Genomic DNA, 57,671 nt, shown 5'->3' on the forward strand with positions numbered 1-57,671 from the left:
GCGGTTGCGATGCTACTCGACTACGAAACGCCGTCGTTCGATGCGCTGATTGCCCCGGGGCATGTTTCAACCGTGATGGGGCCTGAGGAATGGCAATTCGTCGTGGACCGCCACGGCTTCCCGGCCGCGATTGCCGGTTTCACGCCGGACAGTTTATTGGCGGCGATTTATTCTGTTTTACGACAAAAACTCGACGGCCGAATTTTTTTGGATAATTGCTACCAACAAGTCGTTAAACCGCATGGCAATCCGACTGCCCGCCGATTAATCGAAAGCACATTAACGATCGTCGACGCCCCTTGGCGAGGAATCGGCATCATACCGGCATCGGGACTTGAGCTTCGCGCCGACTATGCACAGCATAACGCCCGGCTTCGCTTTCCCGTTCATGCCGAAAATGCCAGAAAAAATGCCGGCGCGATGCCGCCGGGCTGCGACTGTGCGAGAGTCGTGCTGGGACGCATCAAGCCGGTCGATTGCAAGCTCTACGGCGTTTCCTGCACGCCACGCTCGCCGGTTGGGCCGTGCATGGTTTCCGATGAAGGCGCCTGCCGAATTTGGTGGTCGTCGGGAATCAGGACTCGATCAGCCGAACACGAAGAAACGACTTGCACTTAATTTGCTGAACCCGCCTTGTATTGAAATCCATTCAAACACCTTCTTCCTGCAAAACCGAAGCACGCCGTTTGATTGTCACCGGTCAAGTGCAAGGCGTCGGATTTCGCCCCTTCATATGCCGTTTGGCCCATGAATTAAACTTAAGCGGTTGGGTGCTTAACCGGACCGGTACTGTTGAAATTTTGATACAAGGCGAACCGAACCGGATCGACCGGTTCATGGATCGTCTCATCAAAAACGCCCCTCCTCTCGCAAAACCGACACTCGCAAGTTGGCAAACCGCCGAACCTGACGACCTGGATACGTTTTCGATTCTCGATAGCATTGCCGAGTCGGCTTCTGCCATTCACATACCGCCTGATTATTATTTATGCGGCGACTGTCTTGCCGAAATGAGCGATCCGAATCAACGTCGTTACCGTTACCCGTTCATCAATTGCACGCAATGCGGCCCCCGTTACACGCTGATCAAAAAACTGCCCTACGACCGTCTCAACACCGCGATGTCCGAATTCGAACTGTGTTCAGACTGCCGAGAAGAATACGAAAATCGCCTGGACAGGCGATTTCACGCTCAACCTTTGGCATGCCCGCTCTGCGGACCGTCATTGACTTTCCACATCGCCGGTGAAAAAACCATTCCGGATACCGGAAAGGCTTTGACCGCCTGCATCGAAGCCTTACGCGCAGGGGCAATCGTTGCGGTCAAAGGCGTCGGTGGTTATCACTTGATCTGCGATGCAAGCTCGGTGGCGGTAGTCCGGCGCTTGCGTGAACGTAAACAACGCGCCCGCAAACCGTTCGCGGTTCTCCTTCCCTGGCGCGGTCAAGAAGGTCTAGTAGCCGTGATGGAATACGCAGAACCCGGCCCGGAGGAATTGACTTTATTGAAAGACCCGCTCCGTCCTATCGTCTTGGTCGAGAAACGGAACGGCAGTCCACTGGCCGAATCCGTCGCGCCCGGCATCGCCGAAATCGGCATCATGCTGCCTTATAGTCCGCTGCATCACCTTTTAACTAACGACTTCGGCGGTCCTTTGGTTGCGACATCGGCGAACATCAGCGGCGAACCGGTCATGATCGACGAAGATGAAGTCGAGAGGCGGTTAAGCCGGGTAGCCGATGCTTTTTTACATCATAACCGTCCGATACTGAGACCGGCGGACGACGGGGTCTTCAGAAAAATTGCCGGTAGCATGAGACCGCTTCGACTTGGCCGCGGCTGTGCACCATTAGAAATGACGCTACCGTTTACGTTACAAGAGCCGGTGCTTGCAGTGGGTGGACATATGAAAAATGCTATAGCATTGGCTTGGGACGACCGCGCCGTGATCTCCCCGCATATCGGAGATCTCGGATCGAGGCGGAGTCAAGAAGTCTTCGAACAAACCATAGACGAGCTCGCAACGCTCTACGGCATAAGCATCAAAAAAGTCATTCGCGACGCGCACCCCGATTACCGTTCGAGCCGATGGGCCGAACAATCGGGACTTCCAGTAACGCAGGTATTTCATCATCATGCCCATGCCTCGGCATTAGCCGGCGAATACGGCTTATTCGAAACCATGCTGGTTTTTACCTGGGACGGGACCGGCTACGGCGAAGACGGCACGATCTGGGGAGGCGAAGCGTTATTGGGCAAGCCCGGGGAATGGCGACGCGCGGGATCTTTGAGACCCTTCAGAATACCCGGCGGCGACAAAGCCGGTCGCGAACCGTGGCGAAGCGCAGCGGCTTTATTTTGGGAATGCGGCCGGGAATGGCAAGAATGCCCATTCCCTACCGAACTCTTGAAAAAAGCTTGGCAACACGAGCTTAATGCGCCTTTATGCAGTTCAGCCGGCAGATTGTTCGATGCCGCATCGGCATTGCTGGGACTGGTATCGAAAGCCGATTACGACGGCCAAGCCCCGATGGAACTGGAAGCCTTGAGCGCCGATGGCGGACCGGGGCCAATGCTTCCCTTGGCACAAGACGAAAACGGTATTTGGCGCAGCGATTGGACGCCGTTATTGGCGATGCTGCAGAACGAGAAATTATCTAAATCTGAACGAGCCGGTCAATTTCATGCCAGTCTAGCCGAAACGATCCGAGGTCAGGCTATCCGGATTAGAACAACGCACCGAATCGACCGAATTGGTCTCTGCGGCGGCGTGTTTCAGAATAAACGATTGACCGAATTGGCGATAGAGTACTTGAAACAGGAAGGCTTCGAGGTTTATCTACCGGAACGATTACCCGCCAATGACGCAGGCATCAGTTACGGACAAATTATCGAAGCCTGCTCGGCTTGAATCGTTGTCGGCAAATTTTATAATTTGAGCGGCGATGTTTACTGTGAAAGTTCGTGGATTTGAAATCTTAATCTAGTTTTTCGATATTCAATACAATGCCGGTTCCGAAGAGGGTTCGGTTGCTCGACCGACAGGCGTCGGCGGCAGGGACAGCCGCCGTCGAGCCTACACGGACGTATTCACGGCGTCCTGCCAAGCGAGTTACCGACCCCTCAACAACGCTCATAGTTGGACGTTTTTATTACGAAATCCTAATTTAGGTTTAAATGTTCAAAAAGTATATTGCGAAAGAGGCAAACTCCTCACCCTTTGCCCGGTCAATTTAAATAGGGCATTACAGACCGCCGGTGCGATCGGGGGGGTGCCGGGTTCTCCGATACCGCCGAGCGGCTCGCCGCTGTTGATGATTTCGACTTCGACAGCCGGCATTTGATCGGGCCGCAAGATCGGGTAGTCGTGAAAATTGCTTTGCATCACGCGGCCTTTCTCGAAGGTGATTTCTTCGCTCCACGCTGCCGACAAGCCGTAAACGATACCGCTTTCCATTTGCATTTTTACGATGGCCGGATTTACCGCGAAGCCGCAATCGACCGCGCACCAAACTCGAACAACCTGGATATCGCCATCGTCAACCGCCACTTCGGCCACCTGTGCGACGATGCTACCGAACGATTCATGCAAGGCGACGCCCATCGCATGTTTGACGCCGCTTTCGTCTTGCCAAACCTCTGATTTCCAATTCGCCATACCTACAGCGGTATCGAGCACTTTTTTAAATCGTGGCTGTTCGGTTAATAAATTACGGCGAAATTCGACCGGGTCGGCGCCTGCCGCATGAGCCATTTCATCGATGAACGACTCCTTGAAGAAGGCATTCTGCGAATTCCCGACCGAGCGCCAGTAGCCGATCGGCACCGGCTTGACCGTTACATTGACCACATCGGCACGCTTGTTCGGTATCGCATAGGGTTGATGCGGACCGCCTTCGAAAATGCTCTCGTCGATAGTAGGGTCTTTCAGAAACTCGGGATTGAGACGGCCCGACGGCCCCTCACCCGCCGTCGTAATTTGAATCGCTAGCGGATTACCCTGCGCATCGAAGCCGGCCCGGTATTTGGCGGCGGTCATCGGACGATAATGGTCGTGTTGCGTGTCTTCCTCGCGCGTCCAAATAACTTTGATCGGTCTACCCGGATGTTTCTTGGCCAGTGTTACCGCCTGCGCGGTATAATCCATGATGAAGCGCCGTCCGAAACCGCCGCCGAGGAAAGGAGTGATGACTTCGATAGCATCCAATTTTAGACCGGTAATTTCGGCTGCGACTTTGGCGACGAAATCGGCGCCTTGATTCGGCGCCCAAACCTTGCAATGATCCTTCGTGACCAGCGCGGTGCAATTCATCGGCTCCATCGTTTGGTGCGCCAGGAACGGCGCATGATAGACCGCTTCGATAGTTTTAGCCGCTTCGGAGAAAGCCTCATCCGCATCGCCGACATTTTCTACCCTGACTCCCGATTCGTTCAACGCGGCTTTAAGTTTTTCCAAATACGACTTCGATGAAAAATCGGCATTATCGCCTTCATCGAAAGTCACCGGCAATTGTTCTAAAGCCTTTTTGGCTCGCCAATATTGATCGGCAATCACGGCAACACCGTTCGGTATCTCCTCGACCGCGACGACTCCTGGCATTTTGAGCACAGCGTCTTGGTCGTAGGATTGGACCGAACCGCCGAATACCGGCGATTGTTTGACTGCGGCATACAGCAGTCCATCGGCCTTGATATCGATACCAAATTCGGCTTCTCCGGTGGCTTTAACCCTGTTATCGGTTCGCTTGATCGGTTTACCGATCAGCCGGAAAGAGGCATCGTCTTTTAACGGCACGTCTGCGGGTATATCCAGTTTAGCCGCCAAGGGCGCCAATTCGCCGTATGTCATTATTTTTCCGCTCTCGCGATGAATCACGACACCAGGTTCTGTCTTACATTCGCCGGGAGGTACGCGCCAAGTGCCGGCGGCGGCTTCGATCAACATTGCCCGTGCGGTCGCACCGGCTTTTCGCATGGTCATATAAGACGAACGCACGCTGAAACTGCCGCCAGTAAAACGCGTCGTATTGTTGAACATGATGCGGTATTCCGGCCCATGCGGCGCCTGCACGACCTTGAGCATGGCCATGTCGGCATCCAGTTCTTCGGCCATTATAGCCGGTATCGAGGTGTAGGTCCCCTGCCCCATTTCGATGAAAGGATTTTGAAAAGTCACGACGCCGTTTTCATCGATTCCGATAAAGGCATTGATCACGCCTTCGTCTTGTTCGTCAACCTTGGCGCAACCGGGCAAGGATATCCCTAACACGAATACGCCGGCGCCGGCCGCGGCGGCTCCGAGAAATTGCCGGCGCGTCATCGACAGATTCGATAAAGTGCTCATGACTGCTCTCCTTGAAGTTGCGCCGCTTGTTTGACCGCTTCGAATATTTGCAAATAGGTTCCGCAGCGGCAATAGTTGGTCATTTTTGTCCGGATTTCATCTTCGCTCGGATTCGGATTCTCCCGCAGCAAAGCGGCAGCCGCCATGATCTGGCCGGGCTGGCAGTATCCGCATTGCGATACATCTTTATCGATCCAAGCTTGTTGTACCGGATGCAGACCTTGCTCGGAACCAAGACCCTCGATGGTCGTGATCGCTTTATCCTTAGCCGCACCGAACGACATCATGCAGGACCGCACCAGCTCGCCATCGAGATGGATGGAACAGGCGCCGCACATCCCGATACCGCAACCGAATTTGGTTCCGGTTAAACCGGCGATATCGCGGATAACCCACAGTAAGGGCATATCGTCCTCGGCGTCTAACTCGTATTGCTTACCGTTGATCATCAAGGTCGTCATCGTTCACTCCCCGGCATCGTAATGGCCGCTTAGGTGGTCGAAATCTTCCCTGGTATCGATATCGAGTTCCGCTTCGGGTAAAAGAATTTTCTGAAGTTTATCTTCAAATTGCAACAACAGGCTCTTCGCGCCTCGGTCGCCCCGCAGGGAGCGCAACGCACCGAAAAAAGCCGACGGAAATAGCGCCGGAACGCCGACCGTATCATGGTACTGACTTGCGGCGATACGGGACGGTTCAATTTGCCACTGTGTTAACAAGTTCTGCATCGCCCTGTAACCGACCAAAGGTTGATCGGATAATAACATCAATACGCCGTCGGCGTTAACCGGCAGAGAGTCGATGCCGGCTCGAATCGACGAAGCAATACCTGTTTGCCAGTCCGGGTTAACAACTGCGATAACCTCGCCCAAATCGACCTTTTCTTGTATCGTTTCTGCTTGCGAGCCCAAAACAACAATGACACGCTCGTTTAGTAATGAACGAGCGTTTTCGATTGTATTGCCGAGTAAGGTTCGGCCGCGCCATTCGAGGAGTTGTTTGGGACTACCCAGTCGGCGCGATGCGCCGGCGGCTAAAATTATTGCATATACATTCTCAAAATCACGAGTCATAGTGAATGCAACTTTAAATGCCTAATTGTCCGCCGGTTCGACCCTTCATTGCGGCATGAATACCGGCCATGATCGATAAGGCAATTTCCTCGGGCGTTTCGGCGCCGATGTCCAAGCCGACCGGGCCGAAGACCTTAGCGGCAATCTTCGGTGCATCCGCGCCTAAACTATCGAGGAGTCTATCTCTGCGATGAACAGGGCCCAGCAAACCAATGAACGGGATTCGGCTAGTCGCTATGACTCTTAAATAGCGTTCATCATATTCGATACTGTGAGTCATCAACACGAGCGCATCGAATCGATCCAACGACAAACGCTCCTGCAAGTCCTCGGGCATTAAATGCAACAAGGCATCGACTGCGGGAAATCGTTCGGGCTTGACATAGCCCGGCCGATGATCGACGATCGTAACACGCCAACCGAGCGCTTTGGCGAACTGCACGACCGGAAGCGCATCGACACCGGCTCCCAACACCAGCAGTTGAGCTGGCGGCCGGATTAAGTCGAAAAACAATTTAACGGCATAGCAATCGATCTCGCAGGTTTTTAAACAAGCTTTGTGCTGCATCCAAGTTTGTTTGGCCGCCTCGGCGACCGATTCGGGAGTATTGCCCTGTTGGCTAAGAACGTCTAATTCGGATTCAGTCAAAAAATAACTATCGCCGTTTGAATAATCGGGATGGTCCGATTCATAAATAGTCGCCAAAATGCCTGCCGTATCGCTTTCAGATGCCTCGACAATTCGGTTCAGCGGATGGAAATCATTGTTGGCTTTCAATAATTGCAACAATACCCTTACTGCCCCATTGCAGCCTAAACCCAGCCCCCAAACCGCATCGTCGGGAGAACGCATATCGTAGAATAGCGTTTTGGGATTTTCGGTTTCGAAAACCGTATGCGCCTGTTCTATCAAGTCTCTTTCAAAGCAACCGCCGCCCAACAGACCGCTCGATCCGCCATTGTCGGCTATCAGCATTCTGGCACCGGCTTTTTGATAAGTTGAACCAAGGGTTTCGATGATCGTCGCCAGAACAACATTTTCCGTGTTATTCCGAAATCGCCTATAAGCGTCGATCAAATGATGGGTATTACGAGCCATGGCAGCGATCCCGGGCGGCTATGCCGCGCCATCGGCGCAATGCTTGCAGATACCGTGAATTTCAAGCGTTTTACGGCGCGCGGTAAATCCTGCTTGCTCGAGTTCATCCGCCAAACTGTCCATGACCGGCGTCGCCGGCCTTTCTTCGATCTGCCGACAACCTTCGCAAATCAACAGCAATAAATCGTGTTTGCCTTCAACATGATTGCAGCCGATAAAAGCATTCATGCTTTCGACGCGGTGAATTAATTTCTGTTCGATCAAAAAATCCAACGCGCGATAAACGGTCGCCGGTTTTGCCGAATCGTTGAACGGCTTGATGCGGTCCAATAAATCATATGCCTTGACGGCCTCATGACTATCCCAAATCAACTCAAGAACCTTATGACGTATCGGCGTCAATTGTGCGCCTCTCTCCAAACATAGCTTTTCCGCTTTTTTTAAGGCTTCCTGCTTACAGATTTTATGATCATGGTTAAAGGTTTCGGCACAGGCCTGTTTTGAATCGCCGGTTTGAGACATTAATTAACTCCGATTTTTTGCGGGAATTATACATTATCAATCCAGTCTTTGCGGCACCGGAGTTATACTCATCGCAGATCAAAATTCGGCGCCGGGGTGCCCGTCAAAGGACGCCGTGAATACGTCTATGTAGGCTCTATGCCAGCTCCATGCTGGCAAAGCCTTTGTGAGCGCCATGGATGGCGTGAATGTCGATTTTGCAGGAGCGAAAATCGACCGGACACCCCGGTGGCTCCTTAGTCACCTGCCGAATTTTGAAGTACGAAAGGTATAGAACAAGCTTTAACGATAGTGTCGATATGAACTATAGTAGTTCCAAAATGCCTCCATCCCTTAGATTGACACATAATATAGAAATCTAACGCTAATACGAGAAACATCCATGTTTGAAATTGCCGAGCTGGGTCATACCCTAAAAAAATCAGAATACAACGAACAAATTCCGGAACTCAGAACCCAGTTGTTGCTGCTGCAACAACAGCTCGGCACTTGCGATTTCCCTGTCATTATTCTTATCTCCGGAGTGGACGGCGGCGGCAAGGGTCAAGTCATTAATTTACTGAACGAATGGCTGGATGCGCGCTACATGGAAACATTCGCCTTCGACGAACCCAGCGATGAGGAAAAAGAGCGTCCTAAATATTGGCGCTATTGGCGTTCTCTGCCTCCAAAGGGAAGAATAGGCATCTATGTCGGTTCTTGGTATAGCGACCCGATATCGCACAGAGTTTATGGAGACATCGACGATAGTCAATTATCGGTGGAGCTAAAGCACATCAACGAAATGGAACAATTACTAATAAACGACGGCGCATTAATCATAAAATGTTGGCTGCATTTGAAAAAAGAAACGCAGAAAAAACGTCTCAAGGAACTTGAAAAAGATCCGGAAACCAGTTGGCAAGTCACCGAACGCGATAAAAAACATTTGAAACTGTATGACGAGTTCGTTGAAATCGCCGAAAATGTATTAACGACAACCAGCACAGGAATATCGCCTTGGCTAGTTGTCGAAGGAGCCGATATTCGTTACAGCAGCTTGACAGTCGGGCAGCATGTTTTGCATAGAATTCGTCAACATATCGAAAGCCGCAATGGAAAATCGGAAAACATAAACGGCCTACCCTTCGTCAATATTAACCAGCAAAGCTTACTCGACACGTTGGACTTATCGCTCGAACTCGACAAAAAAGACTACAACGATCAATTACTACACTATCAAGGTAAATTGAATAAATTGGTCAGAATGGCACGAGAACAAAAGCGTTCCACAATACTGGTATTCGAAGGTTGGGACGCCGCCGGCAAGGGCGGAGCGATACGGCGCACTACATCGGCAATCGACGCCAGAAGCTACCGAGTCATTCAAACCGCCGCGCCGACCGACGAAGAAGCAGCGCATCATTATCTATGGCGATTCTGGCGACATATACCGAGAGCCGGCAAGGTCACCATTTACGACAGAAGTTGGTACGGCCGCGTCTTGGTCGAACGCGTGGAGGGCTTTGCCCAAGAAAAGGAATGGATGCGCAGTTACTCGGAAATCGTCAATTTCGAGGAAGCATTGATCGAACATGGCATTCTATTGTTGAAGTTTTGGCTGCACATCGATAAAGACGAGCAACTAGAGCGTTTCAAAGCCCGCGAGCAAATCAGTTACAAAAAACATAAAATCACCGAGGACGATTACCGTAACCGGGAAAAATGGGATGACTATAAAATCGCGGTCAACGAAATGATTGCACGAACAAGCACCCGCGCCGTTCCTTGGCTAATGATAGAAGCGAACGACAAACGCTATGCGCGCATCAAAATCTTGAAAACCGTTTGCGAGAAACTGGAAGCGATGCTGGAACCTGAGAAATAATCGTTTCTGCACGAAGCGCCTCAATGATGCCTGTGTGCGCCTCATAACTTAAAGCTGACCGGCTTTTATCGGCCATTTCGAGAACAGGCAATATTTTGACACGGACCTCTATCTTGCCGAGTTTCAGCATTTTCAACAAATGCGGTATAAATTCGTCATTGCCGATAAATGGCGCTAAAAACTTTGCCTTGCCTTCGTATCGTATAGCGACAGGTTGGATCGCCGAACGCGTCAACAAAGCGGGCTGCAGCAAAGACGAATGAAACGGCAAAACTTGCGATCCGTCCGAAGTCGTACCTTCCGGAAACGCAAAGACCTTGCTGTTTTGTTTCAATAACCAGCTCATTTGTTCGGTCGTGGCATGAATCTCCTTCTTGTCTCCGCGTCGAACAAATATTGTCCCGGCCTCTTTCGACAAATAACCGATGACGGGCCAATCGAGAATGTCGTTTTTGGCGACAAAATAACCCGGTAAATGTTGACCCAAAACGATGATATCGAGCCAGGATACATGATTACTAACGACTAAAACGGGCCCATCGGCCGCCCGCCCTTCGATAATGACTTCGAGGTTTAAGATTCGCTTGAAGGCTTTGAGCCAACTCAGTTTGATCCGGTTGATTCTTTCGCGAGCTTTAATCGGCCGGCTTGACTGGTTAATAACCGGAAACACGCCGAGAGCGATCACGAAACCGGATAAGAACAGTAACACAATCAGTTTTATTTTATAAAGCTGGCGAAAGGCTGCGATCATCGGTAAATAAATGGGGTTTTAAATAATGTTTCGAATATCGGTCTTCCAGTTGCGCCAACGGCAACAGGATAAACAAATCCATGACGTTGAAATCTTCGTCCCAAAACGGGCGGCCGCAAATTTGCACGCCGAAGCGTAAATACGCTTTCAACAAAGGCGGAATCCCCGACTCGTCGCGTTCGCAGCGTAAATGTTCAGGCACTTCGATTAAGGGCACTACCGACAACGCGTCCGAAGCCTTGTTTTTTGAATCGATCGATCGATAAACCGCATCGACCGCATAACCGCTCGGCCCGGGCGAAATACTCGCGCACCCGATCAAATAATGGTAATCGCCCAACTGCGCATAGTTTACTAACGCCGACCAGAGCGTGGTTAATACCGTACTGCCCCGGTATTTCGGGTCCACGCAGGTACGGCCTATTTCGAGAAAGCGCCCAGGTAAAGCCAGCACTCGGTCCAGATTAAATTCTTTTTGCGAATAAAAATATCCCAATTTGCGGGCTTGTTCTTGATTTAGCAAGCGTGTATAGCCTACAATTTTTTCATTAGTCGTATCGACCACGACCAAATGATCGCAAAAATGGTCGATTTCGTCATAATCTAAGCCTTCTTTGTCGGTTTTGAGTCTCGCCCCCATTTCCTTGGCGAAAACCTGATATCGAAGACGCTGCGCTTGTTCGATCAAAGCCTGATCGTGTGTGACAAAACAATCCAGTCGGCGTGTAGGACTAACTCTTATCTGTGTGTCGATTAATTTCATGATGTTGGCTGCAAATGCTTTACTTATCGATAAGATAAATAAGTAATATTTCAATTTCGCGTCGTTTCGATGAAAAATTGGTGACAGAAAAAGATCTTTCCCTCAAGTGAGGATCAAACAATCGATTCACGGACCACTGATAAATCCTGGCAATAACAGTTGTTGAAGTTATTTCATGCTCGTTCCTAACTTTACAAAGGTGTGCGGTATGTCTAACGAGAATGACGGCAGCAGGGCAGATTTTTACTACACGCTATTCCTTGGCGTTCGAGTTGCCGTCAAGCCTCATAGATGGATCCACGTCATTTTGAAACTATCAATCCAGCCGTTAGATACTTCGCAACTTTTTCCTGAGACTTATGGCAACCAATAAAGTTTACGACTCAAGGGGGCATGGATGGTCGACTAGAAAAAAAGTCGTTTTCATTATCGGCCTGTTCGGACTTATTTCGGTATCCCTGGTCGGCATGATTTACTGGAACGGCAATATCTTTGAGGGAGTTCGTTCATATGTTAGAGGAGAAGGCCTCTGGGCCAAAGCGCAAAAAGATGCGGTTTTTTACTTAACTCAATATTCCTACAGTCATGCCGAGGCGGATTATCTAGCTTATTTGGAAGCCCTCGAAATCATCAGCGGCGATAGCACGGCTCGAACGGCTTTATCCCAATTTCCACCCGATAAGCAAACAGCAAGAGAAGGTTTTCTTCAGGGACAAAACCATCCGGACGACATCGGTGCGCTGATCCATTTTTTTCTAAAATTTAACCGCATTTCCTATATGCGCGAAGCGATCGAGATATGGCAGTCTGCCGATAAAAAAATCGATGCATTAAAAGATATCGGCGAACAAATACGAAATGAAATTACCGATTCGCGCCGCGACAGCAAAAAAATCGCCGATTTAAGGCAACGTATAAGACAACTCAATGATGAGCTTCATGAGCTAGAAAACCTATTTTCGTTGAAATTAAGCGAAGGTGCCCGATGGGTTAAACTTATTGCATGGCAAATTAGCGTGTTGATATTAATAATCTTTGTCGGTATCGGACTCTTAGTCAGCAGGCAAATTATCAAGAGTATCGAAAAATTCGAAAAGCAACTAGCTCTCAGCGAATCGCGTTTTCGAAGTCTGAAGGAGTCTAATACCATCGGTATTATTTCATGGCGCCTCGATGGTATGATCGACGAAGCAAACGACCTTTTTTTGAACATGCTGGGTTTTGTCCAGGCCGATATTGAAAAAGCAGCGGTCAATTGGCGAGATATTACTCCAATTGCGTTTCATGCCAAGGATCAAAAGGCTATCGACGAGCTTTTAATTCAGGGCCGATGCGAGCCTTATGAAAAAGCGCTGATCCATAAACAAGGATATTGGGTACCTGTATATATCGGCGCGGCACTGCTTAGCGGTAATCGTGAACAAGGTATTGCTTATGTAATGGATCTAAGCGAACGCAAGAAGGCCGAACAACAATTAAAACTTGCGGCTACGGTTTTTGACTTCACTAGCGAAGGCATTATGATTACTGACCCATCGGTACGCATCGTATCGGTCAATCAAACACTGTGTAAAATGACCGGATACGATCAAGAAGAATTATTGGGGAAGCCGCCTTCGATCTTGCAATCGGGTTATGTGTCTACCGAGCAATATCAATATATGTGGGATTCTCTAAACCAAAACGGTCAATGGCAAGGCGACATTGTCGATCGCACCAAAAATGGCGCATTATTACCGATGCGGATCAGCATTAGCCAAGTTAAAGACAGTGATAATCAAATCACGCATTATGTGGCAATACTTTCGGATATTTCGGAACGCAAAGCCGAAGAAGAGCATCTCCGACATATCGCACATCACGACCCGTTGACCGATTTGCCTAATCGAATTTTGTTTAACGACCGGTTGGAAAGGGCCATAAAGAAAGCCGCGCGAAGCAATACCAGTCTGGCGGTTTTGTTTCTGGATTTAGACAAATTCAAACCGGTTAACGATTTGTTCGGTCACAAGACCGGTGATCGCCTATTGCAGAGCGTGGCGCACCGAATCGCCCGGAGTGTTCGAGAAACGGACACCGTTACTCGATTAGGTGGCGACGAATTCGCGATATTACTCGAGGATGTGACCGATTTGGAAATGGTCGATAAAATTCTTAAACATACGGTCGATGTCATCAGCGAAACCTATCTTATTGATGACCGAATGATCGATATTGGCGTCAGTGCCGGAATGAGCATTTATCCCAACGATGGCACCGACATTAAAACGCTGCTGGACCGCGCCGATAAAGCCATGTATGAAAATAAAAAAAAGGCAACGGCAGCTAATATCAACCGTTGATCCTAAAAAGAGCAGTTGGCATGTGTTGTAGACCGTTCGTGCTGAGTAAAGTCGAAGCATGAAGGGTCTACAACACTTTCACCGACCTGGTGAAGCCTCAAACTCCCGTTCACCCTTCGACAGGCTCAGGGCGAACGGGAGTTTGAGGCTCTCAACTGCTCTTTTTACTGTGAAAGTTCGTAGATTTGGACTCTTTATCTAATTGTTCGATATGCAAAAGCTCAGCAACGAAAATGCCGGTTCCGAAGAGGGTGCGGTTGCTCGACTGACAGGCGTCGGCGGCAGGGACAGCCGCCGTCGAGCCTACAAGGACGTATTCACGGCGTCCTGTCGGGCGAGTAACCGTACCCTCCCCACGCCCATAAGTATCTACACATCCTTATCATTTAAAATCATGCTGTTATAAAGTTTCTTCTGGTTTTTTATGAAGATAGGGATTAAAAATTGAAGTTTTTAGTCTACTTTTTTATCTTAGATTACAGAAGAATTAACTTAACTAATTGTTTTATAAAGCTGAAAACTTGTGTAGATACCTATGCCCCACGCCCGAACTTTCATTTGTTGGGGCGATGGCCGGGCCTTCATGAACGTTAGGTTGATATATAGTCGTAGACATTAATCCCTGTGAGTCGAGTTTATTTGCGTTTCTACGAAGAATTAAACGATTTTTTACCCATCGAGCGGCGTAAAGTCGAATTTGAACATACGCTTAATCGTAGAACTTCGATCAAAGACTTGATCGAATCCGTAGGTATTCCGCACACCGAAGTCGAAATTATTTTGGCCAATGGCCGCTCGGTCGATTTTGATTATATTGTTCAAGAGAATGATCGAATTAGCGTCTATCCGATGTTTGAGTGTTTCGATATCGCGCCGCTTCTGCGCCTACGCCCTAAACCGTTACGAGACCCTCGCTTCATTCTCGATACTAATCTTGGCCGGCTAGCGCGATATCTACGTTTATTGGGCTTTGATTGTTTGTACCGAAATGATTATGAGGATGGCGATGTTGCCGAGATAGCGGGTCAGCAGCATCGGATAGTTTTGACTCGGGATCGCTTTTTATTACGACGAAAAATAATCACTCACGGTTATTTCGTGCGCTCGGTTCATCCTAGAGAGCAAGTCAAAGAAATCCTGCAGCGTTTAGATTTATACCGGTTCATCGCACTGTTCACACTCTGTTCACGTTGCAACGGCGCGTTGATAAAAACAAGCAAAGACGCCCTCATCGATCGACTAGAGCCTTTAACTAAGCTTTACTACGACGACTTTCGGATCTGCCTCAGTTGCGATCAAATTTATTGGTCCGGCAGTCACCACAGCAATTCCCAGTTTGAGCAGTTTCGCCGATTTTAGGGTCTGGGGTATGCCTGTCGAGGAACGCCGTAAACCCATCCATGGGGGCTTGGCGGCAGCTCCCTGCTGCCGACATCCTCGCCAAGCATACCCCACACCCTTTTTGATCTCCAAATTGGGAATTGCTGCAGTCACCAAGACCATGCCAGGCAATTAATTAACGAATTAACCTCTCAAAACGATCAAAGGTCGAAAAATTGAGTTTAATCGGATAAAAGGTTTTTTTGATGACGTCTTACTCGCCGCATGACTCCTCTCGCAGTAAGTGCGAGTGGACTATCTGTCGCGACATCGGCTACGTTCAATGCCTCCATAACCCAAGTATTGCAATTGTTAAAAATATGATAGGAGCCCGTGGCGCTGTAAAAACGGCTATAAGCATACAAGCCTCGTCCTAGATTAATTAAATCGCCCTGCCCATCCCTCACGAACGCCTGATTGATAAAGCCCAACATTGCGACCACCTGACTTTTTGACAACAAAATACGCTCGATGTCACTGTGCCGAAAATAATGCTCAGGATGGTGCCGAAGCCCAGCGACATGCATGACTGAGCCGGTCGGTAAAAACAACGCCTTTATGGCCAACCACAACGAAAACGACTCGGCTTGATAAAAAGCGCGATCGCCCCAACCGAACTCGATAAAACCGATTTCAGTCAAATCGAACGCCAGTCCGGAAATACTGTCCGCCGCTGTTTGAGCATCGACCACGATACCGGTATGCAATCCGTGATCGATGACATGGATAATCATTTGTTCGCTGCCATTTGCATAAAGCGCCGATGGCGATGAACCGCAGCCACTGCATAAAAAGCAGGTTATCCAAAAAACGATCGTTCTGATAAACATTTCGGCACACTCGTCGATTCAACAAGTAATCAAATTAAATTTATCAATGCTTTGTTCAAGGTTAAATAAGGCATCAAGCTGTTTGTCGGACTTCTTGAAACTTCTTGAAAAATTCGTTGATAACGGATCAGCTTTTGCTTGTTAACAGAGCCCGCGAAATAAGTTTTGCAATCTTGTGCATCCGAAACCAAAACGGCTTGCACGAGTTTACCTTGCGTTTGTTTGATTTCGGCCTTGAGATTGTTAAAAACCTTTCGCTCCCAATGATTTTGTACGGTTACAGCCGATAGTTGCTCAAACAACTTGCCCAAGTCCAAATATTTCGAAACGTCGATAAACGTCTTGCGAACTGCACTGAAGACTTGCCCGGATTCAGTAGCCAATAGTGTAATTTGTGGAAAGTCGCTCAGTGAATTGATAAATGCGATACGCTTTGCCAGGTTGACGGGTAAACCATTAGCCGGGTCATTCACGGAATCGGGTGGAATAAACTCATTGGCGAAAGCGGTTAAGCAAGATCGATAATTTTCCAATGTCAGCGGATCCGGGCGCACAACCTGTCCGTTCATCAATACCCATTGACTGAATTCGGCAAGGACATTTTCCAATTCCAATAGCAAACCGTATTGTTGTTCCGCCGAAATGCGATTATCCAAACTAAAAACTTCTCGGCGAAAGTCAGCGGCTTCGAGCACTTGATCGAATGTCAAGTAACTTGTCACGCTATCGATGACGGCTCCGCCGTTGTCGTTATGCCAATTCAAAAAGCCGCATCCGGCTTGATTGATAATCGTATTACTCATCACGGTCGCTTTTATCGCCGGCGCGAGAGGGTGACTGGCTAAATGTTCGGCGTAGCTTTGCCTTATCGGTCCTGGAAAGTAGCTATGCAAGTAAATATCGTAATCGGGAGCCGATATCGATTCGCTTCTATCCATGATGTCTTGTGTCAACTGAATCTTACTGGCGGCCATCAACACGGCAAATTCCGGCCGCGTAATCATTTGCCCGGGCCTAGCCATAACTTCTTTATAAGATGGAAAAGACTCAACATTGCGATCAAGCACGCCGGCGCTTTCCAAGCGTTCCGAGAGCAACAAATATTGTTCGGCATTCCCTTTCACGCGTAATTGCTCAAGCGATAGACACAAACTCTGTTTGTAATTATTGGCCAAAACCGCATCGCATACTTCGCCGGTTAAAGCATCAAAAGTTTGCCGATAATCGCTTATTCCTTGTTTTTTCTGAAGCCCCGTTAGCAATATTTTGAGATTGACTTCATGATCGGAGCAATCGACCCCGCCCGAGTTATGAACCGCATCGGTATCGATACGCCCGCCTGCCAAGGCGTATTCGATTCTCGCTTTTTGCGTGAAACCGAGATTAGCACCTTCACCGACAACCGCTGCACGCAATTGCAGCGCATCGATACGTACATCGTCGTTATTTCGGTCGCCTACGTCTTCATGTTTTTCGATTGATGCTTTCACATATGTGCCGATACCGCCCAACCAAAGCAACTCAACCGGAGCTGTGAGTAACAGACGAATCAGTGTGGCGCCATCGAGGTTTTTATAACGAATACCCAACCATTGCCGAAGTTGCGGAGAGACGGCTATGTCTTTCGCATGACGGGGATAAACACCGCCGCCTTCGGAAATCAAGCTTCGGTCATAATCGTCCCAGCTCGACCCAGGCAATTCGAATAAGCGCTTACGTTCTAAATAAGATTGCTCGAGGTCGCTTGGATTCGGATCGATAAAGATATGGCGCCCGCTGATCGCGGCTAGCAGGCGGGTGCTATGAGACAACAACATTCCGTTACCGAATACATCTCCATCCATGCTGCCGACACCGACTACGGTAAACGGTTCGCATTGAATATCCTTGCCAAGTTCGCGAAAATGCCGCTTGATGCATTCCCAAGCGCCTCGGGCAGTAATCCCTAACGTTTTGTGGTTATATCCGTTAGAACCGCCGCTCGCGAAGGCATCGCCAAGCCAAAACTGGTATTGAGCCGAAACCGAGTTAGCCAAATCCGAAAATTGCGCTGTCCCCTTGTCGGCCGCAACAACCAGATAGGGATCGTGATCGTCATAGCTCACGATACCGGGTAAAGGCACAACCTGATCTTCGACATAATTGTCGGTCAAATCGAGCAAACCCTGAATCAGCTTGACATAAGCCTTGCGGCCCGCTTCTCTAAAGCCGGGATCGGCAACCGGCGCCTTGACGATAAACCCGCCCTTTGCGCCTTTCGGAATAATCAGCGCGTTCTTGCTCATCTGAGTTTGCATCAGATCTAAAATTTCGGTTCTGAAATCGTCGGGACGGTCCGACCAGCGAATGCCGCCGCGAGAGATTTTACCGCCGCGCAAATGAATCCCTTCCATATCGACGGCATGCACATATATTTCATTTTGAGGTTTAGGGGCCGGCATATCGATGATGCCGAGACTATTGATCTTGAACGCGATAAAAAAATCGTCCCGATTTTGTCTGATATGGAAATTACAGCGCATCGTTGCATCAATTAAATTAAACAACGTACGCAATATTCTGTCGTGATTGATATCAGTTACGCTATTAAGATTCTCCAGCAATTTAAGACGTAACGGAAACAACAACTGTTCCTCGCGCTGCATCGGCTCCCCTAAATTAGGGTCGGGCCTGAAACGGGCCTCGAAATACTCAAGCAAGGCGTAGGAGGTACTAGAGTTGGCGAGTAATGCCTGATTGAAACTGCTAGTAGTGGTCGGATAGCCCAATTGCAGATAATAGTTGCGATACGCACGCAACACATCGATCTGCTGCCAAGTCATACCAGCCAATACTAGTAAGCTATTCAATTCGTCGTTTTCGGCTTTTCCGTTAAATACCGCACCGATACCGGATAACAAGCGTGACTTTAACTCCGTAAAACTGTCATGTTGAGACTTCGCAGCCGAAATCGTAAAGCTTTTAATAAAAACCGAGCGGCCGGATACCGTCAATGGAAATTGAACCTGATCCAAGACTCGCAAGTTAAAGTTTTCGAGAATTGGAATATATTCGTCCAAATAGCGTTCTTGCCGGCTGCAAAAATGTAAACGATACTGACGAACCAGGCCACATGGTCTCAACAGACCGATTGTCATCGGACTATCATCCTGCAACGATTCGATTAAGCCAATATCCTTGACGGCATGACGCGGAGGCATCAATGCTTGATAGCCGGGCGGAAAAACCATGCGGTATTTTTGCCATAATTTGCCGGCCTTGTATTTACCGTAGGCGCGCTCCAGAGTTCGGCACAAGGATGCAGACCAGGGCCTGACCTGTTTGTTGAGATCCCGGTCCAACTGATCGACATCAATCGTTATGGTTTCGGCACTCGGCTTCAGCAAAAAATGCAACCCCAAATAAGGGCCGCTAAGCATAATTTTACGGACTAATTCGGCACTGCTATCGAGATTTGACGACAAGCGCTCTAACAATAGGTATTCAATCTCTTCGTTATACAATTGAATCGGGACGATAATCAGAGCGGACAACGATTCCAGACCGAAACCGCCTAAAACCACTAGTTTGATGCCTTCCGGGCGATACAGGTAACGCCTGAGCGACCGAATCAACAAGTCCAGTTGAGGTATTTCGAGCAAAAATAAGTCGACTTTCGGAAACAAATTGAATATCTCTTTAAGCTGCAGATATTCATAACTATTTTCAGGGGTTTTATGATGCGCTAATGTTTGTTCGATTTTACGTTGTAAAAACGGAATATTGCTGCATGCTCCCCCCATTTCCGCCTCATCAAAAACGCCGAAAAAACCGTAGTCGCAAAAACCGCCTCCATTCGGCAACGTGAGTTTGAACCCTATGTAAATCAAGGATTGGTCGTGAATCAATGGGCTTCTTATCGGTAAGTATTGGATGATTAGAGGATAATCGCGCGCCCAAACAGCCTGCATCACTCGGAGAAAGTCCGATATTGCTGTAGGATTATTGTCATGACAAAATTCTGAACCCAAGGCTTTAAGCGCGGTCACCGAGTCTTGATCCTCGGACGAAAATCGATATGTCCTAAAAGGGATAAAAGCCTTTTGCTCAAGCCAATCGATCAAGGCGCTAAATTGAGAAAACTCGGAAATTTCATTAAGCGCAAGCAAGCTTTCCTTCAAGGCTATGCGATCTCGATCAAGGGTTTCGGCCCACTCGATGATTGCCGTTATCCTTTCGAAAAATGCATTTTTGACACCTGAATCAACCGCTTCAAGACGCAATACGATCAACAGTTGCTTGGTTCCGGACAAACCATTACTTTCCAAATCAGTTATCATTGTTCCCTGACGCTTAATGGTCAAAACGGGATGTGCCAATAATTGAAACGGAAGTTGTTGATCGCTTTGTAACGCCAATAAAGAATCGACAACATGCGTTAAGTTGCGACAGACAATCACGATGAATTGTTGAGGATCGTTCGGTATCGTCAGTGCTTTCACGATATGCGTTTCGATATCGTTAGTGAAGAGTTCAAATATCTTGGCAATCAGCGATGACGATATATGGGGGGGCAATGAAACAAAATAGCTGTCCGGGAATAACAGCATTTCCGCCAATTTAATTAAAAATCGCCGGTTTTGATTGTCGCCTTGTCCTTCGAGGATGTGTTGTACCGCCTTTAATTTTCGGCGTTGACGCGATGCCTTTAGAGCAAGGTTACCGGCTCTCAGATATACTTTCACGAACTACTCCTTGAGTTTCTGTTGATAAAAGTCACGGCTAAGAATTGCACACGAAATAAGTTTATCAAGACTTTTAGGCGGCCGTTCCTTTCAAAGAGGAATCAGGGGAATCACTTAAGGCTATTATTTCATGCACGGTTATTACTCTACCACGCTAAAAATGTAGTGCATGAAACTAAATTTGGCAGTTTAACCATGAAGCACATGAATTTCATGAAGGATTTCAAGAAATTACCTAAACATTCTCGCTAACCTTTTTGGTGAGCGAAAGTTCTATATAAACGAATACCAAGCTATTGAATAAACTTCTTGTTCTTCATTATCTTCATGGTGAAATGCTTTTTCTAGGATGAAGATTTAGTGATAAAGGTTGGCTATATAGCAAGGAGATGATCATCAAACAAAAATTTGATCAACAATTTGGGGCGATCATTATCGTAGGCTTTTTTTAATTTCTAAAACGTTTGCTTCTTCCATTCGTGTATAAGTAACCGAGTCCATCAGTGTCTTTATAAAATAAATCCCCATGCCGTTTTCCTTCGGATTATCGAAATCCGGAATCGGCACAGCTTCGATATCGAAACCTTGTCCATGATCGAAAACTTTAATATTGAGCTCGTCTTCCTGAATGTGAATCGTAATTCTGACACAGTCCTTCGGCCCTTTATAATTGGAATGCTTAATTGCGTTTGTTGTCGCTTCGGTTAACACAAGGTTCAATTGATAAGCCAAGGCATCTCGATCGCCGGAATAAAGGTCCAGCTCTCTTCCGATCCGCTCCCCGATGCTACCGATCAAATCCAGATATTTGGTTTGTGTCGGGATAATTACATCAACCTGAATATCCGCACTTTGCATAAAAGCCCCTACGATTCGCTGGTGGTTGCTTCGTTCAAATCATTATAAATTTCGAATACCCGATTCAGTCGGGTTAATTCAAACATAGACATCACTTGCGGCTGCAAATTCGACAAAGCCAATTTCCCCGATTTGGCAGTCGCATGTTTAAATCCCGCCAACAACGCACCCAGACCCGAACTATCGATAAACTTGACCTGTTGTAATTGTACGACGATATTAGGCTCACTTTCTTCTATCATATCGATAATAAATGCCTTTAAATCGCCCGAATTGTGAGCATCGATCCTCTCTTCATTGATGAGAAGCACATTGAAACCGTCTAATTGTTGCTGCGTTAATTTCATATCTTTATATATTTATTAATCAAAAGTAGTCGAAAGTGGCCGATTGTAGTAGTTATACCCATCGCACTTCAAATTTCGGCATTGACGCGTGGAGGTGCCGGGGTGTTCGGCAAAGGCTTTGACAGCAGGGATGCTGTCACAGAGCCTACATGGACGTATTCACGGCGTCCTTTGACGGACACCCCGGCACCGAAATTTGACCAGCAAAGGGTATATACTCATCGTAGATCAAAATTATGCATCGGGGCAGCAATTCTCAGTTTAAGAAATTTTGCCTTATTCAGGGTGCGGAGCCTGTCAAGCGAGCGACCGACCCTTCAACAAAGCGCATAGTTCTAGGAAGTTATTATAACGACATCCTAATCTGAAGCACTTTGCAAATCAAGAAACTCAATTCACCTCGGCAATCACATTGAACAAGAATATGGATACGATTCCTTTTAAACAAGCACTTTGGTATTGGTTTAAACTCGGTTTTATCAGTTTCGGCGGTCCGGCCGGCCAGATCAGCATGATGCATCAGGAGTTGGTCGAAAAAAGAAAATGGATTTCCGAGCACCGCTTTTTACATGCCTTGAATTATTGCATGGTTCTACCCGGTCCGGAAGCCCAACAATTAGCCACATACATCGGTTGGTTGATGCATGGTGTAAGCGGCGGTATTGCCGCCGGCGTTTTATTCGTACTACCCTCGCTGTTTATTTTAATAGCCTTAACATGGAGTTATCTGGTATTCAACGATGTTCCCGCCGTTTCCGGCATACTCTACGGTATTAAACCGGCTGTCACCGCCATTATCGTTTTCGCCGCCTATCGAATCGGCTCCCGAGCGTTAAACAACCGTTATCTTAAACTGATTGCAGCACTTTCCTTCTTCGCCATTTTCGCATTGAATATTCCGTTTCCCTTGATCGTGTTCGGCGCAGGTATCCTCGGTTGGCTCGGCGCGCATTATTTTCCGAATCAATTTCATATGCATGAACATCCTGCGAGCTCCATAAAATCCTATGGACCTGCCGTTATTGACGATCATACGGCCATGCCTGAGCACGCTAAGTTTAATTGGTCAAAAATCTATAAAACCGGTTTGACCGGTTTGGGGATTTGGGCAAGCCTGATCATGGTTTTACTGATCAATTTCGGTCGGCACGGCTTATTGGCACAAATGGCCTGGTTTTTTACCAAAGCCGCGCTTTTGACCTTTGGGGGTGCTTATGCCGTGCTGCCTTATGTTTACCAAGGAGGAGTCAGGGACTTCTCTTGGCTCACCGGAACGCAAATGATGGATGGTTTGGCATTGGGCGAAACGACTCCCGGACCGTTGATTATGATCGTTGCGTTCGTCGGATTCGTCGGCGGTTGGAATCATCCGGTGTTTGAGACTAACAGTTTAGTTTGGTCCGGCATCGCCGCGGCAAGCATCGCAACGTTATTCACTTTTTTACCGTCGTTTTTATTTATATTGATCGGCGGACCTTTAGTCGAAGCCACTCGCGACGACCTAAAAATGACTGCACCGCTCAAAGGTATTACTGCCGCCGTGGTTGGAGTAATTTTAAATCTGGCGGTATTTTTTGCTTGGCATGTTCTTTGGCCGCTAAACTTCAATGGCCCTTTCGATGTATTTTCCGCATTGACCGGCACAGTCGCTTTCGTATTGCTGTTTAAATTTAAACGTGGCATGGTAACAGTGATCGGCTTAAGCGCGATACTGGGATTGCTTTATTCGTTGCTCATCACGAACTGAGCACACGCACCGATTTCCAATATCTATCGGACCAGTATTGATTATCTAAACTGGAAATCGCGACTCCTTTGATCGTCGAGACATGCAAGAATCTTCTTTGCTCGATATAGATGCCGACATGATGCTGTTGGGGACCCGTATTAAAAAATACCAAATCTCCGGTTCTCAATTGCTGCTGCGGTATAGGCTTCCCAGTCTGCGCTTGGCGGTCGGATGTTCTAGGCAAATGAACACCTAACTTTTTCGCGAAAGTCAGATAAACGAAACCGGAGCAATCGATACCGGATTTCGAAAGCCCGCCATATTGATAAGGAATCGACGCCCATTCGCGGTAATGGCCATAGAGCGTTTGCTTTAATGCCGCTTCGGAACCGGACAAACTTATTGAAGCAGTTCTCTTCTGCCCTCCGGAACAAGCAGTTAAAAGCGCGAGTGCAAAAACTAAAGCAATAATTTTTAAATCACCGATTAAAAAACGCATAGGCAAACTCATACTGATCACAACAAAATCATTATATTTCCGTAAATTATAGCGCAAACTTAAAAAGATATTTTGCAATATAAAATCCGCTAATCGTCAAGCGCGCCAAGATTTTTCGCGAAAGCTGAAATGGGGTCCGTCCGATTTCAGCAGCGAAAAATGACTTGGCGATTATTGCCTTCGGCGGCCCCGATTCGCCCTGCGTCCGTGCCACTACGCCACATCATCGTATACTCGATGCGGCTCCGTAGCACTCCCACAAATGGCTTTACGCCGTGTCGCGATGCCTTGTATTTTGCCTCCGCCTGCGCTATTCGCGCAGACTCCGGCAAAACACCCGGCGCTACGGCTATCGGGGACTAAAAATCTTCACTTCGCTAACGCTCCGTTTCCAAGATTTTCAGCGATTGAAGGCTTTCGATTGCGCTCAAGACGAACGGAATTCGGAGGGATTCAGTGGCACATTATTAACATCAAGATTTCTAAAGGCTATGATCAACAATTATTCTAAAGAAGGTTAAACGCGAGTTACGAGAATTAGCCGCGCAAGCCTATGAACATGAACTTGCTCTTGAGCTCAAAAAACTGGATAAAAGTTTTGCTGAATGGCGTAATGGTTCGATTAGCAGTATCGAATTGAGTCATCGCGTGCATCGGCATGAAACAGGCGCGTCAAAATCTCTCTATAGAAAATATAACTACGGAGATATTCATTTTAACGTTGCTTATGCGATCGTGGCAGGCATTGTTGATGAACAAGCGGCATCGGAAGACTTAAAAAAAACCATTGCCTCATTCATTAATTTCTGCCAATTTGCGAAAAACGATGGTGATATTAAGACACCGGAGCATTAGACCGGTTAGCGGAGGATAAGACTAATGATTAAAAATCAACCAAGGCAGAAAGGTTTCTGCCTTGGTTGACCGAACTTGAGATTTATTCGGCTGCGACTGTCAACTTAACGGTTGCAACAACATCCGAATGCAGGTCGATATCGATTTCATAATCGCCGACTTGACGAATCGCCCCTTCAGGCAATCGAACTTCGTGCTTTTCAACCTTAGCACCGGCTTCAGTTAGTGCATCGGCAATGTTTTGAGTACCGACGGAACCGAACAATTTTCCTTCGTCGCCGGCTTTATGCGTAACGGTTATCGACAGATTATTCAATACTTGCGCTCTCGCTTGAGCTGCTAATAATTTCTCGGCGGCCGCTTGTTCTAGTTCGGCGCGGCGAGCTTCGAATTCGGCTATTTTTGAAGCTGTTGCAACAACCGCTTTACCTTTCGGCAATAAAAAGTTTCTGCCGTAACCGGGCCTTACGCTAACTTTGTCGCCTAGATTGCCTAGGTTTGCAATTTTTTCAAGAAGAATCACTTCCATCGTTATATACCTCTGTTTCGGCTATCGCCGAATTATTTTGCGCCGTCAGGCGCCGGATTATTTGGAAAATTTATTTCGTAAGTTCAACCACGCATCAGCCAGGCCTATACCGGCAACCGGAAACATGACATGAGGTATTATCAATAACGTGACGTAAAACATCGGCACCAAAAAACGCCCGGAGCTCATCCTTGATAGCATCAAATGTAATACCGCAGCCCCGATGAAGGTATAGAGCACAAACAATAGAATTGTGATATTCCACGCGACTTCCGAAAATATGCCGCTACCGAACCACGCAACTGCTATTACTATGATGCTGCCTATAGCTAAACGCGGATGAGTACTCAAGGACAAATACTCAGCCCTAAAGCCGCCGGGATTATAGAGCATCGATTGCCACCATCTGCCTAAAAAAAGCCCGAATAGAAGACTAAATATAGTGCCTGCAGCTACGACCCCCGTCATATAATGAGCCATGGACTGAACCGATTGCTCGATATTGTCAACAGGTACATCCGGCGATGACTCAAGCATTGGCTTTATCATCTGTTCCAGCATCGGTCGCCAAAATTCGGACGGAGAGGCTTGATAAAGATAAAACCCTAGCACTCCAAGCGCACCGAGTAATATCGCTATTTCAACCGCAAGAGACAAATGTCTGCCTTCTCTCAGAACGATTGAAATAATCCATATCGGTGACCACATCACCAAACCGTATAGCAATGCAAATTGATATCCGCCCAAGACCAAAAGGCCCAATGCAGCAGCTGCGGCACTGGCAAATAATAGCACCCATAGCCCTTCATGCGCGCCTCGGCGCAATGTCACCAAAGCAACGGTAGCCGAACTTACAATACTTACCGGGGGAATGATCAGCGATATTAAAGCTAGGGTCGATGCAATCATGATGGCTTGCATCCTCCCTCGCATGATGTATTCCGCTAAAAATTTCATACGCCCGGTTTAAATTTTATTTATGTGCGTCGCAATACGGCAATAATGCGATAAAACGCGCGCGCTTAATTGCCGTCGACAACTGTCTTTGATGCTTGGCGCTAGTTCCGGTGATGCGGCTAGGGACGATTTTTCCGGTTTCGGTAATATATTCGCTCAAGGTATCGATATCTTTGTAATCAATTTCGTTTGATCCATCCGTACTAAAGCGGCTTAGTTTTTTACGTCTCATGTTACGTGCCATAATATTCTCTCGATTCAATAACGGTTATTCTTCGGATACAGTTTCGTCGGCCTTATCATCTTCTGCCAAGTCTAAAGCTTCGTCGGCATCGGAATCATCAGCGTCGGCTCTAGTTTTCAATTCAGCCGCTTTATTTTCATCCGCTGTCGAAGTCGCTATTTTAGAAGGCTCGGTAACTGCTTCTTTTCTCAGCAGCGTCATGCTACGCAAAATCGCATCGTTAAAACGAAAACCACTTTCCAGTTCTTCGAGAGTCGGCTGATCGCATTCGATGTTCATCAGAACGTAATGAGCTTTATGGATTTTGTTGATGGGATAAGCTAAATGCCTACGACCCCAATCTTCAAGACGATGAATTTTGCCGGACGCAGCTTCAATAGTCGCTTTGTAACGATCAAGCATCGCCGCAACCTGAGCACTTTGGTCGGGATGGACTAAAAAGACAATTTCATAATGTCGCATGATTACTCCTTTCGGGAAAAAGCCTTCCATCTCTAGTCTTAAGAAAGATGGTAAAGCAAGGATATGGCACGGAATGCGCCAAAACCGGCGATTATAAATGTTTTACCAATACTGGGCAAGCGATTGCTCATTCTCTTCAGCAATTCCCAATTTGGGGATCAAAAAGGGTGCGGGGTGTGCTTGGCGAGAATATCGGCAGCAGGGCAGATTTTACTCCATGCAAATCTGCATTCACGCCATCCCTGGAGCTCGAGCCGCCGTCAAGCCCCCATGGATGGGTTTACAGCGTTCCTCGACAGACATACCCCACACCCTAAGATCGGCGAAAATGCTCAAACTGGGAATTACTACATTCTCTTATTTGTTGAATCCAAAATACAGATTGGCGCTATGGGAGATATAACTTATCGCGCGAAAGCTTCTTGCAAAAACGCAAGCAAACTTTTCCAAGAACGATTGTCGGCAAGAGAGTTATAGACGGTTCCGAAACCAGGATCGTTAGCCAGCGGATTTGTAAACGCATGCACGGTATTACCGTAAACATGTATTTGCCAATCAGCACCTGCATCGGTCAACTCTTTTTCCAGCGCCACGACATGGTCGACCGGCGCCATCGGATCGTCATTACCGTGCATCACCAATACTTTAGCTTTAATATCAGTAGCAACCAGATTACCCGGCGGAATCAGCAAGCCGTGAAAACTGGCCACGCCTTTTAGATCGGCACCGGTTCTAGCCAAATCGAGCACACACAGACCACCGAAGCAAAAACCGATCGCCGCAATCATTTGATCGTCGACCCAAGGCAATAATTTAACCGCCGATAATGCTGCAGCAATGCGCCTTTGCAACATCGCGCGATCATCCATAAATGGCTGCATCAATTGAGAGTTTTCCTCGATACTGTTCCCTCGTTTGCCTTTACCGTAAATATCCAATGCGAAACCGACATATCCCAACTCTGCAAGCTTTTTTGCCTTATCGGCAACAAATTCGTCTCGCCCACCCCAAGCATGACTAATCAACACGGCAGGCCTCCGCCCATCTAATGCATCGTCATAGGCAAAAAAACCTTCTAAAACCGCATCACCATCCAGGTAGTCGACAGTATTCGACACAATTGCCATAATTCTCTCCTCGTTTATTGGAATTTTTATAGATTATACTTTTAACACATACATGTCGGCACCGACTGTAGGGAAAAACCCGAATATTCGGTGGATTTTTGCTCAATGCAAAATCATTTCCAATCATTATATACCTTTTGCACTTCAAGTTTCGGCAATGCCCAAGCTTGCCGTTCGAGCTGCCGCCAAGCCCCCCCCCATGGATGGGTTTACGGCGTTCCTCGACTGGCATACCCCACATCCTAAACTCGGCGAAACTGCTCAAACTGGGAATTGCTGCCAAGGAGGAGGCGCTAGGGCTCGACAAAGTCTTTGTCGACTCCGCGCCAAGCCTAAACCAGCGACGACTCGCGGGAGCATTCACGGCATCCTTTTATACCTTTCGCACTTCAAATTTCGGCAGTGCCAGAGGAGGCGCCTGGGTGTCCGGTCGATTTTCGCTCCTGCAAAATCGACATTCACGCCATCCATGGCGCTCATAAAGGCTTTGCCAGCATGGAGCTGGCATAGAGCCTATACGGACGTATTCACGGCGTCCTTTAGCGGACACCCAGACGCCGAATTTTGATCTACGACGGGTATAACAAATCTTTGAGCCCAAATTCGATTAGCAAAAAAGATATTTATGCCTTATTTATTTCGACGAATTGCTCACTTATCGCCTAACCTTCTCAATTCTTTAGCCGACCTGATACAGCACAACGCGGCTTTTAAACTTTCCACGTCATACCTTCCCTTGCTCTTTTAACATATTCAAAAAACCCACTGCGGCTTCCTCAACTAGATCCAACACGCGCTCAAAACCGTACCGGCCTCCATAGTATGGATCCGGCACCTCGCGTGTAGCGAGATGCGGCGCATGATCCAACAAATAACTTATCTTACCCCGGTGATTTTCGGGACAAGCTTCGAGCAGAATCGAATAATTGTCGTCATCCATCACCAGCAAATAATCATAGCCCTCAAAATCGGCATAAATAACCTTTCTTGCTTGCAAATGTCGCAATTCTATACCGCGTTCTCTTGCGGCTTTTTGAGCCCGTAAATCAGGCTGTTCGCCAACATGATAGGCATGCGTTCCGGCTGAATCAATTTCAAATAAATGACTAAGCCCCTCCTCTTCAATTAGCTTAGTAAAGACTCCTTCGGCGGTCGGGGAACGGCAAATATTCCCCATGCAAACAAAAAGAACTTTGATTTTTTTCATAGCTGTTCGATCGATTTTGATTAAAAAACGACCGATAGTTTACATCAGCTTAATCGCAATTGAAGGATTGAATCTATGGAGTAAATTCAAATTTGCGTTTACGCGCCTGATGATACAGGTTATTTTTATGATTTAATTCATAACTTCGCTTTTTTTAGGGATATAACCTTATACAATTAAAGTAAAATACTCATCTGCCGATTTATAAGCTATCCTAATTAACGAAATAACCTGCTGATTGCTCGACTAAGCGATGGAAACGAAACATCCCTTTTCGTACTTCAAATTTTGGTAGGGCTTAAGGATTCGCAGGGGTGTTAGGTCATTTTGCTCAGTGCAAAAAAAAGCCATTCCGGCCGTTTCCGGCGATTGGATTTGCAATCAGCACGTAATTAATTTTGGATCTATTTGGGTACAGACTTAGAACGCAGCTTCGCCTCATTAATCCGAAAAAAGCATTTCACCATGAAGAATAAGAGGTTAATTCAATAGCTATGCATATGCATAGAACTCTCGTTAATCCAATAGATTAGTGAGAATGTTTACCTAATATCTTGAAATACTTCATGAGCTTGATGGTTAAACTGCCGAATTCAGGTTAATACGCAGGGACTCGAAATATTTATGAATTGATTAACGATTAACCAAAGCCAAACATTTACTTTTTAACAACTATATCCGTAACCAGACTTGAGCTGTACGGCCAATTGACAATGCATATCGCATATAATATTCACTCAGGATATGCCGGAGAACAAATATGATAATGATGAATTGGAATTCTGTTGGCGTTAAAGTAGTGGCTATCACCCTTACGGGACTGGCAATTATAGCTTGCGGCTTATTGATAACTTACGGCGTATCGGAAAAACAAAAACTAATCGAATCCGAAATTCAAAATGCCAAGAACCTGCTGCTGGTTTCCGAGTCGGTTAGGGAAAACACCAATCAAAAATGGGAAAGCGGTATTTTTTCTGTCGAGCTTGTAAAAATAATGGCCGGCGACAGCATCAATCCGGCACGAAGAGCAAAAATATTGGCGACGGTCCCGGTCATGAATGCAATGGATGTCGCCGAAGCCAAAGCTAAAGAAGGGAACTTCCGATTCAAAGCACCTCGAGTCGGCGCGAGAAATCCTGCTAACGAAGCTGATGCGCTGGAACAAAAAGCCCTTCAGTTTTTTCAAAATAATCCCCAGTCCACCGAATATTCCTACATTGATGAAGAAACCCAAGAAATCCGTTACTTTAGACCGGTAAGACTGGCCAAGCAATGCGAACTCTGCCATGGCGATCCGGCTACATCTAGCGAACTATGGGGTAATTACACAGGAAGCGATATTCTTGGTTATCGAATGGAAAACAAACGCGCCGGCGACCTTCATGGCGCTTTTGAAATCATCACCCCGTTGAACCGAGTCAATGAACAACTAAGAACCCATGTTCTGTACGCAATAGGCTTTACGGTTATCACGTTGATCGTAATAGGTGCTGCCGGTTATATTTCGATGAACCGCATCATCATTGCACCGTTAACCGATCTGGCACTAAAATTACAAGATATTGCCAGTGGAGAAGGCGATCTCAGAGCCAGGCTGAAAACCGAAGGAAAGACCGAATTTGCTTGGGTTGCGCATAGCTTCAACAATTTCGTAAAAAAAATAGCCAAGACTGTCGACCATATCAGCACGACCAGCGAGCAACTGACTCAAGCCTCGCAACGCCTTGCCCATATTTCCGAGGAAACCGAACATGGTGTCGATAGGCAGCAATCCGAAACCACACAAGTAGCCACGGCAATGGAAGAGATGACAGCCACCGTTCAAGAAGTCGCCCGCAATGCGGTTAAAGCTTCAGAGGCCGCATCAAAAGCAGACGCCGAAGCGCTGACAGGCAAAAATGTTGTGACGGCCGCCGTTGCAGACATTAACCGATTGGCATCCGAAGTGGAAAATGCCGCGCATGTCATTCATGAACTTCAATCGGATAGTAATAGCATCGGCGAAGTACTGGGCGTCATTCAAGGTATCGCCGAGCAAACCAACCTTCTGGCATTGAATGCCGCAATCGAAGCAGCCAGAGCCGGAGAACAAGGTCGTGGCTTCGCGGTTGTCGCCGATGAAGTCAGAACGCTTGCCAGCCGCACGCAAAATTCAACGCTGGAAATCCAAAAAACGATAGAACGCTTACAAGCACGTGCGGAACAAGCAGTCAAAGTTATGGAAAACGGAAAAAAACAAGCCACGACCAGTGTCGAGCAAGCCGCATCGGCCGGCGAAGCAATCGCCAGCATTAGCGACAAAATCGATACGATCAACGACATGAACAATCTAATCGCAAACGCCGCCGAACAACAAAGCATGGTTGCCGAGGAAATCAACCGCAACATTAGCAACATCAGTTCCGTTTCCAACGAAACATCGATCGGCGCTAGAAATACAACAACCGCATGCCGAGAATTGTTGACCTTGGCCAGCCAATTGAAAGAAATGGTTGGCCAATTTAAAACATAGGAGGCCAGCAATACCCTAGACAGGTTTCGGTGGCAGGGATAGCCTCCGTCAAGCCATGGACATATTTACCAGCAATTCCCAATTTGGAGATCAAAAAGGGTGTGGGGTATGCTTGGCGAGGATGTCGGCAGCAGGGCAGATTTTTGCTCCATGCAAAATCTGCATTCACGCCATCCTTGGCGTTCGAGCTGCCGCCAAGCCCCCATGGATGGGTTTACGGCGTTCCTCGACAGGCATACCCCACACCCTAAAATCGGCGAAACTGCTCAAACAGGGAATCGCTGGGTTGAATGCAAATTTTGCATATACCTTTCGTACTTCAAATTTCGGCAGTGCCTAAGGAGGCACCGGAGTGCCTGGCAAAGGCTTTGCCAGCATGGATGCTGGCATAGAGCCTACATGGACGTATTCACGGCGTCCTTTGCCGGGCCCCGGTGCCGAATTTTAATCCACGATGAGTATAGCCAAGAATAGCGTGTAGCAGGACAATGCAAGAGCAATTGCCGAGGAGCAAAATCCGCCCTACCGTCGACACCTATCAATCGAGCAACCGAACCTGACTACCCTATACATAAATATCGCAGACTCGTCTAAGTTAACCCGGATTATCGACCGATTTATACAAACTCTCTATTTTAGCGAGTAAATCGTTATATTCGGCTGAACGCCAAACCGCATAATTTAGATTTTTGAAGTGTCCGGTCAGACGAGTAAAATAATCCCGCACATGGTTTTGGTCGGTAAAGCGATACTCCGCATCGACCAACTTGATAATCAGCATAAATATTTCTTTTTGCCGCTCAAGCGGAACCGACACGTCAACAGCGTCGAAAGCATCCTGTTGCAGATAGATCATATCGACGAACAAGGCTTGCTGATACAGCACAAAATCGTCCAAAGTCACGCCTTCCTCGCCGGCGACTTGTATCATTTGATAGACACTGTCGCCCCGAACAAGCAAGTCTAAAACTTTGGATACGCGTTCAGTCCACCCTGAAATAAGCTCACGATCATACCAAGACCTAAGCTGCTCTAAATAACGAGACCAGGATAGCAACGGATCGACAGCCGGATAAAAACGTTTATAGGCCCGGTCGGCACTCAGTCCTAAAAAAGTCTTGACCGTGCTCAAGGTCGATTGCGTAACCGGTTCCTCGAAATTACCGCCGGCCGGCGAAACGGTTCCGATCATCGTCAGACTTCCGGTTCCTCCGTCACGGTTTTTTATTACGCCGGCTCGCTCATAAATATTTTTGATCGCCGAGTCTAAATAGGCCGGAAAAGCCTCTTCGCCCGGAATCTCCTCGAGCCGCGCCGACGTTTCGCGCATCGCCTGCGCCCAACGAGACGTCGAGTCGGCCAGCAACAGCACATTCAAACCCATTTGCCGATAATATTCACCGAGCGTGATTCCCGTGTAGATCGACGCCTCCCTGGCCGCAACCGGCATCGACGAAGTGTTACAGATAATGATCGTGCGGTCCATCAACGATCCGCCGGTCTTCGGATCGATGGTCATCGGAAATTCGGTGATGGTCTCGACGACCTCGCCGGCTCGCTCCCCGCAAGCGACCACGATGACAATGTCAACCTCCGAATTTCTCGATATCAAACTCTGTAAAACCGTCTTACCTGCGCCGAAAGGCCCGGGGATACAGCCGGTGCCGCCTCTGGCAATCGGAAAAAAAGTATCGATCAAACGTAAATGCGTTATTAAGGGGTCAGATGGATATTGGCGTTGCACCACATTATTGCGCAGCAATTGTTGCGATAACGGCAAGCGAATCGGCCATCGCTGTTTGAGCGTAATGATTCGCTCTTTGTCGTTGGCCAGTTTGATTTTTGCGACGGCCTCATCGACCGTAACATTACCTTCCTGAATCCAAGTCACCTCGATCTCGCCATTGATGTCGAACGGCACCATGATCTTATGACTGAATCGGCGCTCCTGAACGGCCCCGATCGCACAACCGGCATAGAGTTTTGCACCGGCTTGTACGCACGGTGTGAATGCCCACTTGGTATTTTGATCCAACGCAGGCAAATCGACTCCACGAGGCAAAAAATAGCCGTATTCGGTCGCCAATAAATCGAGGGGATTTTGCAAGCCGTCATAGACTTGTCCCAAAAGCCCGGGCCCAAGTTCGACCGACAGTAATTCGCTGGTCAACACAACCGGATCGCCAACACCGACTCCTGTTGTGTTTTCATAAACTTGCGCATCGGCACGATTGCCGTAAATACGCAATATTTCTGCTTTAAGCCGCTCTTTATGTTTAGCTTCGCTTCGGCTCGGCAAAATGTAAATGACTTCATTCTTCGTCAGCGGCGTGTCAGCAACCGATTCGATCGATACAATATCGTCCTGAACAGAGACGACTCTCGCCGAAGCCTGATCCAAACCCGTTGTCAATGTGCTTTCATTCATCGTAGAAATTTATCCAAATTCAATCGAAACGCCGTCTAATCCGGCCGAGACTAATTCGTCAAATCGTAAAACGGCCTGCTCTTTGTCGTAATGGGTCCAACGGTTAATGACATCCCATTTCAATACATAAATGACGACTGCGGGAAAATCGAAGTAATGCCCCTGCCCGACTCTCTGATAATGCCGCCAAATCAACTCGAGAATCAGTCTTTCCAACTCCAGCGGCCGATCTTGTTCAATCAATTCGCTGGCTTGTCTAACCCAAGGCAATAAGGCATCCATTCCGAAAGCCGATTCACGCCAATGTTTTTTGATAAAGCGTAAACGCTCGCCAAAACCGTCAAAAGGCGCGCCCAAGGTTAAACTCTCGCCGTCGCGCCTTCTTCTGAGCGCCGTCAAAATAGTCCTTAATTCCAAACGCCACATGACGATATCTTTTAGAAACGGGTTCCTGATTGCACGCCACATGACCATCCCTTGTTTAACGACGGCTTCGTCATCGAGTTCTTTCATTTTCGACCAATGCAGCAAGGCTTCAATTCTTGCCAAATCGTCGGCATCTTCGTTATCTAGCAAGGCCAAACGCTTATCCAACTGAATGCGCGAAATCGGCGGCTGACGGGTCTCGAATAGTTCCGTCGGATGGACAGGAAGGCTGCTAAGTAAAAGCGTATATTTATAATTTTCGCCGCTCACTTGACGATGCCTTGCAAGAGCGCTCTAAAACGCGGTTGTAAATGCTCCAAAAACAAAGTGGCAACGGCTTCATCGGTAAAATCGATGACCATGTTGTTCTCTTCAAGCTTGATTACGATACCCGATTTGATTTGATCCGAAACTTCAAAGGATACGCCATCGCGCAACAAATCCGATGCGATCGCGGCGGTCAGATGCGATAAGGCTCCTTGCTTAAGCTCCTCCGGGTTTCTTCGCAAATCCTCGACGCCGACGATATCCTCGGGTAATTGAAAAATGATTTTAGAATTTTGATCGAGCCCGGTTTTTTCTCGGACTCGGCCCGCCAATGCCAGTATCAATTGCTCGATAAATTCGGATTTGGCCATTTGTTTACCGACCACGCGCATGACTTCCTGACTAAAGCTACCGAGCAATGTATCGCGTAATTTAAGTAACGCATCCCGCCCCGCCAAGCGCAACGCATCGACACCGGAAGATTTAAGCGCTTCGGCTTCGGCTCGTGCTTTTTCAAGCAATAATTGCGCCTCTTGCTCGGCTTCCTCGACAATCCAAGCGGCTCGTTTTTGTGCGTTAAGGACGATATCCTCGGCTTTAGCTTGTCCGGCATTAATCGCTTCCTCTCTCAAGCGCTCGATCAATTTCTCGACGCCGCTCGATGCAACTTCCGCTTTTTCCGCTTTCATACTCTCGACTCTTAAGATTGAGGAATTCCGCCGCTAATTACTAGGGCGAAAATAAATGCAAAGACGGCAAAGCCTTCGACGATCGCGGCGGGGGCTACCGATAAGCCGAAAATCTCGGGTTTGGCCTTCGAGGCATGAATCGCCGAGGCGCAGCATTGCCCTTGATAAATCGCACTGAACATCAGTGCGAATCCGGCCAAGACGCCAACGGCAAAAATACCGGAAGCATTCGCTTCGGTAATCGGCCGATTCAGCGTAAACATCACGACAATGCCATAAATCACCTGAGAAGACGGCATCGCCGAAACCCCGACATAGCGACCGTGCCCGGTTTCGGTATCGAGCATCGCGCCGATCGCGGCTTGGCCTGCAACCGCACAACCAATAATGCTGCCGATCGCACCCAAGGCCATCGGCGCATATAAACCGATCCATCCTAAAATCACTAATACCTCAGCCATCAACGGACTCCTTTTTTGGAAAATGCTTTAAAGGGATAACCTTCATCGGAAACGCTCCAGTTATAAAATTCGATAAAATTCAAACGTAAACCATGTACCAAGCCACTCATCAAACATAACATCAGATTCAAGACATGACCGACGATTAAGATCAAAATACTGAACAACAACCCGGGACCGGGTAAGGCATGATAAACCTGCACCGCCAATTGATTAAAAGTCAGCGCCAACGATGCGCTAGCCAAACCCAATGCGAATAGACGCATATAACTGAGCACATCACCGAATAATTGAGTAATGCCGATCAAGCTCTTGACACCGTCCAGCAAACGCCAAAACAAGTCGCTCCAGCGTTTTAAACCTCGTTCGCTGCTGAACAGCAACAACAAAACGCCGCCCGTAGCCGGCAAAATAATGCCTACTTGACGCAACCCGTCATTATCCGTTGTCGCCGAAAGCCAAAAACAAAAACCGCCGACTACTGCCAACAGCCAGCCGATAGAGGCCAATGCCGTTAAGGAAGGGTATCGGCGATAGGCTCGAATCGCATTGGCCAAGGCAATATGCCCGACGCCGACCGCGATCGACAAGCGCATCATCCCGTCGAAATCGTTAATATCGATAATCTTTAATGCAGAAATAAATCTTTCTTCGGATGGACTGTAGCCGAAATAACCGCCCGATAAAACTCCCCAAACAAGCGAAACAAACACGGTGTTAGCAGCCAGGACTCTAAGTCTCCGATCCTTGATGCTCTGCCCGAGACTGCGCCATTTGAACATCAGTATTAACCCGAAAACCGCGGCATAACCTGCGTCGGACAGAATCATCGCAAAAAAAACGCTAAATGAAAAAAACACGACAATAGACGGATCCCAACCGTAATAATTCGGCGTTTGATAAAAATTGACGATATCTTCGCCGCCGGCCAGTTGCCGAGGATTATCGAGCAAGGTCGGAGGATTGTCGCCGGGATCCGGGTCTTCGACCAATACGGCCAAACCATGATGTTCGGCAAAACGAAGAAATTTTTCGGTATGTGCTTCCGGCAACCAGCCTTGCAAGGCGAACACGCCGGCCTCGTCGCGTGTAATTGTTTGCGCCTTGGCCAAATCGGCCTGATCCAGCGCCTCACTGAAATGCACCGTCATCAAGGTAATCCAGCGAGTCAAGGACTCTCGTTCGGCCTGTAAATCCTCGAGCGTCAATTCGACCTGGCTTCGCTGAGTTTTCAATGTCGAAAGCGGTATCGAGCCGGTATGAGTTCTTACCACCGGCATGCTGTTTTCGGGCGGCTCGGATTCGGCAACGACGACGACATAGCAATATAAATTATTCTGATAAACCGTCTGCCAAACCCAGTCGCAGTCCTCGAGCTTTTTCATCATTCTTTTGGGAATAATGTAAAACCATAATCGGTAACCGGCCAATTGCGCGGTTTCCGGTAACTGGAAGTCGCCCCACGGTTCAACCTCATCGATTCGTTTCGACAAGGCGTCGTAAATATCGGTCAACTCGCGAACTTTCGCCTTAATGGCCAAAACTTCCTCGGTAATCCTTTCAAGATCGAAACGCGTCGCGTCTTTGATTTGATGTCTTTTGTTCGCGCAGGCATTAAGATACTTAAGCGCTTCGACCACGCCTTCGGTATTTTTAGGCGCGCCGAACTCCTGCCCAGGCGGTTCGGCTAAAGGAATCAAGTGCAGACCGCCTAAGGCTTGCACTTGCTCCAATATCCGACGCTTATCGGACAACATGCCGCAAAAAGTAATCTTTTTCAGCTTGACGATTGCCATTTAGACACCTTGTTTAATACGGAGTTGTTTGGTCATTTTTGCCCGAACAACATCGGCTCGTTCGGCATCGGACAGATAAATACGGATTTTGCGTATATTGCGCTCCGTTTTAGGAATCAACACCTTATCGAACAAATTAACCTTTTGTGTCACTTTTTTGACCGCCGCTTCCAAAATCGTCAATCGACGCCTGTCGACCTGTTGCCGCAACTTCAACTCCAGCATAAGTTTCAATTGCACGACCAACGCATCGACCCAGTGCGGCTTCAGATAAGGCGAGTAGGTCATCGTCACTAGGTCAACCTTCCTTAGTATCGGTACCGTAATACCGACAATATTCTCCTCGCCTATTTCGACCGCCGAGACTTTAACCAGATCGTTTAAATTAATATCCCGATAGGACACCATCGGTAATGTTTCGCTCACTTTTTGCCGGCACTGTTCAATTTGCAGTTCGGTAGTTTTGAGCTGCGCCAAGCCTTTGGCCCGCTCGGCCATCAACTGTCTTCGTTTGAGATCGAGCGAAGGCAAATATTGCCGGTAGCGTTTAAGTTTGGCGCTTTCCTTATGCAATGAAGCCTTGTTAAGCGAGAGTCTGGCCATGACTTTTCTTCGGGAAATATTTATCGATCAAGGCTTGTTTCATTAATAACTCGCTTTCCTCGAAACATTCGGCCAAGGTTTGCCATCCTAAATCCAAGGCCTGTTCCAATGAAATAGAGACATTGATGTCCATGAAACGTTTTTTAAATAATTGCCCGAATCGAAGCAATTTTTTATCGTAATCGGACAAATCGAAAGCCATCGCCTGCTTTTGTTCGGCGTCGACCGAGCCCGCGTAAAAACGGATCATCGTATTCATGATTTGCGCATGATCCTCGCGCGTGACCTTACCGATGACATGTTGCTTCAACCTAGACAACGAACCGAAAGGATCGAGCATGCCGTCGTGCAAATAAAACTGGCCCTCGGTAATATAACCGGTATTGTCCGGAACCGGATGCGTCACATCGTTACCCGGCATCGTTGTCACCGACAAAATCGTAACGGAACCGGCACCTTTATAATCGCAGGCTTTTTCGTATCGGCGCGCCAACTGCGAATAGAGATCGCCCATATAGCCGCGGTTCGACGGAACATGCTCCATTGAAATACCGACTTCCTTCATTGCATCGGCGTAAGCGGTCATATCAGTCATCAACACCAACACCCGCTTGCCCTCTTCTACTGCAAAGCGTTCCGCGACCGCCAATGCCATATCCGGCACCAATAGCCGTTCGACGATAGGATCGGAAGCCAGATTGCAAAACATCACGGTCCTCGCAAATACTCCCGCTTCCTCAAATTGCGATCTAAAATAATGAAAATCATCGAAAATCAGGCCAAGCCCTGCAAAAACCACGATATCGGCATCAGCCTGAATGCCGATTCTAGCCAAAAATGCGTTAAACGGTTCGCCGGAAATAGAGAAAATCGGTATCTTCTGACTTTCCACCAGACAATTGAACAGGTCGATCATCGGCACTTGCGTTCGTATCATTTTCGAAGCTAAAACTCGTTTCATCGGGTTCACCGATGCACCGTTAATCGTCACTTTCGGGTCGGGCTTAAGCGTCGAACCACCGTCCATCGGCTCCCCCGTACCATTAAAAATCCGGCCAAGAATATTCGCAGAATAAGTCACTCGCATCGAATGACCTAAAAAACGCACCGACGCCGCAGTCGAAATGCCCCGAGTTCCCGAGAAAACCTGCAAAGCCACCTTGCTACCGTCGATTTTGATAACTTGTGCCAAAGATTCGCTGCCGTTGCCGTCTTCGACTTCGGCTAAATCCCCGAACCGGGTTGTGATTTCTTGGTTTGCGAAGGTATTGTCAACTTTCACAGTAATGATATTACCGACAATGGACAAAATATTGTAATGTCTGACCATATGTTCGATCATGCGTAACCCCGGAAATTAGCCTAAATATAAGCGGATTATAATATTGTAAGATGACGTTATGATAACAAGTCAAGCCGATATAGAGTCTTATTTTTGATATACGGCTCGGAATAGAGAAGTTAAGCAGTAGTTTCGCAATTGCGCGCTACCAAAACAATCGGCGATATCAGATTACCTATAGGCTTTTTCTTAATTAATCCTTTACTAGCCAATTTTCAGCACTGAGATGCCTATCAAAGGCTGTACGATGGAATCTTAATAGGATGCAGCACTGTCGATCGACGTTCGGTCAATAATAAAACCATTATTCTCAATCCGATTGCGGCCGTTGTGCTTGGCTTGATATAGCGCGGCATCGGCCGATTCAATTAGCCGCATCGCAATATCGGCTGCGCTCGAAAGTATATGCTTAGGCGCCGAATAAGATGCTGCGCCTATCGAAATAGTCACCTGAATCGGTTTACCATCGAAAACCATATTAAGCGCTTCAACCGTACATCTTATACGTTCGGCGATAGCTATTAATTTACTTTCGTCAAGGTTCGACAACAAAGCCACAAACTCTTCGCCACCGTATCTAGCCAAAACGTCGTTGTTACGTAGCAGATTTTTTACCGATCCTGACACTTGTTTAAGCACATAATCTCCGGCTTGATGTCCGTGGGTATCGTTGATTGACTTAAAATAATCGATATCGAGAAACAAACAGGACAATGGCTCGCCGCTTCGTTGGCAGCGGTCGATTTCTTCTCCAAGCCTTTGCTCAAGAAAACGTCTGTTGTTGACGCCGGTCAGTGTATCGATCAAACTGGTCCTGCGCATCATCTCGAAATTGAGATTATTTTCCAAACAAATACTGACCACCGAAATCATATGTTCGATAAAATCGGTCGCCATTGTATCGATAAAACGTTCCTGCTGAAAGCTACCGAAATTCAACGACCCTAGGTATTTTCCGCGTCGGATTAGCGGAATCAATGCGACACTAATAGGCTTTCGATCGGTATAGCTAAAGAATTCTGAACATTTTGGATGATAGGCGCCGATATAGGGTTTTACTGCAAAACCGAACAAAGTTTTCAACTGATGACGGTCTTTAAGCAGAGTTAATTGCTTTGTGGTCTTGATATCGAAACCGTCTTGTATCAAATACTCCGATAATTCGTTTTCTTTATCGACCAAACATAGACTGATAACATCAAGGTCGAAAAATGCCTTACCATCTTCAAGAATATGAACAATCATTTCGGATAAAGAATTTAAGTTAAGCAAGCGTCTTTCAAAAGCTTGAAATCGCCTTAAGGCGTTACTGTTATGCTGAACCCGATTGATCATGCCATCTAAATGACTTTGCAATATCGACAAATCGGTCGTTAAATCTTCTTCCAAAGCTAAATCTCTCATTAATAAAAGTCCTACTCCCTTACCAATATACTGATCAATTTTTTAGCGAAATTCGATCCAACGATAAAGATGGATGGCATTTAAGAGCTGGAAAAATCCATCCTTAGGGAACTTGACGGCTGATCTCGACCGCAAAGGATGACGGAAATCCCGATTTTGATGAAGCAAAATCCGATCCACTTCCGTCATCGCCGCCAAACACACCACAAACCCACCTAAGGATTAGGCGTTTTCCAATCAGATAAGGAGTAACAATCATCGCTACAGTTAGCCTTTAAAGATTAGCAGTAAAATAAAAATTTACGAATGCCGCAGTCTTTCTTATACCCTTTGCTGGTCAAATTTCGGCGCCGGGGGGTCCGTCAAAGGACGCCGTGAATACGTCCATGTAGGCTCTGTGACAGCATCCCTGCTGTCAAAGCCTTTGCCGAACACCCCGGTGCCTCCTTAGTCACCTGCCGAATTTTGAAGTACGAAAGGTATACATAAACTTTCCTGATTAGCAAGATGCTTCAGCTTGCTGAAGCCAATTGTCCGAGCAGTGGCCAGTCGTAGCCACTTCTGCGGGACGGGTTATTTAACCCGTCCCCAACGTTTCGGTTTGCCCTAAACATTTCGGCTAACTTCGGCCAAAGTCAAAACGTTTAGGACGGGGTTGCAAACCCCGTCCTGCTAGGGATATGCTGGTTTTTGGCCTTTAGCTGAAGAAACTTGCTAATCAGGTAAACTTTTTCACTAAGCAACTTGTTCGTTGAAACTTTGATGGTATTCTTTTGAGGTAAGCTTTATTTGACCACTCTCCGTTTAACCCTTCTTGTGGAGTATGCAAAATGAATCGAGAAACAGACAATTCAGCTAATCGTCCGGACGAAAACGTAACTAAAATGGTTGAGTCCATTGATCGCGATGTTGAACGTGGAGAGGACATTGTGATGGCAGGCTTATGTATCGTAATGATGTCGACTTTTTTTGCACCGGTGGCTCCTCCGGCAGTATTATTGCCTTTTGTCGCTGTTACTTTCGCCGTATCGGCGGGACTGGCAAGGTTAAATTACCGAAAAATCGAACGGAAATTGGCGAATTTCCTAGTGATGATTGAAGAACCGGAACAATCCAAACTCAAACCGCTTGAAGCGGTGTTTAAAGCATCCCCCTATGAATCGCTAAGTCAATCTTTTAATCCTTTTAAAAATATCAAGCGTACCGCTAAATCAATACTCGGCGGATTATTGATCAACCCGTTGTGGATGCCTATTTTCTATATGATTGGCCTACAAATCGATGAAGAAAAAAAATTGATCGCCCTGAATCAAGCCGTCATGTCTATCGAACAAGAACCAGTCGATAAGGCATTTGAGTTTTACGCGTAAATTGCAAGGCAAGAAAGCGATCATACCACTCGATTCGCTTTAATGAAGGGTGTTTCGCTTGGCTTACCGATTAAGTCTCCAGCAACCTTATTAACTCCCATCTTTTTAACCACATCAAAAACCCGGCGCGTACTCACCGACTCAACAACCGTAACTTTATCAAACGCTTGCACGGCTTCGACCATCAACTGTAAATTTTTGCTGCTGTCTTTGTGCTTTTCAATTTGATCAACGAAGTATCCACCGATTTTGACAAAGTCGACCGGCAAATGTTTAAGGTAAAAAAACGATGAAAATTCAATCCCGAAATCGTTTAATGCGCACCGGCAGCCGTATTCTTTAATGCGCCTTACAAAACGTTGAGCGATAACGAACTGCCCAATCACCGAAGATTCACTAATTTCGAATATGATTTGACTCGGATCAACCGCGTTTTTGTTTAATAATTCTGCCATATCCGAGCAAAAATCGGGGTCTAAAAACAAAGCGCCGGATAAACCGATCGAGATGCTAATCCGATTCCCTGATTGATTATAGAAAGCAAGTTCATTAATTGCCGTAACGACCAGAAGACGCTCTAATCGAGGCGCGAACCCTAGTTGCTCAGCATAAAGCCAATATTCATCCGGCGGAATCAAACTACGGTCATCTCGCCGTATACATAAGCGGACGTTAAAATAACTTTCGCAACGCTGATCGATATCCCAAACCGGCTGATAACTCAACACGAATCGGTCCCTATCGAAAGCGATATCAAATAAAACTTGCCATTCACTCCGCCTTTTGCCATTACCTTGACTATTACGCTCCCGATCAAAAAATAAATAGAAACCGTCTTTTTTTGCATGATGCATCGCCGAATGAGCATTAGCCCTTAATTGATCGACAGTATTGCCATGCTGCGGATAGAGCGCTATACCGATACCCGTTGATAAGAAAAGGTTTGGCGAATCGATTTCCACATTGTGTGATTGGACTTCATCAATGATTTTATTCGCTAATACAATAATCCCTCGCTGTTGACAATTCGGCATTATCAACGCAAAACGATTATCGCCAATACGATACAATCGATCGGAAGATCTCAGAATGGGCTTAAGTCTGCTTGCGACACGAAGCATGTAAGATTTATCGAAACGTAAATCGCCGGTACCACGCGGAGTCACATCAAATACCAGCAAGGCCAACTTGCCGCCATGTCTTTTAGCCGATGCGAGACGATCGGCTAATTCGGATTCAAAGCTTCTCTGATTGCCCAGACCGGTAACCGGATCGAAATTTGCCATGGTTAATAACTTTTGCTCAACGATATGTTCGACACTCATATCGACGCCCATCGAAAGCACAAATGCTTCTTGGTTTTCACCATCCTGATAAAACGGCGCATGAATCCAAAATATGTCGCGACTTCCACCTAGCTTCGATACTAAACGTCCTTCAATTTGCAGTCGCTGCGCATACCTGTCGTTTCTTAGCCTCGCTAATTGAGCCCGATGATGTTCCTCGGAAGACGGCAAATAGAGATCGAATAACTTACCGATAATCGAATCCCTTTCTTCACCCAATACATCCGCCGCCGCCTGATTCGCACACGCAATCAACCCATTCATCCGTTGCGTAATCATTATGACGGGGGCGGTACTCACCATACGATTAATAAAATCTCTTTCATCGGCTAAATTCCGGTTATGCTCTATGATTTCAAGGGTATTGGTATTTACGATTTGCTCCGCCAACTCAAGCTGTTGAGCCAATCCTAATACGGAATGATTCAGTTGATCTATTTCGTCATGAAAAAATGGAAACAGTCTTTTAGTCTTTACTTGCTGTCTGAATGCCGGAAATTGCCGACCGGCCAATAACGGAATCGCTCTTGACAGTCGGACCACGCGACCAATGAAAAACCAGAGGACAGTCGATAATACCAATAGCGATAAGAAAAAGCTCAGCAATGTTTGAATCCAAATTGATCTCCGCTTGGCATTTAAAACATCAATATCGTGAGTGATATCGTTAACAAAGACAAAAAATGGCGCACGATTTGTCTCCGAGTGATTCATACGTCTCATACCGAGCTCATAGTAGCGGTCTCCGAAAGATAACCGTTCGTTACGGTCGGCAAAACGGCTGACTGCGTCGCTCTTGGATAAAATACCTAAGATATCGAAATCCAAACCGGAAAATGTTCTAGCGGTTAATTTGACCGTATAATTCGGGTCTTCAGACGTGAGGGAATCTTCGACTAAAATGCCGATATCGTTATTCGTTAGCTTTTTGTATTTGATGATAATGTCTGCAAAAGACTGAGATACGCTCAATACACCGGCCGACTTTGACTGCCCCAACATTGGAACTATCGCTTGTTGAAAACAAGCATCGGGACATACAATCCTGTGAACCGGTTCTTCGGAATTTAAAACCTGATGCACATCAGCATTGGATATTGCCAGTTTACGTCCCCATGCACCAATGAGTCGCCCACTCTGATCGAATAAGGTAACATTTTCAATATCCCAAATTAATTGTAATTGCTCTCCATTACGCTCCAACATTTCGGACAGTTTTTTTTCTTTATCAGCATCTTCTACTGAGAATGCTAAACCTTCGGCGAGCTGGTCCAAAGTTTGGAATGCTTCGTTGGATAAAACCTGAGCGGTGTCGAATTGCTTGCTTTGAATATGTTCGCGTTCGAGCTTGAAAACCCGGTTCACTTCGTTATAAGCATAATAGAAATAAGCGCCATACACGAACAACATTCCTATGCCGAATAAAATCGATAATTTCCAGCGCAAACTGAAAAAAGGAGATTCATCCATCGGACTTACCAATCAAACCATGACATAAACACCTCTATAACCTGAATATTATGGCTCCGCATAGGGTGAACGACATAAAAAATGTGCCGTCGAATTCAACTGAAATAAATACTCTATTCGAGAGCAATCTGACCATTGCAGAAAAAACTATTGCTTGGCTTATCGTAGCCGGCCACACAAGACAATACCGACCGAATTACTTAAATTAAGCGATTAAAACATTAGGAATATAACTATTTTCAAATAGTTAACTGATAAGTTTTAACAAAAAATCGGCAGTTTAGCGCTTTCACCCCAATTAACCCTACGATGTTATACCCGTCGTAGATCAAAATTCGGCGCCTGGGTGTCCGCTAAAGGACACCGTGAATACGTCCATGTAGGCTCTATGACAGCATCCATGCTGCCAAAGCCTTTACCGAACGCCCCGACGCCTCCATACGCTAATGCCGAAATTTGAAGTGCTATAAGGTATACTTCACGCTTTCCGTATCTTCTGTTTCCAGGATTAAAGACAATTGAATTGGTTTAATTTATTTTCGAAATAAATAAATATTATAAATCAATTAATTATAAAATAATTTATGTGTAATCTCGGAACACTATGATAACAGGCTATTCGAAGCAATAAATTCTAACGGATGAAGTATAACCTTTTTATTCAATCAAGCTACTACTAATTTATCGGAAACCTATAATTCCGGCATGAATTGACGAAATCGATTCTAAAAATGGACTTAGGTTTTGGTCGTAAATAACTCGTTGACAGGTAAGCCACTGGTTTGACCAGTGAGACTATCAAGGCTTTGCCTTTAGATTTAGTTTTTAAAGACATTTGAATTGCTCGTCGAGGCTTAGCGAAATAAACATCAAGCTAAAAACGGCCAACCCACACCACTCTTTCCCAAGTTGCTATTAAAACATGTAGCCCGTATGCGGCTTAGCGGAATACTGGACTGGCGTGGCACCGAACTTCCCGGATTGTGCTGCGCTCCATCCGGGCTACGCTGTTTAGGGTTGCCGGAGGTTAGTACTGGTCGGATACATCACAGGGAAAAGTGCGAGATCGAACGCATAGCAACGGCAGCCCTTGGGGCTGCTAATAACCGTCAAACCCCCGCTTTGCGGGGCAATATGACTACCCTATTTTTCGGAGGGTCCGGTTGCTCGATTGGCAGGTGTCGGCAGCAGGGCCTGTCAAGCGAGTTGCCGAACCCTCAACAAAGCTCATATTTCCAGGACGTTATTTATGACAAAATCTTAAGTAAGCGCTCGCACTCCATTAATGCCAGCCACCATATTGCTTAGTCGGGTCACCTTTAAAGCCGGTAGACGTTCCCTTTCCACTCGACTTTTTATTTTGTCGAATCGCATTGATAGCGGCCTGAGCCATGTTTTGCTTAGTCACCCCCCCCAAATTTCTAGCCGATTCGACGACCAGCGTCGACATCGTCGAAATATCCTGCATCGCCAATGCCGAATCCATCACAACCGCTTCCAGTAATGTATTCTCGTCTACGGCAATCTCGAGCGTCACCGGATAAGCGGATCCAGGCGGCAATGCTATCGAATAGTGGGCTTCTTGATCGGGTTCGGCAGTAGCAATCGTCGATCCATTTTTGTCCTTCGCGAGAATTTTTCCACTAACAATCAATTCGTCTCGATCGGTCACGGTGCCCTCAATAACATGCGTAGAGCTGATCCCGACTTGTTTCGCGCTACTGGAAGAATCACCGCAAGCCACGACTACCGACACAATGGTCGCACAAAAAATAAGCTTAAATAAATTATTCATCACCTTCCTCCTAATTTCACCCACCGAAGCCGGTTGGCATTCATCACAACAGTGACCGACGACATTGCCATCGCGGCACCAGCAATCATCGGGTTCAATAAAATACCGAACAACGGATACAACAAGCCGGCCGCGACCGGAATACTGATTGTGTTATAAAAAAACGCGCCCAACAAATTTTGTTTAATATTGATGACTGTCGCCTTGGACAATTCGATGGCTTCGGGCACTTTCATCAACGAACCTTGCAAAATAACGACATCCGCGCTTTCGATCGCGACATCGGTGCCGGTACCGATCGCGATACCGACATCGGCTTGCGCCAGAGCCGGCGCATCGTTAATGCCGTCACCGACCATGCCGACCTTTTCTCCTCTCTCTTGTAATTCCTTGACGACGGCGGCTTTGTCCTGCGGCAACACTTGCGCCCTAACTTCCGAAATACCGGCCTGGCCGGCAATTGCTTTTGCCGTAACTTCGTTATCGCCGGTCACCATAATAATGCGTATGCCTTGCTCTTTAAGCTGTTTAATCGCTTGTTTAGAATCTTTTTTAATCGGATCGGCCACCGCGACAATTCCGGCGATTTCGTTATCGACCGCCAACAGCATCGGCGTTTGGCCCTGCTTCGATAATGCTTGCATTGGCTCCGAATAAGCCGCGCAATCGACGTCTTTTTGCGCCATTAGCGCAGTATTGCCGAAATAAACCTGACGTTTATCGATTTCAGCGCAAACTCCGTGGCCTGCAACGGCTTGGAAACGCCGTGCCCGTGACGTCTTGATACCGCGTCGCTCCGCTTCGGCCAAAATAGCTCCCGCCAAAGGATGCTCGGAACCCGACTCGATACTGGCAGAGATTTGCAGCACTTGTTCTTCGGAAAAACCGTTCACAGCCTCGATTGTTGAAACCGAGGGTTTACCTTCGGTAACCGTGCCGGTTTTATCGAGAATCACACAAGTCATTTTACCTGCCGTCTGCAAGGCTTCCCCGTTACGAATCAAAATCCCCATTTGTGCCGCCCGTCCGACCGAAACCATGACTGAAATCGGCGTTGCCAAGCCCAATGCGCATGGACACGCGATGACGAGTACCGTCATCGAAGTCACGAAGGCATACCCCAGGGACGGCTCGGGACCGAAGCCTAACCATATAAGAAATGTCAATACAGATAAGGCGACTACGGCCGGCACAAAAATACTCGAAATTCTGTCGGCCAAACGCGCGATATCGGGTTTGCTGCCTTGCGCCTGACGCACGCTTTTAATAATCTGAGCCAATGCGGTGTCGCGGCCGATTCGCGTCGCCTTAAAAATAAAACTCCCTTTTTGATTCATCGTGCCCGCGGCAACCGATGAACCTTCGGTTTTTTCGACCGGCAAGGGTTCGCCTGTCAACATCGATTCATCGACGGACGAATGCCCTTCGGTCACTGTTCCGTCCACCGGAATTTTTTCGCCGGGGCGGACCCGCAAGATTTCGCCGAGCCCGACATCGTGAATCGGAATATCGATTTCCTTGCCTTCACGGATGACTCTCGCGGTACGCGGTTGAAGCCCGATCAACTGACGAATCGCACCCGACGTTTTGCCGCGCGCTAAGGTTTCCAAACCGGAACCTAAATTGATGAACGCCAAGATAATCACGGCCGCTTCGAAATAAGCATGCTTGGCGAGCGACGGCAAGGCATCGGAATAATCGATCACGATCGACGAATACAACCAAGCCGAACCGGTTCCCAGCGCGATTAAGGTATCCATATTGGCCTGACCGTGAGACAGCGACTTGATCGCGCCGCTATAAAAATGCCAGCCTGAATAAATCAAAATACCCAAGGTCATCAAGGAAAGCTGCGGCCAAAACCATTGACCGGCTTCCGAACCGATTTCGGGCAGCCAGTTGAAATGATCGCCCAACATCAACGGAATACCCAACGCGGCAGCCGCTGCTGCTTTTTTCATCAACGAACGATAGCGTTTGAGCTCGAGTTCTTCCTGTTCGGAGGGATCTTCATCCAAACCTTCCATGACGGCCGCATCGTAACCCGCCGCTTTTACCGCCTTGGTCAATGCGTCCGGATCGGCATCGCCTTTGACTTGAGCCGAATGATCGGCAAAATTGACCGAAACCTCGGCCACGCCTTCAACTTCCGCCAAGGCGGTTTCAACGGCTCCAACGCACCCGGCACAACGCATGCCCAAAATCGACAGGCGCAGTTCGGGCATCGTCATCTCGGATTCGTTTTGTGTGCTCATAATAATCTCCGAATAGAAGTGAATAAGGTTAAAGGGGCAAGGCTTAAGGTGCAAGGGGCAAGGAGCTTAAGGGGCAAAGCACCTTTCATCTTTCACCTTTCATCTTTCACCTTTCATCTTTCATCTTTCATCTTTCATCTTTCATCTTTCACCTTGAACCTTATTAATCCCTCATTCCACAGAAAAACCCGCATCGATCACGGCATCTTCTATTTCTTCGACCTCGATCTTAGCCGGATCGTAGCCCACCTCCACTTTATTGTCTTTATGGCTTGCGGAAACCGATAACACACCATCCAGTGTTTTTAATTTATCGCTGATATTGGTTTCGCAACCGCCGCATTTCATACCTGTTACCGTCAGCACAATTGTCTCGCTCATGTCCTCTCCACTGATTCTAGTCATAATATTAAATTAAAACGCACTATGCACCGCTCGACGCATATTTGTTAAACATGATATAAACTAATTCAAAAAAATAGTCTAACGCTCAAATACAATACAACCAAATACAATGCTTTCATACTTTGTTTTATACTCGAATTTTGGCGCCGGTTTAAAGAAGCACCGGGATATTCAGCAATGGGCATATCTAAATGACAAACTTTTTGATTGGTCGTCAACAAATTTTCAATAGAAAACTTGAAATCTATGCCTATGAAATTCTTTTTCGAGGTCATGAATACGACTTGGCGCAAGAAAGCCAAGCCACGCAAGCGACCAACCAAATCGTTACCGATACGATACTCGAACTCGGCATTAATCAATTGGTCGAAAGCCACAGGGCTTTCATTAACTTTACCGGCCAAAATATCCTTGAAAAAACACCGTTAAGCCTTCCCAAAGAACGCATTGTTATTGAGCTACTAGAAGACATCAAAGTCGATTTAAGAATCATCAACAACATTAAAGAGCTAAAGCAACTCGGCTATACCTTAGCACTGGATGATTTTGTGTTGACTGACGAATGGCGGCCTTTACTAGAGTACGTTGACATCATCAAACTCGATGTCTTGCAAATGTCCGAGCAAGAAACCCTCGACATAATCAAACAACTCAAACATTACCCCGTTAAGTTATTGGCCGAAAAAGTCGAAAGCCACCAACAATACGAACAACTACTCGAACTTGGCTGCGACTATTTTCAAGGTTTTTTTCTCAGCAAACCGAACATCGTCGAAGGCCGGCGTTTGGGTATAAACCAAACAGCGGCAATCAGATTGTTGGCTGCAGTCAATAATCCCAACGTAGAATTTCTCGAACTAACACAAATCATTTCGCAAGATGTCACATTAAGCTTTAAATTATTGCACTACATTAACTCGGCTTTTTTTGCGATTCCACGACGCATCGAATCGATCCGGCATGCCGTCTCTTATCTTGGCCTGAATGAAATCAAACGATGGTGTAATATTCTAACTTTCGCCTCATTATCGAATAAACCGAAAGCCCTACTTCAAACAGCCTTGATTCGAGCTAAAATGTGCGAACTATTAGCCCGGCACCTTAGCGAAGAACCCGAACATTACTTTTTAATCGGTATACTATCGAGTCTCGACAGTATTCTAGATTTGCCGATCGATGAAGCGCTCGGTCAATTACCATTGACGGCCGATGTCGCGATTGCTATTTTGGAAAAGAATGGATTAGGCGGAGAAATTCTTCAATTCGTGCTCGGTTTCGAGCAATGGTTGCCGCAATCGATACACTTCAAAGCTTTAACTCCGGCGATGATTAACACTGCGTATCTGGAAAGCATCGACTGGGCGAATCAAATCATGAACAACATCGAATAACCGATTCCATGAACAAACTTTTATTTTTATTTTCATTGATGATCCATACGCAGTTACTATCGGCAAATGAGCTTGGGGCTATCGATATACCGCAAATGCTCGAAATGAAAAACAAGCAAAATGCTTTGATCATCGATATCCGTACCGAAAAAGAATGGGCCGAGACTGGAACGATACCTCACAGTGTAAGGCTTCAATTTTTCGATAGTCGAGGCAGCTACGATGCAGAACAATGGCTAAGCGAAATGGAAAAATTACGCACTTCACCGAATCAACCCGTCGTGCTGGTATGCCGATCCGGCAATCGAAGTGAAAAAGCCGGTAATCTCCTAGTACAAACATTCGGTTTAGACAATATTAACCATCTACAAAACGGTATTCAGCCTTGGATTCAAGCCGGCTATGCCACCACTCAACATTGCCCCGGTCTATTGGCTTGTAAACAATGACAAAAAATCTCAACACCATCACCAACCAAGCAATCGCACTCGCAGGCATCGCCCAAGCGGCCGCGCTGGTCAGGCAATTGGCAACAACCGGCAAATCGGATCCCGATGCAACCGAAGCCAGTATCGCCAGCATTCTTAAAATCGACTCGGATACGGTTGAAGACATTTATGGCGGCCTAGCCGGTATCAAATTCGGATTGGAACAACTCAACCGGCAAATGACCGGTTTCGATATCGCAGATCCCGAACAAGCACGATATGCGGCATCGCTAGTATTTTTAGAAAAACAGGTATCAAACCGTCCCGATTTAATGGAAGTCATCGGTAAAGGCATCGAAAAAGCCCAACACCAAAGCGAAACTTTCGGGCTTTTGCACGAAAACGTATTAGCCAACCTCGGCGACATTTATCACAACACGATCAGTACGCTACAACCGAGGATCATGGTCAACGGCGAACAACATTATTTATCGAGACCCGATACCGTCAATAAAATCAGAGCCCTGCTGCTAGCTGGCATACGCTCGGCAATCCTATGGAAGCAATGCGGCGGATCGCGTTGGAAATTTTTGTTCTTCCGGAAAAAACTACAAACGGAAGTCGAAGCACTGCTACAAAGAATCTAACCGAATTGCGTTATGAGTCATCTGATAATAGCCGAACATTTATACCGTTATTACGGCAAACTTTGCGCGGTCGACGATGTCAGTTTTACCCTGTCTAAAGGCGAAGTACTAGGCTTTTTAGGACCGAACGGCGCCGGTAAAACCACGACGATGCAGATGCTCTGCGGCAATCTCGCTCCCAGCGCCGGACTCATTACTATCAACGGTTACGACATACTCGATAAACCGAAATCGGCTAAGTTGAAACTCGGCTATTTACCGGATACACCTCCGCTATACCGTGAATTGACCGTCGATGAATTTTTGCATTATTGCGCGCGACTCCATCGTCTAACGCGCGGCCATATTTCAAAAGCCATCGCAACAGCCAAGGAGCGCTGCGGCTTAAGAGAAGTCGCGAGCCGGCTCATCGGCAATCTTTCCAAAGGCTTTCAACAACGGGTCGGCATCGCTCAAGCCATCTTGCACAATCCTGACGTCGTTATTCTCGATGAACCGACCGTGGGTCTTGACCCGATACAAATCCGAGAAATTCGAAACCTGATCCGTGAACTGGGCCGAGACCACGGCGTCATTCTGTCCACTCATATTCTGCCGGAAGTCCAAGAATCCTGCACACATGTACAAATTATTCAGCACGGCAAATTGATTTTTCACGAAACGATCGAAGGGCTCAATCGTCAGTTAAAGACAAGTACGCTACAAATCAAAACGCGACTACCGGCCGATTTCAATAGCTTGAAAGCGATACCCGGCATATTGTCAGTCGAAGGCTTACCCGGAAACATTACGCGATTACACCACGATAATACGCAAAATCTTAACGAACATATTACCGAAACTGCCGTTCGCCTAGGTTGGGGACTACTGGAAATTACCGAAATGAAACAATCGCTTGAAGACGTTTTTGTCAAACTGACTGAATCGAGCCATCGTAACGCAGTTTGATAATAAGAAATTTATTAACGGTATCCAGTTACTTTCTGAACAGAGTCAATATGTGTCAGCTCTAAGCTTTATCCTAACGTTCATGAAAGCCCGGCAATCACCCCGGCAAATGAAAGTACGAGACGTGGGGAGGGCGCGGTCACTCGCCCGACAGGACGCCGTGAATACGTCCATGTAGGCTCGATGGCGGCTATCCTGCCGCCAACGCCTGTCGATCGAGCAACCGCACCCTCTCCGGAACCGGCATTGCCAGAACAGAGATTTGTATATCGAAAAATTAGATAATGAATCCAAATTTACGAACTTTCACAGTAAAAAGAGCAGTTGAAATGTGTTGTAGACCGTTCGTGCTGAGCTAAGTCGAAGCATGAAGGGTATACAACACTTTCACCGTCGTGGTGAAGGGTACGATCACTCACCCGACAGGCCAGCTCCATTCTGGTCCCTCACCGGGCGTTAGATGATGGACCGCACACACCGATGCCTGCTCAGGCGCTGCCGAAATTTGAAGCATGAAAGGTATAATTAAATACTTTCGTGATTTTCGTGTGTTTCGTGGACAAAATGCTTTTTATGGATTTATAACGGAGCCTCAGCTCCGGCCTCTTTATTGACCGGCAAATAGACACGGAATTTTGTTCCTTTACCTAATTCCGATGTCAAATCGATCGTCCCGCCATGCTCCTTGATGATCTTATAGGACAGCGATAAACCCAAGCCCGTCCCCTTACCGACCGGCTTAGTCGTAAAAAACGGGTCGAATATTTTCCGCCTAACCTCCTCGGACATGCCGCAACCGGTATCTTCAACCTCTATCCATACCCTATCGTTACCTTGACCGCCCGTTCTTATAATTATTTTTCCTGATTTTTCGATGGCTTGGGCGGCATTCACCAGCAAATTCATCACGACTTGATTGATCTGTGAGCCGACGCAGTTAATCGGTGTAAGCCCCCCATATTCCTTGATAATTTCCGCCTTATATTTTAATTCGTTATTCACGATGTTAAGTGTGGCATCGATGCCCGACTCAAGGTCATGCAGACCGCTTTCGTTCTCATTCATATGCGAAAACTCGCGAAGATTCTGAATGATTTTTCTTGCTCGCACTGCCCCTTCGATCGACTCCTCGATCAAATCGCCTAAATCGGCTTTAAAATCATCGTAATCCAATTCTTCTTTAAGCTTCTGGAAAAACAACACATCGGGGTGGTCTTGCGGCAACTGCCGGGAAAATTTTTCGGCCAATTCGAAAATAGACAACACCGACTGTAAGCGATCTTTTAAGCCTTCCAAATTCGCATATACATAACTCAGCGGGTTATTGATCTCATGAACAATACCGGCCGCCAACAAGCCTAATGATGCCATTTTTTCGGATTGAAATAAAAACGCCTGAGCCTCTTTTAATTCGCCCATGCGGCGTTCGATTTCGCTTTTTAGCCATACATTTTGACTTTCCAGTAAGTCGCGCTCGTTTTTTAGCGCCAATTGGCTTTTAACTCGAGCCATGACGATGCCCGGCACAATCGGTTTAACGATATAATCGACGGCCCCCAATTGCAAACCGAACGCCTCATCGGCTTGATCGTCTAGCGCCGTCACGAAAATCACCGGGATTTCACAACATTCCGGTTCGGCTTTCAGTCGACGGCACAAATCGTAACCGCTCATCCCCGGCATCATCACATCAAGCAATATCAAATCAGGCATATACTCGCGCGCCAATTTCAAACCTTTTTCACCGGATGTAGCAACTTGAACACTATAATCATCTTTTAAAACTCCAGCCATCAGTTCAAGATTAGCCGGCATATCGTCGATGATCAGTATCTTTTTTTTATTATCCATGCTCATTTCTCATACTTATCAAGCCGCGCATTAATCGAATACCGAACGCTTACTGTGAAAGTTCGCGGATTTGAAATCTTAATCTAGTTTTTCGATATTCAACACAATGCCGGTTCCGAAGAGGGGGCGGTTGCTCGATCGACAGGCGTCGGCGGCAGGGAGCCGCCGTCGAGCCTACATGGACGTATTCACGGCGTCCTGTCGGGCGAGTGACCGCACCCTCCCCACCCCAGAGAGCTTTCATTTACCGGGGCGATGGCTAGGCCTTCATGAACGTTACTGTGAAAGTTCGTAGATGTAGACTCTTTATCTAATTTTTCGATATACAAAAGCTCAGCAACGAAAATGCCGGTACCGAAGAGGGTGCGGTTGCTCGATCGACAGGCGTCGGCGACAAGAATAGCCGCCGTCGAGCCTACATGGACGTATTCACGGCGTCCTGTCGGGCGAGTAACCGTACCTTACCCTTACCCCTCGCGCTCTCATTTTCCGGTGTAATGACGGCTTCTTCATGATTGTTAGGATTTAGACAAACCGTCATTATCCTTATCCGATACACTTCTCAATATCCGTAAAGCCTCATCATAATCGAACCGGTCAATATACCGATTAAATATCGCATAACGATCGCCCAAATAGACCCGCAACATCGCCGCCGATTCACGGCTTAAACTGCCGGCTTTAACATTGCTCTCATCCAGTAAGCGCTCAAGGTCTTGGATGAGGCTCCTCAAACGCTCTGGATCGATATCAATCGACTCGAGATCATCCTGTTCGGTTGCTTCGGGCAAAGACTGAATTGCCTCGACCAACTGTATTAATTCATGTTCGCATGCAAGCGCCAATTTCATACAATCGTCCGGCCCGGCATCCGCACGTAAGGCATTGTCCAATGCTGCCGCACAATCGGCGACAACCCTAGCGCCTAAAGTCGCGGCTACGCCTTTCAGACCATGCGCTAAGCGACGAACGGCTTCGTTATCGCCGGAAGCTAATTGTTTCCGTGCCAGACTCATGTCTTGTCGATGCGATTGCGCAAACATGCGTAGAAGCCGTCGATACTTACCAATATCGCCGTTGACCATTTGCAGGCCCTTAACCGTATCCACGCCCGGTATATCCCCTAGCTCGCTTTGGCTATTCGATTGATCGAACACCATTCGAGACTCCTCAGACCGATTATCGAGCTCCGGCAAGTCATGTTTTTCGCGCGCCAACCAACGCAACACCACGGTATAAAGTACCTCCGGAATCACCGGCTTGGCGATGAAATCATTCATTCCGGCGTCAAAACAAACACGACGATCTTCGTCGAAAGCATTAGCGGTCATCGCCAAAATCGGCAACCGCACATACTCCGTTTGAGAACGAATCGCCCGGGTAGCCGCCAAACCGTCCATCTCGGGCATCTGCATATCCATCAATATCAAATCGTACTGTTTCGACCGGACTTTATCCAATGCCACACGGCCATTTTCGGCCGTATCCACCGACAAACCGACACCATGTAATAACTCTAAAACGACTTCTCGATTAATCGGGTTGTCTTCCGCCACAAGTAAACGCGCCCCCGCATATCGGCGACGCAATAGATCATCGACAGCTCTAGTTGTTTCAACTTGTACCGCAGGCATCACTCCACGCCCGCGCCGAAGCCAAGCGGTAAACCAAAATGTACTACCCTGCCCAATCCGGCTTTCAACGCCAACGTCCCCGCCCATCATGGTCGCAAGCCTTTTGGTAATCGCCAACCCCAAACCGGTACCGCCGTATTTTCGGGTAATCGACACATCGGTTTGAGAAAAAGATTCAAACAATAACGGCAAGTGCTCTTCGGCGATGCCGATTCCCGAATCCTGAACTTCAAAACGTACTAACAAGCCTTGCTCGTTCTCTTGTAACAGTTTGGCGCGCAAGACAATCGAGCCTTTCTCGGTGAATTTCACCGCATTGCCCGCATAGTTCAACATCGCTTGACGCAGACGTGTCGGATCGCCTCTAAGCCAATGAGGAACGCCGTCGCTACCCGAACTAACCGACAAGCCTTTGAGCTTGGCTTGATCGGAAACCAATGACTTAATATGATCCAATACGGCCTCGAGCGCGAAGTCGGTTTGCTCTAATTGCAAACGTCCAGCCTCGATCTTGGATAAGTCCAAAATATCATTAATAATCGACAACAAGTGTTGAGCGGAAACCTCGATTTTAGTCAGGCGTTCGCCTTGCACGGGCGACAACGGGCTTTGTTTTAATAAATATGTCAATCCCAGAATCGCATTCATCGGCGTACGGATTTCATGACTCATATTCGCTAGAAACGAGCT

Annotated in this window: 46 protein-coding genes (2 of these 46 cut by a window edge); 13 read left to right on the forward strand and 33 right to left on the reverse strand. The window is 47.2% G+C overall.

Features of this window, described 5'->3' with window-relative positions:
- Both hypD and hypF read left to right on the forward strand, forming a co-directional pair.
- Nucleotides 1-618, forward strand: partial view of a hydrogenase formation protein HypD gene (hypD, locus tag METBU_RS23370; RefSeq protein WP_017839618.1) — the 3' portion only. It extends 510 nt beyond the left edge of the window; 618 of the gene's 1,128 nt are visible here — the last part of the coding sequence; its start codon lies beyond the left edge, outside the window; the stop codon is at nt 616-618.
- Between the two features lie 20 nt (nt 619-638).
- Nucleotides 639-2,912, forward strand: a complete 2,274-nt coding sequence (hypF, locus tag METBU_RS0105205) for a carbamoyltransferase HypF (RefSeq protein WP_017839619.1) — start codon at nt 639-641, stop codon at nt 2,910-2,912.
- A 67-nt stretch (nt 2,913-2,979) separates the two neighbouring features.
- Here the strand turns inward: hypF and METBU_RS27955 are convergent, their stop codons facing one another.
- Genes METBU_RS27955 through METBU_RS0105230 form a run of 6 tightly spaced genes read right to left on the reverse strand, consistent with a single transcriptional unit; the run spans nt 2,980 to nt 8,039 of the window.
- Entirely contained in the window at nt 2,980-3,138 is a 159-nt protein-coding gene (locus METBU_RS27955) for a hypothetical protein (RefSeq protein WP_175421674.1), read from the reverse strand.
- A gap of 44 nt (nt 3,139-3,182) precedes the next feature.
- Nucleotides 3,183-5,345, reverse strand: a complete 2,163-nt coding sequence (locus METBU_RS0105210) for a xanthine dehydrogenase family protein molybdopterin-binding subunit (protein ID WP_017839620.1) — start codon at nt 5,343-5,345, stop codon at nt 3,183-3,185.
- A complete protein-coding gene (locus METBU_RS0105215; protein ID WP_017839621.1) occupies nt 5,342-5,806 on the reverse strand; it encodes a (2Fe-2S)-binding protein in 465 nt (154 codons plus the stop codon). Before METBU_RS0105215 ends, METBU_RS0105210 begins: the two co-directional genes overlap by 4 nt.
- A gap of 3 nt (nt 5,807-5,809) precedes the next feature.
- Nucleotides 5,810-6,418: a nucleotidyltransferase family protein gene (locus METBU_RS0105220; RefSeq protein ID WP_017839622.1), complete on the reverse strand. Its 609-nt coding sequence runs from the start codon at nt 6,416-6,418 to the stop codon at nt 5,810-5,812.
- 13 nt (nt 6,419-6,431) lie between these two features.
- Nucleotides 6,432-7,517: an XdhC family protein gene (locus METBU_RS0105225; RefSeq protein ID WP_017839623.1), complete on the reverse strand. Its 1,086-nt coding sequence runs from the start codon at nt 7,515-7,517 to the stop codon at nt 6,432-6,434.
- Nucleotides 7,518-7,535: 18 nt separating this feature from the next.
- Nucleotides 7,536-8,039, reverse strand: coding sequence for a transcriptional repressor (locus tag METBU_RS0105230; protein ID WP_017839624.1), 504 nt, complete (start codon nt 8,037-8,039; stop codon nt 7,536-7,538).
- 382 nt (nt 8,040-8,421) lie between these two features.
- Between METBU_RS0105230 and pap the strand changes: the two genes are divergently transcribed.
- Nucleotides 8,422-9,906 carry a polyphosphate:AMP phosphotransferase gene (pap, locus tag METBU_RS0105235; RefSeq protein ID WP_017839625.1) on the forward strand — a complete coding sequence of 495 codons (1,485 nt, stop codon included), beginning with the start codon at nt 8,422-8,424 and terminating at the stop codon, nt 9,904-9,906.
- On the opposite strand, the gene METBU_RS0105240 is transcribed toward pap, so the two are convergent.
- Nucleotides 9,848-10,660 (reverse strand): lysophospholipid acyltransferase family protein, encoded by an 813-nt coding sequence (locus METBU_RS0105240; RefSeq protein WP_017839626.1) that lies wholly within the window; start codon nt 10,658-10,660, stop codon nt 9,848-9,850. The genes pap and METBU_RS0105240 overlap by 59 nt on opposite strands.
- Complete coding sequence (locus METBU_RS0105245) at nt 10,632-11,423, reverse strand: GNAT family N-acetyltransferase (protein ID WP_051056268.1); 792 nt, start codon at nt 11,421-11,423, stop codon at nt 10,632-10,634. The genes METBU_RS0105240 and METBU_RS0105245 overlap by 29 nt, the downstream gene beginning before the upstream one ends.
- 359 nt (nt 11,424-11,782) lie before the next feature.
- Here METBU_RS0105245 and METBU_RS0105250 point away from each other — a divergent pair, with 359 nt between their 5' ends.
- Both METBU_RS0105250 and METBU_RS23375 read left to right on the forward strand, forming a co-directional pair.
- A complete protein-coding gene (locus tag METBU_RS0105250) occupies nt 11,783-13,765 on the forward strand; it encodes a sensor domain-containing diguanylate cyclase (RefSeq protein ID WP_017839628.1) in 1,983 nt (660 codons plus the stop codon).
- Between the two features lie 624 nt (nt 13,766-14,389).
- Nucleotides 14,390-15,124 (forward strand): Mut7-C RNAse domain-containing protein, encoded by a 735-nt coding sequence (locus METBU_RS23375; RefSeq protein WP_040575282.1) that lies wholly within the window; start codon nt 14,390-14,392, stop codon nt 15,122-15,124.
- Between the two features lie 203 nt (nt 15,125-15,327).
- On the opposite strand, the gene METBU_RS23380 is transcribed toward METBU_RS23375, so the two are convergent.
- From METBU_RS23380 to METBU_RS0105275, 4 genes are all read right to left on the reverse strand, one after another.
- A complete protein-coding gene (locus tag METBU_RS23380; protein ID WP_017839630.1) occupies nt 15,328-15,975 on the reverse strand; it encodes a DUF2459 domain-containing protein in 648 nt (215 codons plus the stop codon).
- A gap of 29 nt (nt 15,976-16,004) precedes the next feature.
- Nucleotides 16,005-20,699, reverse strand: a complete 4,695-nt coding sequence (locus METBU_RS0105265) for an NAD-glutamate dehydrogenase domain-containing protein (protein WP_017839631.1) — start codon at nt 20,697-20,699, stop codon at nt 16,005-16,007.
- A 432-nt stretch (nt 20,700-21,131) separates the two neighbouring features.
- Nucleotides 21,132-21,557: an ATP-binding protein gene (locus METBU_RS0105270; RefSeq protein WP_017839632.1), complete on the reverse strand. Its 426-nt coding sequence runs from the start codon at nt 21,555-21,557 to the stop codon at nt 21,132-21,134.
- An 8-nt stretch (nt 21,558-21,565) separates the two neighbouring features.
- Nucleotides 21,566-21,904, reverse strand: coding sequence for an STAS domain-containing protein (locus METBU_RS0105275; RefSeq protein ID WP_017839633.1), 339 nt, complete (start codon nt 21,902-21,904; stop codon nt 21,566-21,568).
- A gap of 424 nt (nt 21,905-22,328) precedes the next feature.
- Here METBU_RS0105275 and chrA point away from each other — a divergent pair, with 424 nt between their 5' ends.
- Nucleotides 22,329-23,651 (forward strand): chromate efflux transporter, encoded by a 1,323-nt coding sequence (chrA, locus tag METBU_RS0105280; protein ID WP_017839634.1) that lies wholly within the window; start codon nt 22,329-22,331, stop codon nt 23,649-23,651.
- On the opposite strand, the gene METBU_RS0105285 is transcribed toward chrA, so the two are convergent.
- Entirely contained in the window at nt 23,641-24,132 is a 492-nt protein-coding gene (locus tag METBU_RS0105285) for a C40 family peptidase (RefSeq protein WP_040575495.1), read from the reverse strand. The two genes, chrA and METBU_RS0105285, sit on opposite strands and share 11 nt — an antisense overlap.
- 636 nt (nt 24,133-24,768) lie before the next feature.
- On the opposite strand from METBU_RS0105285, the gene METBU_RS0105295 reads away from it, so the two are divergent.
- The gene (locus METBU_RS0105295) at nt 24,769-24,987 is read left to right on the forward strand and encodes a hypothetical protein (protein ID WP_026130045.1); all 219 of its coding nucleotides are present in this window, start codon (nt 24,769-24,771) and stop codon (nt 24,985-24,987) included.
- 82 nt (nt 24,988-25,069) lie between these two features.
- Here the strand turns inward: METBU_RS0105295 and rplI are convergent, their stop codons facing one another.
- The 6 genes from rplI to METBU_RS0105335 form a co-directional block, all read right to left on the reverse strand.
- A complete protein-coding gene (rplI, locus tag METBU_RS0105300; RefSeq protein WP_017839639.1) occupies nt 25,070-25,516 on the reverse strand; it encodes a 50S ribosomal protein L9 in 447 nt (148 codons plus the stop codon).
- Nucleotides 25,517-25,573: 57 nt separating this feature from the next.
- Nucleotides 25,574-26,473 carry a DUF2232 domain-containing protein gene (locus tag METBU_RS0105305; RefSeq protein ID WP_026130046.1) on the reverse strand — a complete coding sequence of 300 codons (900 nt, stop codon included), beginning with the start codon at nt 26,471-26,473 and terminating at the stop codon, nt 25,574-25,576.
- A 16-nt stretch (nt 26,474-26,489) separates the two neighbouring features.
- Complete coding sequence (rpsR, locus tag METBU_RS0105310; RefSeq protein ID WP_014148142.1) at nt 26,490-26,717, reverse strand: 30S ribosomal protein S18; 228 nt, start codon at nt 26,715-26,717, stop codon at nt 26,490-26,492.
- 24 nt (nt 26,718-26,741) lie between these two features.
- Entirely contained in the window at nt 26,742-27,179 is a 438-nt protein-coding gene (gene rpsF / locus METBU_RS0105315) for a 30S ribosomal protein S6 (protein WP_017839641.1), read from the reverse strand.
- A 404-nt stretch (nt 27,180-27,583) separates the two neighbouring features.
- Nucleotides 27,584-28,306 carry a dienelactone hydrolase family protein gene (locus tag METBU_RS0105325; protein WP_017839643.1) on the reverse strand — a complete coding sequence of 241 codons (723 nt, stop codon included), beginning with the start codon at nt 28,304-28,306 and terminating at the stop codon, nt 27,584-27,586.
- Nucleotides 28,307-29,030: 724 nt separating this feature from the next.
- Nucleotides 29,031-29,513 (reverse strand): low molecular weight protein-tyrosine-phosphatase, encoded by a 483-nt coding sequence (locus tag METBU_RS0105335; protein WP_026130047.1) that lies wholly within the window; start codon nt 29,511-29,513, stop codon nt 29,031-29,033.
- A gap of 769 nt (nt 29,514-30,282) precedes the next feature.
- Here METBU_RS0105335 and METBU_RS0105345 point away from each other — a divergent pair.
- Entirely contained in the window at nt 30,283-32,025 is a 1,743-nt protein-coding gene (locus METBU_RS0105345; RefSeq protein WP_235726383.1) for a methyl-accepting chemotaxis protein, read from the forward strand.
- A gap of 595 nt (nt 32,026-32,620) precedes the next feature.
- Here METBU_RS0105345 and METBU_RS0105350 read toward each other — a convergent pair.
- The 8 genes from METBU_RS0105350 to METBU_RS0105385 form a co-directional block, all read right to left on the reverse strand.
- Nucleotides 32,621-34,453, reverse strand: a complete 1,833-nt coding sequence (locus METBU_RS0105350) for a V-type ATP synthase subunit A (RefSeq protein ID WP_017839648.1) — start codon at nt 34,451-34,453, stop codon at nt 32,621-32,623.
- A gap of 9 nt (nt 34,454-34,462) precedes the next feature.
- Nucleotides 34,463-35,149, reverse strand: coding sequence for a DUF2764 family protein (locus METBU_RS0105355; protein ID WP_017839649.1), 687 nt, complete (start codon nt 35,147-35,149; stop codon nt 34,463-34,465).
- Nucleotides 35,146-35,835 carry a V-type ATP synthase subunit A gene (locus METBU_RS0105360; protein WP_014148135.1) on the reverse strand — a complete coding sequence of 230 codons (690 nt, stop codon included), beginning with the start codon at nt 35,833-35,835 and terminating at the stop codon, nt 35,146-35,148. Before METBU_RS0105360 ends, METBU_RS0105355 begins: the two co-directional genes overlap by 4 nt.
- A gap of 11 nt (nt 35,836-35,846) precedes the next feature.
- The gene (locus METBU_RS0105365) at nt 35,847-36,296 is read right to left on the reverse strand and encodes an ATP synthase subunit C (protein ID WP_014148134.1); all 450 of its coding nucleotides are present in this window, start codon (nt 36,294-36,296) and stop codon (nt 35,847-35,849) included.
- Nucleotides 36,296-38,092, reverse strand: coding sequence for a V-type ATP synthase subunit I (locus METBU_RS0105370; protein WP_017839650.1), 1,797 nt, complete (start codon nt 38,090-38,092; stop codon nt 36,296-36,298). The genes METBU_RS0105365 and METBU_RS0105370 overlap by 1 nt, the downstream gene beginning before the upstream one ends.
- Complete coding sequence (locus METBU_RS0105375; protein WP_017839651.1) at nt 38,093-38,695, reverse strand: V-type ATP synthase subunit D; 603 nt, start codon at nt 38,693-38,695, stop codon at nt 38,093-38,095. It lies immediately after the preceding gene.
- Nucleotides 38,676-40,037, reverse strand: a complete 1,362-nt coding sequence (locus METBU_RS0105380) for a V-type ATP synthase subunit B (RefSeq protein ID WP_017839652.1) — start codon at nt 40,035-40,037, stop codon at nt 38,676-38,678. Before METBU_RS0105380 ends, METBU_RS0105375 begins: the two co-directional genes overlap by 20 nt.
- A 255-nt stretch (nt 40,038-40,292) precedes the next feature.
- Nucleotides 40,293-41,441: a sensor domain-containing diguanylate cyclase gene (locus METBU_RS0105385; protein ID WP_017839653.1), complete on the reverse strand. Its 1,149-nt coding sequence runs from the start codon at nt 41,439-41,441 to the stop codon at nt 40,293-40,295.
- An 830-nt stretch (nt 41,442-42,271) separates the two neighbouring features.
- Here METBU_RS0105385 and METBU_RS0105390 point away from each other — a divergent pair.
- Nucleotides 42,272-42,811, forward strand: coding sequence for a hypothetical protein (locus tag METBU_RS0105390; RefSeq protein WP_017839654.1), 540 nt, complete (start codon nt 42,272-42,274; stop codon nt 42,809-42,811).
- A gap of 20 nt (nt 42,812-42,831) precedes the next feature.
- Here METBU_RS0105390 and METBU_RS0105395 read toward each other — a convergent pair whose 3' ends face one another.
- The 4 genes from METBU_RS0105395 to METBU_RS0105410 form a co-directional block, all read right to left on the reverse strand.
- The gene (locus METBU_RS0105395; RefSeq protein ID WP_017839655.1) at nt 42,832-45,627 is read right to left on the reverse strand and encodes an EAL domain-containing protein; all 2,796 of its coding nucleotides are present in this window, start codon (nt 45,625-45,627) and stop codon (nt 42,832-42,834) included.
- Between the two features lie 1,282 nt (nt 45,628-46,909).
- On the reverse strand, nt 46,910-47,422 hold the full coding sequence (locus METBU_RS0105400; RefSeq protein ID WP_017839656.1) for a hypothetical protein: 513 nt from the start codon (nt 47,420-47,422) through the stop codon (nt 46,910-46,912).
- Nucleotides 47,422-49,677: a heavy metal translocating P-type ATPase gene (locus tag METBU_RS0105405; protein WP_017839657.1), complete on the reverse strand. Its 2,256-nt coding sequence runs from the start codon at nt 49,675-49,677 to the stop codon at nt 47,422-47,424. The genes METBU_RS0105400 and METBU_RS0105405 overlap by 1 nt, the downstream gene beginning before the upstream one ends.
- A 171-nt stretch (nt 49,678-49,848) precedes the next feature.
- Nucleotides 49,849-50,058, reverse strand: coding sequence for a heavy-metal-associated domain-containing protein (locus METBU_RS0105410; RefSeq protein ID WP_014148124.1), 210 nt, complete (start codon nt 50,056-50,058; stop codon nt 49,849-49,851).
- 215 nt (nt 50,059-50,273) lie between these two features.
- Here METBU_RS0105410 and METBU_RS0105415 point away from each other — a divergent pair, with 215 nt between their 5' ends.
- From METBU_RS0105415 to METBU_RS0105430, 4 genes are read left to right on the forward strand one after another with little or no spacing between them, the layout of a single operon-like run.
- Complete coding sequence (locus METBU_RS0105415; protein ID WP_017839658.1) at nt 50,274-51,473, forward strand: EAL and HDOD domain-containing protein; 1,200 nt, start codon at nt 50,274-50,276, stop codon at nt 51,471-51,473.
- A gap of 8 nt (nt 51,474-51,481) precedes the next feature.
- A complete protein-coding gene (locus METBU_RS0105420; RefSeq protein ID WP_017839659.1) occupies nt 51,482-51,922 on the forward strand; it encodes a rhodanese-like domain-containing protein in 441 nt (146 codons plus the stop codon).
- Nucleotides 51,919-52,548, forward strand: a complete 630-nt coding sequence (gene hflD, locus METBU_RS0105425; protein ID WP_014148121.1) for a high frequency lysogenization protein HflD — start codon at nt 51,919-51,921, stop codon at nt 52,546-52,548. Before METBU_RS0105420 ends, hflD begins: the two co-directional genes overlap by 4 nt.
- A gap of 12 nt (nt 52,549-52,560) precedes the next feature.
- A complete protein-coding gene (locus METBU_RS0105430; RefSeq protein ID WP_014148120.1) occupies nt 52,561-53,496 on the forward strand; it encodes an ABC transporter ATP-binding protein in 936 nt (311 codons plus the stop codon).
- A 579-nt stretch (nt 53,497-54,075) separates the two neighbouring features.
- On the opposite strand, the gene METBU_RS0105435 is transcribed toward METBU_RS0105430, so the two are convergent.
- Complete coding sequence (locus tag METBU_RS0105435) at nt 54,076-55,347, reverse strand: hybrid sensor histidine kinase/response regulator (RefSeq protein ID WP_017839660.1); 1,272 nt, start codon at nt 55,345-55,347, stop codon at nt 54,076-54,078.
- Between the two features lie 518 nt (nt 55,348-55,865).
- Nucleotides 55,866-57,671, reverse strand: partial view of a PAS domain S-box protein gene (locus METBU_RS0105440; RefSeq protein ID WP_017839661.1) — the 3' portion only. Its footprint extends 1,755 nt past the window's final position; 1,806 of the gene's 3,561 nt are visible here — the last part of the coding sequence; its start codon lies off the right edge, out of view; the stop codon is at nt 55,866-55,868.

It is taken from the genome of Methylotuvimicrobium buryatense 5G (assembly GCF_000341735.1).
Taxonomy (GTDB): Bacteria; Pseudomonadota; Gammaproteobacteria; order Methylococcales; family Methylomonadaceae; genus Methylotuvimicrobium; species Methylotuvimicrobium buryatense.

Excerpts from the sequence above, each read along its gene's own strand:
- METBU_RS0105385 (WP_017839653.1), bottom strand. The coding sequence starts at position 41,441 with ATGAGAGATTTAGCTTTGGAAGAAGATTTAACGACCGATTTGTCGATA.
- METBU_RS0105335 (WP_026130047.1), bottom strand. The coding sequence starts at position 29,513 with ATGAAAAAAATCAAAGTTCTTTTTGTTTGCATGGGGAATATTTGCCGT.
- METBU_RS0105370 (WP_017839650.1), bottom strand. The coding sequence starts at position 38,092 with ATGGCAATCGTCAAGCTGAAAAAGATTACTTTTTGCGGCATGTTGTCC.
- METBU_RS0105405 (WP_017839657.1), bottom strand. The coding sequence starts at position 49,677 with ATGAGCACACAAAACGAATCCGAGATGACGATGCCCGAACTGCGCCTG.
- rplI (WP_017839639.1), bottom strand. The coding sequence starts at position 25,516 with ATGGAAGTGATTCTTCTTGAAAAAATTGCAAACCTAGGCAATCTAGGC.
- METBU_RS0105245 (WP_051056268.1), bottom strand. The coding sequence starts at position 11,423 with ATGAAATTAATCGACACACAGATAAGAGTTAGTCCTACACGCCGACTG.
- METBU_RS0105390 (WP_017839654.1), top strand. The coding sequence starts at position 42,272 with ATGAATCGAGAAACAGACAATTCAGCTAATCGTCCGGACGAAAACGTA.
- METBU_RS0105230 (WP_017839624.1), bottom strand. The coding sequence starts at position 8,039 with ATGTCTCAAACCGGCGATTCAAAACAGGCCTGTGCCGAAACCTTTAAC.
- METBU_RS0105415 (WP_017839658.1), top strand. The coding sequence starts at position 50,274 with ATGACAAACTTTTTGATTGGTCGTCAACAAATTTTCAATAGAAAACTT.
- METBU_RS0105250 (WP_017839628.1), top strand. The coding sequence starts at position 11,783 with ATGGCAACCAATAAAGTTTACGACTCAAGGGGGCATGGATGGTCGACT.
- METBU_RS0105210 (WP_017839620.1), bottom strand. The coding sequence starts at position 5,345 with ATGAGCACTTTATCGAATCTGTCGATGACGCGCCGGCAATTTCTCGGA.
- METBU_RS0105305 (WP_026130046.1), bottom strand. The coding sequence starts at position 26,473 with ATGAAATTTTTAGCGGAATACATCATGCGAGGGAGGATGCAAGCCATC.
- METBU_RS0105380 (WP_017839652.1), bottom strand. The coding sequence starts at position 40,037 with ATGATCGAACATATGGTCAGACATTACAATATTTTGTCCATTGTCGGT.
- METBU_RS0105270 (WP_017839632.1), bottom strand. The coding sequence starts at position 21,557 with ATGCAAAGTGCGGATATTCAGGTTGATGTAATTATCCCGACACAAACC.
- METBU_RS0105375 (WP_017839651.1), bottom strand. The coding sequence starts at position 38,695 with ATGGCCAGACTCTCGCTTAACAAGGCTTCATTGCATAAGGAAAGCGCC.
- METBU_RS0105225 (WP_017839623.1), bottom strand. The coding sequence starts at position 7,517 with ATGGCTCGTAATACCCATCATTTGATCGACGCTTATAGGCGATTTCGG.
- METBU_RS0105285 (WP_040575495.1), bottom strand. The coding sequence starts at position 24,132 with ATGCGTTTTTTAATCGGTGATTTAAAAATTATTGCTTTAGTTTTTGCA.
- METBU_RS0105360 (WP_014148135.1), bottom strand. The coding sequence starts at position 35,835 with ATGAAAGCGGAAAAAGCGGAAGTTGCATCGAGCGGCGTCGAGAAATTG.
- METBU_RS0105345 (WP_235726383.1), top strand. The coding sequence starts at position 30,283 with ATGAATTGGAATTCTGTTGGCGTTAAAGTAGTGGCTATCACCCTTACG.
- METBU_RS0105350 (WP_017839648.1), bottom strand. The coding sequence starts at position 34,453 with ATGAATGAAAGCACATTGACAACGGGTTTGGATCAGGCTTCGGCGAGA.
- METBU_RS0105435 (WP_017839660.1), bottom strand. The coding sequence starts at position 55,347 with ATGGATAATAAAAAAAAGATACTGATCATCGACGATATGCCGGCTAAT.
- METBU_RS0105400 (WP_017839656.1), bottom strand. The coding sequence starts at position 47,422 with ATGAATAATTTATTTAAGCTTATTTTTTGTGCGACCATTGTGTCGGTA.
- METBU_RS0105410 (WP_014148124.1), bottom strand. The coding sequence starts at position 50,058 with ATGAGCGAGACAATTGTGCTGACGGTAACAGGTATGAAATGCGGCGGT.
- chrA (WP_017839634.1), top strand. The coding sequence starts at position 22,329 with ATGGATACGATTCCTTTTAAACAAGCACTTTGGTATTGGTTTAAACTC.
- hflD (WP_014148121.1), top strand. The coding sequence starts at position 51,919 with ATGACAAAAAATCTCAACACCATCACCAACCAAGCAATCGCACTCGCA.
- METBU_RS0105420 (WP_017839659.1), top strand. The coding sequence starts at position 51,482 with ATGAACAAACTTTTATTTTTATTTTCATTGATGATCCATACGCAGTTA.
- METBU_RS0105430 (WP_014148120.1), top strand. The coding sequence starts at position 52,561 with ATGAGTCATCTGATAATAGCCGAACATTTATACCGTTATTACGGCAAA.
- METBU_RS0105395 (WP_017839655.1), bottom strand. The coding sequence starts at position 45,627 with ATGGATGAATCTCCTTTTTTCAGTTTGCGCTGGAAATTATCGATTTTA.
- METBU_RS0105275 (WP_017839633.1), bottom strand. The coding sequence starts at position 21,904 with ATGAAATTAACGCAGCAACAATTAGACGGTTTCAATGTGCTTCTCATC.
- METBU_RS0105220 (WP_017839622.1), bottom strand. The coding sequence starts at position 6,418 with ATGACTCGTGATTTTGAGAATGTATATGCAATAATTTTAGCCGCCGGC.
- METBU_RS0105240 (WP_017839626.1), bottom strand. The coding sequence starts at position 10,660 with ATGATCGCAGCCTTTCGCCAGCTTTATAAAATAAAACTGATTGTGTTA.
- rpsR (WP_014148142.1), bottom strand. The coding sequence starts at position 26,717 with ATGGCACGTAACATGAGACGTAAAAAACTAAGCCGCTTTAGTACGGAT.
- METBU_RS0105215 (WP_017839621.1), bottom strand. The coding sequence starts at position 5,806 with ATGACGACCTTGATGATCAACGGTAAGCAATACGAGTTAGACGCCGAG.
- METBU_RS23380 (WP_017839630.1), bottom strand. The coding sequence starts at position 15,975 with ATGTTTATCAGAACGATCGTTTTTTGGATAACCTGCTTTTTATGCAGT.
- pap (WP_017839625.1), top strand. The coding sequence starts at position 8,422 with ATGTTTGAAATTGCCGAGCTGGGTCATACCCTAAAAAAATCAGAATAC.
- METBU_RS0105325 (WP_017839643.1), bottom strand. The coding sequence starts at position 28,306 with ATGGCAATTGTGTCGAATACTGTCGACTACCTGGATGGTGATGCGGTT.
- rpsF (WP_017839641.1), bottom strand. The coding sequence starts at position 27,179 with ATGCGACATTATGAAATTGTCTTTTTAGTCCATCCCGACCAAAGTGCT.
- METBU_RS0105365 (WP_014148134.1), bottom strand. The coding sequence starts at position 36,296 with ATGGCTGAGGTATTAGTGATTTTAGGATGGATCGGTTTATATGCGCCG.
- METBU_RS27955 (WP_175421674.1), bottom strand. The coding sequence starts at position 3,138 with ATGAGCGTTGTTGAGGGGTCGGTAACTCGCTTGGCAGGACGCCGTGAA.